Genomic DNA, 56,256 nt, shown 5'->3' on the forward strand with positions numbered 1-56,256 from the left:
CGCGATAGTTGAGGGTGGTCTGCGACACCGTGCGAAACAGGAATTCCCGAGCGGCTTCCAGCGAGGTCATTTTCGGAATCAAGAAGGGCGCCACGCGGGTGCGCAGCAAGTCGGCAATTCGTCCTTCGGCGGTGACGAAGCTGAAGACCCGGTCAGTAGTTGCCACCAGTTGCCGGGCAAACGCGATGCGTTCAGTTTCATAACTGTCGAGCAGTTTGGGCGTGGCGCCACCGCTCAAAACCGTGGCGAGTTTCCAGGCCAGATTGATCGCGTCGCCAATCCCTGTGTTCATGCCCTGGCCCCCCGCGGGGCTGTGGACATGGGCGGCGTCACCCAACAGAAACGCGCGCCCGGTGCGAAAGTGATCCGCAACCCGGTGATGCACGCGGTAGGTCGAGAACCAGTTCACCTGATCGATCTGCACCTTTAAATGCTCGATAGCCCGGCTGCTGACGTCTTCAAACTGGAGGGTTTCGGCACGGTCGGCGCGCTTGTCGCGAACCGTGCCGATCAGGCGGGCGCGACCTTCGCCAGCCAAAGGGAATACGGCGAGGAAGTCGGCTTCATCAAGGTCCACATGCAGTTCACCGTTGAACGTCGGGCCACGAGCCTGCACATCCGCTACGTAGAAAATCTGCTGGTAAGTGCCGCCCGGAAAACCGGTGTCCAGCGTTTTGCGCACGATCGACCGGGCGCCGTCGCAACCTGCGAGATAACAGGCCTGGCAGATTTCCTGCTGACCATCGGGCAAGCGTAGCCGGGCGGTGATGCCGTCGCCGGTTTCCTCAAAATTTTGCAGTTCGGTGTCGCGCTCCACCGTAATACCGAAGGCCTCCAGGCGTTCGATCAGCAGGCGTTCGTGTTCGTCTTGCGGATACATTTCCAGAAACGCGTAGGGCGTCAGACCCTCGCCGATGGTGCTCAGCGGCAGGCGTGCGACCGGTTCGCCCTTGACCCAGAAATTCGCCGCGGCCACTTTATGGCCGTTTTGCACAATGGTGTCGCTGAGGTCGAGCTGGCGATACAGTTCAAGCGTTCGCGCCTGTACTGCCAGCGCGCGTGAAGTGGTGCCGGGTTCCAACGTCTTGTCGATGATGCGCACCCGAATTCCCAGTTTGCTCAACCACAGCGCCAGTACCAGCCCGGTCGGGCCGGCGCCGATGATCAGCACATCGCTACGGTTCATGAGCTGTCCTCCTCGGTGTGTGGAGCAAGTATGGTTCAGCCCGGATGCACCGGCCGCCCGGCTGCCCAACGGAAAACCACGCGTGTAGCAGCTGTCGAGCTTGCGAGGCTGCGTTCGGCTGCGCAGCAGTCGTGAATTCGGCGAACGCCGTTTACCTGAAAGAACTCAGTTGCAGGTTTTACGACTGCTGCGCAGCCGAACGCAGCCTCGCGGGCTCGACAGCTGCTACAGCGCTACAGCGCTACCGCCACGGGACAGGGTCATGGGAACAGTCCGCGACTGTCACAGTCATAGCCTGCGCCATGCCATTGATCGTATGGTTAACCCGGCTCAACGGATTTTGATGGAGCACCATGCAAGCCAATCGATTGATCATGAGCGTCGCGGCACTGTTGGTCCTGGCCGGTTGCGGTACTCAACGCACTCAGGAACCGCCGGTCCGCAAGCCCGCCGAGGTCAAGGCCGAGATCATGCGTCTGTTACCGGCCAAGACCTCCGACCGTCAAGGCTGGGCCACGGATATTTACGCGGCGTTTGCCGCGCAAAATATTCCACCGACCACGCAAAACCTGTGTTCGGTACTCGCCGTCACTGAGCAGGAATCGACGTTTCAGGCTGATCCACGGGTGCCGGGCCTGGGCAAGATCGCCCGGGAGGAGATCGACCGCCGTGCGGCCAAAGCCCACATTCCCGGCCTGCTGGTGAGCGGTGCCTTGCAGGTCAGTTCACCCAATGGCAAAAGTTACAGCGACCGGCTGAACGCCGCGCGCAGCGAAAGAGAACTCAGCGCGATTTTCGATGATTTCATTGGCATGGTGCCCATGGGACGGACGCTGTTCGATGGTTTCAACCCGGTGCACACCGGCGGGCCAATGCAGGTCAGCATCGACTTCGCCGAGCAGCAGGCGCGTCATTATCCCTACCCGGTGAACGGCTCGATTCGCCGCGAAGTGTTCACTCGTCGCGGCGGGATGTATTTCGGTATTGCCCACTTGCTCGGTTATCCAGTGAGCTACAAGCAACCGCTGTATCGCTTCGCCGATTTCAACGCCGGTTGGTACGCCAGCCGCAATGCGGCGTTTCAGAACGCGGTCAGTCGTGCGACCGGCATCCCGCTGGCACTGGATGGCGATCTGGTGCGCTACGGTTCGATCATGCCTGGCACCACGGAATTGGCGGTGCGCACTCTCGGCAAGCAATTGGACATGCGCAACCTGACCATTCGGGACCAATTGGAGGAGGGTAACAGTCTCGAATTCGAGGACACTAAGCTGTATCGGCGCGTGTTCGCCTTGGCCGAACAGGCTGAAGGCCGCCCATTACCCCGGGCGGTGTTGCCTGGAATCCTGCTGCAAAGCCCGAAAATCACCCGCAAACTCACCACGGCGTGGTTCGCCAAACGGGTCGATGAGCGTTATCAGCGCTGCATGAAGCGTGCAGGGAAGTGACCCAGATGCGGTGCGTCAGGCAGACCGCGCCAGTCGAGGCCCCTGTGGGAGCGAGCCTGCTCGCGAAAGCGGTACTACATTCAACGGATGAATTGGCTGACCCACCGCTTTGGCCGAACGCAATCTTCAGCAACTGCTACAAAGAAAGAGTCGCAGAGGAGATTTAGTCATGTATCAGCTTTACGGACATCAGAACTCGGGTGCGGCCGCCATCGAAGCCGCGCTGGAACTGTGCGAGGTTCCTTATCGCTTCATCGATGTTTCAGCGTCCCCGGAGGCGGTTCAGGCATTGGAGAAGCTCAACCCGCTCAAGCAGATTCCCACCCTGCAACTGCCCGATGGCGGTGTTCTGACCGAAAGTGCGGCCATCCTGATTCATCTGGGCATGACGTTCCCCAAATCGAACCTGCTGCCGGAAAACCCGCTCAAGCGTGATCAGGTTATTCGGGGCCTGGTGTACATCGTCAGCAATTGCTATGCCGCCATCGGCATCATCGATTACCCCGAACGCTGGCTGGCAGAGGCGGACGAATCGTCCAGGAAGAACCTCATGGCCGGTGCTCGCCAGCGTCTGCATTGGAGTTGGGAGGTGTTTGCCGATCAGTTCGCCGGCAAGTTGTACCTGGGCGAGGGAGCGCCGGGCGCACTGGATATTCTGGCGGCGGTGGTGACACGGTGGGCGGGTACCCGAGAGCACTTGCGCGCTGCGCGGCCGGGGTTCTCCGCCTGGCTCGAACGCTTCGACCGGCACCCTGCGTTGGCACCGGTTTTCGCGCGGCATTGGCCGTAAGAACACCGTTAGTCCAATGTAGGAGCGAGGCTTGCCCGCGAAGAACGATGACGCAGTTCATCGGTTCCACCGCATAACGGCTTTCGCGGGCAAGTCGGATCGCCGCACCGCTCGCTCCTACAGGAGATCACTGCATCGGATTGCAGCGTTTTATTCGCCGCGAATGTACTGCTCCAACTGACGAATCAGTTCAGCCTGTTCGGCAATGGCTTCCTTGACCAGGTCGCCGATGGACAGCAAACCTATCAACTCGCCGTTTTCCACCACCGGCAAGTGCCGCAGGCGTTTTTCGGACATGATGCCCATGCAGGTTTCGACGGTTTGATGGGTGTCCACGGTAATCACCGGCGCCACCATGATGTCGCTGACCGGTGTGCCGACGGAGGAGCGCCCCTTGAGCACCAGTTTGCGCGCATAGTCACGCTCGCTGATGATGCCGACGACCTTTCCCTCTTTCAGCACCGGCAACGCGCCGACGTTTTTTGCGGCCATCACCATCAGCGCTTCCAGCACCATTTGATGAGGCGCAATGGTGTGGACTTCCTGATTCTGTTGGGCCTTTAACTTGAGCAGTTGGGCGACGGTTTTCATGGCGGATTCTCGGGTGTTGTCGTTGTTCTTGAAGAATCGTAGAGACGCGCTCGCAGAGCAAGGCAGAAAGCGGCAGATACCGCGCAAAAAGCGTCATTCAGCGATTTTTCTTTGTAAAAGTCCGCCCCTGAGCGACGAAAATCCTGTGGGAGCGTGGCTTGCCCGCGAAGAATGCACCGCCGTTTTTTCAGGTACTACGCGTCATCGTTCTTCGCGGGCAAGCCACGCTCCCACAGGTTCTGCGTCTTAACTTGCCGGCATTATGGCAAGCCCCCCTCACCACACCGCCGATCACGCGTAGAATTACCCCTTGAATCAGATCGTTGAGGTTGCAGTGGTGGATTTACAGCAGGGCTTCGTCCTGACCCGGCATTGGCGCGATACCCCGGCCGGCACGGAAGTCGAGTTCTGGCTGGCGACCGATGTCGGTCCCCGGTGTATCCGCCTGCCGCATCAAACGTCGGTAGCGTTCATTCCGGCGGTCCAGCGCGAGCAAGCCGAAGCGCTGCTGCGCGGCGAGAAAAACGTCGAGCTGAAGCCCTTGGCACTTCTGGATTTCGAACACCGCCCGGTGCTGGGCCTGTATTGCCAGCAGCACGGTCAGTTGATGCGCCTGGAAACCGCGCTACGCAGATCAGGCGTCGATGTATTCGAAGCCGATATCCGCCCGCCGGAACGCTACATGATGGAGCGTTTCATCACCGCCCCCGTTTTGTTCGGGGGCACGCCCAACGCCGAAGGCTTTCTGCTCGACGCGCAAATGAAACCCGCCCCCGGCTACCGACCGAAGCTCAGGCTGGTCTCGCTGGACATCGAAACCACCGCTCAGGGCGATTTGTATTCCATCGCCCTGGAAGGCTGCGGCGAGCGGCAGGTGTACATGCTCGGGCCGCCCAATGGCGATGAGAGTGGGGTGGATTTCCAGCTCGAATACTGCGACTCGCGAACCCTGCTGCTGAAAAAACTCAATGAATGGTTCGCCCGGCACGACCCCGACGCGATCATCGGCTGGAATGTCGTGCAGTTCGATCTGCGCGTACTGCACGAACATGCTCGCCGCTTGGCGGTGCCGCTGAAACTGGGGCGTGGCGGCGAAGAAATGCAGTGGCGCGAGCACGGCAGCCGCAATCATTACTTCGCGTCGGCCGCCGGCCGGTTGATCATCGACGGCATCGAGTCGCTGCGTTCGGCGACCTGGAGCTTCTCCTCGTTCAGCCTGGAAAACGTCGCACAAACCCTGTTGGGCGAAGGCAAGTCGATCGACAACCCGTACCAGCGCATGGACGAAATCAATCGCATGTTCGCCGAGGACAAACCGGCCCTGGCCAAATACAACCTCAAGGACTGCGAACTGGTGACGCGGATCTTCGCCAAGACCGAACTGCTGACCTTCCTGCTCGAGCGCGCCAGCGTTACCGGTTTGCCGGCGGACCGCAGCGGTGGTTCGGTGGCGGCCTTTACTCACCTGTATATGCCGTTGATGCACCGTCAGGGCTTCGTCGCACCGAACCTGGGCAACAAACCACCGGAGGCCAGCCCCGGCGGTTTTGTCATGGACTCGCAACCCGGGCTGTACGAATCGGTGCTGGTGCTCGACTACAAAAGCCTCTATCCGTCGATCATCCGCACTTTTCTGATCGACCCGGTGGGCTTGATCGAAGGGCTCAAGCACCCCGACGACAGCGAGTCGGTGCCGGGCTTTCGCGGTGCACGTTTCTCAAGAACCCGGCATTGCCTGCCGGCCATCGTCGCCCGGGTCGCCGAAGGCCGTGAAACCGCCAAGCGCGAACACAACGCGCCGCTGTCCCAGGCGCTGAAGATCATCATGAATGCCTTCTACGGCGTGCTCGGTTCCAGCGGTTGCCGCTTCTTCGATACACGGCTGGCCTCGTCCATCACCTTGCGCGGTCACGAGATCATGCTGCGCACCCGCCAGTTGATCGAAGCACAGGGCCACGCGGTGATCTATGGCGACACCGACTCGACCTTCGTCTGGCTGCGCCGCGCTCACGGTCAGGCAGAAGCCGCGCAGATCGGCCACGCGCTGGTGGATCACGTCAACCAATGGTGGCGTGAGCATGTGAAACACGAATACGGGCTGGAAAGTGCCCTGGAATTGCAGTTCGAAACCCACTACAAGCGCTTTCTGATGCCGACCATTCGCGGCGCCGAGGAGGGCAGCAAGAAGCGCTATGCCGGGTTGGTCACCCACGCCGATGGCACCGATGAAATGGTCTACAAAGGCCTGGAAACCGTGCGCACCGACTGGTCGCCGCTGGCCCGGCAATTCCAGCAGGAGCTGTACCTGCGCATCTTCAATCGCAAGCCCTATCAGGATTACGTACGTGACTATGTGCGCAAGACCTTGGCCGGGGAATTCGACGAACGCCTGATCTACCGCAAGCGCCTGCGCCGTACCCTCGACGATTATCAGCGCAACGTGCCGCCCCACGTGCGGGCCGCGCGAATCGCCGACGACTATAATGACCAGCAGGGACGCCCGCGGCAATATCAGAACGGCGGCTGGATCAGTTATGTCATCACCGTCGCCGGCCCCGAGCCGCTGGAAATCCGCAGCGCGCCCATCGATTACGACCATTACGTCACCCGGCAGCTGCAACCGGTGGCGGATGCGATTCTGCCGTTCGTGGATGACGATTTCTCAACGCTGATTGGGGGGCAACTGGGCCTGTTTTGAGTCCAGCAGCGACAGTGTCCAGTCGTCCGGTATGCCATGAAAATACTGATCCAGCGCCTGATGGAACAGGCTGCCTTTTGGCGAAACCTGGGCAAACAGCGTCATCGATGAATGAAACTTGAGGTTGTCGGGATGACCGAAAATCTTGGCGATCGACCGATGAGGAACGTCCAGGACCAGTTGCGTGCACATGCGCAAGCGTGGACCCAGTAACGGATGTTCCAGGTACGCGGTGGCTTCTTCACTGGAGCGAATGGCAAAGTAGCGGGACATCTCGCTGTCACCCAGCCCGGAAAACTGCGGAAAGATAAACCACATCCAGTGCCGGCGCTTCTGGCCGGCGCGCAGCTCCTCCTGCACCCACTCGAACACAGGGTCCTGCGCCTGGACGAAGCGTGGCAAATTGAACGAGTCGAGCTGATCGGTACTTCTCATGCCGATGCCCTCTGACAGAACCGCGATGGCTCAGACCATGGCCAACCGCTGCTTGCGTTGTGGCGCGCGAAACGCTTGGTCCAGCGCCTCCAGATCCCCGACTTCAAGCCGCAATTGCGCCGCTTGCGCATTGAGCTGCACGTGCTCGGGACGGACCGCTTTGGGGATGGCGATCACGCCGTTCTGACGCAGAATCCATGCCAGTGCGACCTGCGCCGGTATCGCCTCGTGACGGGCGGCAATTTGCTTGAGCGTCGAATTGGCCAGCATGTGCCCGCCCTGGCCGATCGGACAATAGGCCATCACCGGCATCCTTTGGTGCTGGCTCCAGGGCAGCAAATCGAATTCGATGCCGCGTTCTTCCAGGTTATACAGCACCTGATTGGTGGCGCAGGCCGGCGAGGCCAATTCTTCCAGGTCGTCCAGGTCAAAATTGGACACGCCCCAACGGCCGATCTTGCCGTCTTCGCGCAGGCGCTCGAAGGCTTCGACGGTTTCCGCAAGGGGATAATCGCCGCGCCAGTGCAACAGGTAGAGATCGATGTAATCGGTATTCAACCGCCGCAGACTGCGTTCGCAGGCCTGGGGGATGCCTTTGCGGCTGGCGTTATAGGGGTAGACTTTGCTGACCAGAAAAACCTGATCACGCCTGCCAGCGATGGCTTCACCCACCACCTCTTCAGCGCCTCCTTCGGCGTACATTTCAGCGGTGTCGATCAGGGTCATGCCCAACTCGATGCCCAAACGCAGGGCTGCAACTTCCTTTGTGTGTCGGGAGCGTTCCTCTCCCATGCGCCAGGTTCCTTGGCCGATGACCGGCACATGGCTGCCGGCCAGCTCAAGAGTACGCATGCATCCTCCTTTCTAAAGTCCGATCGATACTTCAGTTGGCAGCAAAATAGCCCGGTGGTTCCGTCCGGCAAGGTCAAAAGATCGCAGCCTTCGGCAGCTCCTACTCCATCCGCGATATCACGGATATACCCCGCCCCTGTAGGAGCTGCCGAAGGTTGTGATCTTCTGACCTACAGGGTGGAAAACTTGTACACCGTAGTCTGGCTATAACTCTTGCCCGGATCCAGCCGTGTGGACGGGAAGTTCGGCTGATTCGGCGAGTCCGGATAATGCTGAGTCTCCAGAGTAAACGCCCCCCAATGCGGATAAATCTTGCCAGCCTTGCCCTTGACCGTGCCGTCGAGGAAATTGCTGGTATAGAACTGCACACCCGGCTCAGTGGTGTAGAGCTGCAAGCGGCGCCCGGATTGCGGATCGCTGACGTCGGCAGCGAGTTTGCCCAGATCACCCTTGGCGTCCAGCACCCAATTGAAGTCAAAACCGCCTTGTTTCGGTTCGGCGAATTTCAGTTGCGGGTGATCAGCCTTGATGTGTTGACCGATGGCAGTCGGTTGAGTGAAATCCATCGGCGTGCCGGCGACCGGGGCGAGTTCACCGGTAGGGATCAGTTTGCCGGTGACCGGCGTGTAGCGGGCGGCATGCAAGGTCGCAAGCTGCTTCAGCACGTCGCCATTGCCCGCACCGGCCAGGTTGAAATAGCTGTGGTTGGTCAGGTTCAGCACCGTGGATTTGTCAGTGCTGGCCTTGTACTCGATGCGCAGCTCATTGTTCTCGGTGAGGCTGTAGGTGACTTCGGTTTTCAGGTTGCCCGGGAAACCCATTTCACCACTCGCCGACAGATACGTCAGGGTCACGCCCACCGAATCCTTGCCGTTGCTCGGTTCGGCTTTCCACACCCGTTTATCAAAACCCAGGGCCCCGCCGTGCAATGAATTGCTGCCGTCGTTGAGTGGTACCTGATAGCGCTTGCCATCCAGCTCGAAGGCACCGTTGGCCAAACGATTGCCGAAGCGGCCGATGGTTGCGCCGAAGTACGCGGTGCCACTTTGATAACCCTGCACATCGTCGAAACCCAGCACCACATCGTCGAGTTTGCCGTTTTTGTCCGGCACTTTCAGCGACTGCAGAATCCCGCCGTAGGTAATGATCGTGGCTTGCAGGCCATGGCTGTTGCGCAAGATGTATTGCTCGACGGGCGTGCCGTCACTGGTTTTGCCGAAGGCTTTGTGTTCGCTGGACAAGCCAACGGCGTGAGCGGGGAGGGTGGCGATCATCAGGGACAGTCCGAGGCCGGAAAGCAGGTGTCGAGATTGAAGCATGGTTGACCTTCCTTTTTGTTGTTTTGAGAAGTAGTCATACTAATAGTCGGGTTTTAACGCGATCAAGGAAGGATTTATAGCTTATCTATGCGGTGTTGCAATTAAAAAGTATGACTAGTTAGGGTATCTTCCATGGTGATCAGCGCTTACGGACCACCGGCACTGCACTTTTTCGGCTTTCGCGGTTCTATCCTTGGCCAGCCCGCGGCGATCCCCACCGCCGGCCCATGCCCAAGTTCAAGAACCCATGGCTCGAGTTTTACCCCGCTTTACCCCGCACATTCGCCGTCATTGCTGGCTGCTGATTGGCCTGTCGATGCTCTTCGCCAGTGGCTGCAGCCATCAGCCGGGCAACGATATCGTCAGCCAGTTTCGCAACGGCACACCCCAGGAGTTCCTCCAGACCAGCGTCGATCGCATGGCGACCCTGGCGATGCGCGACAATCTCCAAAGCCTCTACCTGCTGATGAACAAGCTCTACCTGCGCAACCCGGACGAGCTGAAAAAATCCGGCTTCCTCGATGTCGGCACCGCAGAAAAACAAGTGCGCCTGGCCATCGAACAGCAACAGCCACTGCCCACCCTCGGCGGCAAAAAAGACCTCGCCGCGCTGAGCTACGCCATGAGCCCGGAATTTCTCGGCGACCGGGTCGGTGCCTTCATCTATGCCATCGGCAGCATGCTGGTCACCGCCCACGGCAATCGGCTGGAGTTCTACATGACGGATGCAATCAACCCGACCTTCGTCAGCAATGCCGCGCGCAACATCGAGAAAGCCACCTGGATCTTGAGTCAGCGACAAAACAAGCAAGGCGAGCCCTTGCTGTTTTCCAACGAAATCTCGGAGGAGGGCAGCAACCTGAGCTTTGCCGTGGAGTTCGGCAAAATCGTCGCGCGGCTGGACCTGCTGACCCAGATGCTCGACGAACGCTACCGACGGATCGGCCTCAACTACGCCCAGAGTTTGTTGTTTCTGAATTTCTTGCCGGTGCAGTAAAGCGAGTGCTGCCCCTGTAGGAGAGAGCTTTTGTGGGAGCTGGCTTGCCTGCGATGCAGACGGCTCGGTTTAACGTCGAACCGAGTTGATGCCATCGCAGGCAAGCCAGCTCCCACAAAAGCCCGATCCCATGGGATTTGACAGAAGGAATATCGTGTTCAGGCCCAATGGATTGGCATAACGATAGACCGCATCGATATAACTGGTTATAAGAAAAATCGCTATGCTGCGAGCCGGTTATTTCCCTGCGATTTTCTGGGCGTATGAATGGAATTCGGTAATTTCGGGTTGGTCGTTGCAGGTCTGGTGGTCGGCTTTATTGTCGGGATGACCGGCGTTGGGGGCGGTTCGTTGATGACCCCCATTCTGCTGTGGTTCGGCGTCAACCCGGCCACGGCGGTGGGCACGGACTTGCTGTATGCGGCCATTACCAAATCCAGCGGCGTGCTGGTTCATCGCAAGAACAAGAACATCGACTGGGCGATCACCGGTTGGCTGACCCTCGGCAGTGTGCCGGCAGTAGCGCTGACGCTATGGTTTTTGAGCAGTTTGCAGACCTCGCCCGATGCGATGAACGCTGTTATCAAACAAGCCTTGGGCTTCGTATTGTTCGCCACGGCGCTGGCGATTTTCTTCAAGAAACGCTTGCTCGATTTCGCCCATAAACGGGCTGGCGGCCACTACAACCCTAGCGGTCCCCGGTTGAACGCAATGACCGTCATCACCGGTCTGATCCTGGGCACCATGGTGGCCCTGACCTCCATCGGCGCCGGCGCTTTGGGCACCGTTGCGCTGTTCATTCTGTACCCGATGCTGCCTACCCGCCGCCTGGTCGGCACCGAAATCGCTCACGCGGTGCCCTTGACCCTGGTCGCCGGCCTGGGCCATGCGAGCATGGGCAACATGGATTGGCAGATTTTGGGCTACTTGCTGGTCGGTTCACTGCCGGGGATTTACCTGGGCAGCCATTTGACCGGGCGGATCTCCGACGAACTGCTGCGTCCGTGCCTGGCCACGATGCTGGTGCTGATCGGCTACAAGCTGGCGTTCTGATCCGGCACTGTATAGATCACAGAATTTAGCGGAATCATGCCCTCGCTGGCGTAGTCAAAACTATGACCACGTTCAGATGAGGTCATGACGTTCATGAACAGCCCCGTAAGCGATCTTCTTCGACGGTTCAACCGCCCTCGCGGCGAGCCACCCGGCAATGCGGCCGACGTACTGCGCCGTCATGCCGAGCCGTTGCCTGCACTCGACTCACCTGAATTCGGCGAAATGTTCGACCGCTTTGGCGACGCCAGCGTGGTGCTGATCGGCGAAGCCAGCCACGGCACCCAGGACTTCTACCAGACCCGAGCGGCGATCACCCGCCGCCTGATCGAGCAGCACGGCTTCAGCATCGTCGCGGTCGAAGCCGACTGGCCCGATGCCGGCCAGATCGACCGATGTGTCCGCGACCTGGGCCGCTCCGCCTGGAAAAAACAGGCCTTCGCCCGATTCCCCACCTGGATGTGGCGCAACACGGCCGTGCAGACCTTTACCCGCTGGCTGCACCACTATAATCGCGGACTGATGCCTTCGCTGCGGGTAGAGTTTCGGGGACTGGATGTTTACAGCATGCGTCACTCCATCGACGAAGTGCTGGGCTATCTCGATAAGACCGACCCGCAGCTGGCAAAAGAAGCTCGACATCGCTACAGCTGTCTGACGCCGTGGCATGACGACCCGGCGCTGTACGGTCATTTCGCTGAGCGGGGCAACATGGCCACGTGCGAGGACGCAGTGGTCGAGCAATTGAATGTGCTGCTGGGCGAACGGCTCGATCCGATGGTCGCCGACGATGAAGCGTTTTTCAGCGCCACCCAGAACGCCCGCGTGGTAAGGGCCGCCGAGCAGTATTACCGCGCCATGTACCGCGGCTCGACTTCCTCGTGGAACCTGCGTGACCTGCACATGTTCGACACCTTGCAAACCCTGATGGTGCATCGCGGAGGAGGCGCCAAAGCGGTGGTGTGGGCGCATAACTCCCACATCGGCAACGCCGCCGCGACGCAAATGGGATGGGAGGGGCAGTTCAACATTGGCCAGTTGTGCCGCACCGCCTACGGCTCGCAAGCGGTGCTGATCGGAATGGGCACCGACCACGGCACCGTCGCCGCCGCCGATGATTGGGATGAGCCGATGCAGGTCAAACAGGTGAACCCGGCATTGGCCGACAGCTGGGAACAACTGTTTCTCAAGGCCGGCATTCCCGCCGCGCTGCTCGACTGGCGGACGTCACCGAGCGAGGAATTGCTCGACGTACTCGCTGAGCCGTTACTTGAACGCGCCATCGGCGTCATCTATCGACCCAGGACCGAGCGCCAGAGTCATTACTTTCAGGCAGTGCTGGCGGAGCAGTTCGACGCTTTCGTCTGGATCGAAAAAACCCATGCGGTCTCGCCATTGCCGGCGCCCGAATTCATGGAGCACGAGGAAGACACCTTTCCGTTCGGTATATGACAGCAAATGACGGGTCTCTATTCCCGGGTAAAAATCTCCAGCAGATGCCCGTCCGGGTCATCGAAATACACCCGTCGGCCACCACCGTAATCATTGATCTCGTTCGGCCGTTGCTTGCCAGGATCGGCCCACCAGGGCTGCTTGAGCGTTTGCAGGCGAGCGAAGGCTGCATCGAAGTCTTTGTCGCCAATCAGAAACGCATAGTGCTGGGAGGCAATCGGCGGGTCGTTGTTGTAGAAGTCCAGCGACACCCCGTTATCGAACTTGACTACCAGCATCGGTCCGAACGGCTCGGCATCGGGCAGGCCGAGGAGGTCGGTCAGGTAACGGGCCGACACCTGTTTGTCACGGCACCAGACGATGGTGTGGTTCAGCTGAGCGCTCATGGAAAAATCCTCACGGCGAATCAGGTCGTGCAAGTGGTGCTATGAGATTAGCTCAGGCTGTTGCGCAATGACTGCCCTGACCTAAGCTTGGGGCAAGGCGAAACACAAATACGGTGCGTCACCCGGAACGTTCGCCGCGATGCGCAATCATTAGAGCGTGGATATTAAAAGGAGATGCGCATGCTCATCAGGTCTTTAACCCTGGCTACTCTGCTGGCTTTCGTCGGCCCCTTGTTCGCCGCCGATGACGATTCCCCTCTGGTTAAAGACGTGGGCAGGGCCCGTCCCCTGATTGTCATCACACCCAGTTCGGTCGACCCCACCTGGGTCAGCCTGAAAAAATCCCTGGATGAACCCGCCAGCCGCAAGGGCTTCACCGAGCGAAACATGGTGCTGTACACCGTGATCAATACGATGGGGCAACGCGACGGCAAAGACCTCGACCCGCAAACGACGATGGCGTTGATCCGCTCGCTCAAGCTGGGCGCCGGGGCGAAGAGCAAAATCATCCTGATCGGCAAGGACGGCGAAAAGAAGCTTGAAAAGGATGTGGTCGAGCTGAAAGAGATTTTCGCCACCATCGACGCGCTGCCAGCAGCCGAAAAGGAAGCAACGGTGCCACTACCTCCGCCGGTCACCGAAACCGCACCGGCCAAGGGCGCAAAAGGCAAGCCGGCGAAACCTGCCAAGCCGCCTGAGCAGCCGGATGATTGAATTTTCGCTGGTAAGTTAAGAAATTTGAGCGACGAAAATCCTGTGGGAGCGCGGCTTGCCCGCGAAGAATGCACTGCGGTTTGTCAGCTATTACGCGTCATCGTTCTTCGCGGGCAAGCCACGCTCCCACAGGTTCTGCGTCTTGACCATTTTTCGTTTATCCCCCGAACGTCCGTAGCAGCTGCCGAGCCCGCGAGGCTGCGTTCGGCTGCGAAGCAGTCGCAAAATCTGCCACGGAGTCTTTCAGGCAAACCGCATTCTCTGGATTACGACCGCTTCGCGGCCGAACGCAGCCTCGCGGGCTCGGCAGCTGCTACAGAGCGCCTGGTTATTCGGTCAGGGCACTGAATATTTTGTGGGCGATTTTGACTCGCTCTGCGTTCGGATAATTTTTGTTGGCCAGGATCACGATGCCGATGTCCTTCGCCGGGATAAAGGCGACATAGGCGCCGAAGCCGCCGGTTGAGCCGGTTTTGTTGATCAGCACAGTGTCGCGTTGCGGTTGGGGCGGGTTCAGCCACCGGACTTCATGCGCCTCAAAAGCCATCTGCGACGAGTTGCCCGCCAGCAATGTATCGAGCGTCACCGGATAGTTGTAGAGCTCCCATCCCAACCCTTGAATCATCTCGCCGACGGTGTAGTAACCGGTATGAGTGGTGGCGATGGCTTGCTGCAAGGGCTTATCCAGCGACATCGGATTCATGTTCGCCTCAACATAGCGAAGCAGGTCCGAGGCGCTGGTTTTCATGCCATACGCTTCGGAATCCAATGCGCCCGGCCCGACCCGCACTGGCTTGTCGTCCTTGTTGTAACCTTGGGCGTAAAGCGCCATCTGATCCTGCGGCACCTTGAGGTAGCTGTGTTTCAAGCCGAGTTTCGGCAGCAAGGTTTTTTCCATCAGCTCATCGAACGGCGCACCCATGCTTTGTGCCGCCAGATAGCCGAACAACCCAATACTGGGGTTTGAATATTGGCGATGAGTGCCGGCGGCGTAGGTCGGTTTCCACTGCTTGAAATAGCCGAGCATTTTGTCCTGATGGTCTGCATCGCTGGGGAACTGCAGCGGCAGACCGCCGGCGGTGTAGGTGCCGAGTTGCAGCACGCTGATGCTATCGAACGCGCTGCCACGCAATGCCGGCAGAACCTGACTGGCGTTGTCCGACAGGGCCAGTTTGCCTGTCGCCTGCGCGTAGGCGGCGAGGGTGGCGGTGAAGGTTTTGCTCACCGAACCGATCTCGAACAGGGTGTCTTCGGTAACGGCTTTGCCGTTTTCTTTCGAGGCCACGCCGTAGTTAAAGTAATGCGGTTTACCATTGACGGTAATTGCGACCGCGACACCGGGGATCTGCTGTTGCTGCATCACCGGTTCAATGGCGGTCTTGACGATGGCTTCAATGCGGTCGTCAGCAAAGCTGTGGCTAACGCCGAGCAGAAGTGCGAAAGCGCTGTAAGACGCGAGTTTTCTCTGATTCTTTTTAGGCATGATTGAATTACTTTCCATGAGTTTCTGTTGTGTTAACCGCTACACTCCGAGCGGTTTTTCAAGCCGGTCTGTCGCTGGGCGAGCCAAATCTATGCAGTTTGGCGAAGACCGACAAACGACGATATTTCGGATGAGCCATTAGAAAATTTTGGGAATGGGCATGATTCGACCTCATCTGCCGCTGAATGCGCTGCGCGCTTTCGAGGCTTCGGCGCGCCATCTGAGTTTCACACGGGCGGCGGTGGAGTTGTGTGTCACGCAGGCGGCGGTGAGTCATCAGGTCAAAAGCCTTGAAGCCCAGCTTAACGTGACTTTGTTCAAACGCCTGCCCCGAGGCCTGATGCTGACCAGCGAAGGTGAAACCCTGCTGCCGGTATTGCGCGATTCCTTCGACCGGATCGCCGAGACCCTGGAGCGTTTCGAGGGCGGGCATTTTCGCGAGGTGTTGACGGTAGGGGCTGTGGGCACGTTTGCGGTCGGCTGGCTGCTACCGCGGCTGGTGGATTTTCAGACGAAACATCCGTTCATAGATTTGCGCCTTTCAACCAACAACAACCGGGTGGACGTGGCCGCTGAAGGCTTGGATTACGCGATTCGATTTGGCGCGGGAGCGTGGCATGGGATCGAAGCGGTACGGTTGATCGAGGCGCCGCTGTCGGTGCTTTGCGTTCCCGAGATTGCGCGACAATTGCACACACCGGCCGATCTGTTGCAGCAAACGCTGTTGCGCTCTTATCGCACGGATGAGTGGCCGGAGTGGTTTCAGGCGACTGGTCTTTCGGCCCATGCCGCCCCGCCCCGGAGCATTGTCTTCGACTCGTCGCTGGCGATGATGGAAGCGGCGTTGCAAGGGGCAGGTGTTGCGTTGGCACCGCCCTTGATGTTCTCCCGGCAACTGGCGGCGGGCGCAATCGAGCAACCGTTTGCCATCGGGATCACCACCGGTAGCTACTGGCTGACCCGTTTGCAGTCGCGGGTTGAAACTTCGGCGATGGCCGCGTTCAAGCAATGGCTACTACAAGTGGCACATGATGAATCGTAGGAGCTGCCGAAGGCTGCGATCTTTTGATCTTGATCTTTAGCGATTTCAGCGTCGCCAAACGTCAAGATCAATAGATCGCAGCCTTCGGCAGCTCCTACACAGGCTTGCGGAGTGTTTTCGAGGATTACCGCACCAGACACGGTCGCTTGTTATCGAACTTCCACCCCGGAATCAGAAACTGCATCGCCACGCTGTCATCCCGCGCGCCCAGCCCCATGCCTTTGTACAGCTCATGGGCCTTGGCTAGTTGATCGATATCCAACTCAACCCCCAGGCCAGGTTTTTTCGGCACCTGCACGCAACCATCAATGATCTGCAGCGGCGCTTTGGTCAGGCGTTGGCCGTCCTGCCAGATCCAGTGGGTGTCGATGGCGGTGATTTCACCCGGCGCGGCAGCCGCGACGTGGGTGAACATGGCCAGGGAAATATCGAAGTGGTTGTTGGAATGCGAGCCCCAGGTCAAGCCCCATTCGTGGCACATCTGCGCGACCCGAACCGAGCCCTGCATCGTCCAGAAGTGCGGGTCGGCCAAGGGAATGTCTACTGATTGCAACTGGATCGCGTGACCCATTTCCCGCCAGTCGGTGGCGATCATATTGGTCGCGGTTTTCAGGCCCGTGGCACGCCGGAACTCGGCCATGACTTCCCGGCCCGAATAGCCGTTTTCCGCACCGCACGGGTCTTCTGCATAGGCGAGAACGTGATGCTGATCCCGGCACAGGCGGACTGCTTCTTTCAGCGACCAGGCGCCATTCGGATCGAGGGTGATGCGCGCATCGGGAAAGCGTTCGGCGAGTGCGGTGACCGCTTCGATTTCCTCGTCGCCGCTCAACACGCCGCCCTTGAGTTTGAAGTCCTCGAAGCCATAACGGGCGTGAGCCGCTTCGGCCAGGCGCACCACGGCATTGGCGCTCATGGCTTTTTCGTGACGCACACGGAACCAGTCGTTGTCGGCGTCCGGTTCGCTGCGGTAGGCCAGATCGGTTTCGTTGCGATCACCGACATAAAACAGATAACCGAGCATCTTCACTTCGTCGCGCTGCTGGCCTTCGCCGAGCAGGGCCGCGACTGGCACATCCAGGTGTTGACCGAGCAAGTCGAGCAGGGCGGCTTCCAGGCCGGTGACCGCGTGAATGGTGATGCGCAGGTCGAAGGTCTGCAGGCCGCGACCACCGGCATCGCGATCGGCAAAGGTCTGGCGCACTTGATTGAGGATCTTCTGGTAAGTGCCGATCGGGCTGCCGACCACCAGTGCGCGCGCGTCTTCCAGCGTCTGGCGAATACGCTCGCCACCCGGCACTTCGCCGACGCCGGTGTGGCCGGCGTTGTCCTTGAGGATCACAATGTTGCGGGTGAAAAACGGGCCGTGGGCGCCACTCAGATTGAGCAGCATGCCATCGTGGCCGGCCACCGGCACAATCTGCATGCTGGTGATGATCGGGGCTTTTGCGGCTTCTTGTGCGTTCATTTCTATGTCCTTGAAAAGCAGGTATTCAGGCGTGACGGGGCGAAGGTTTGCCCATGGCAACGGCCGGTGCGGGTTTCGGTTTATTACGCGCCGCGAAGACGATGATCGCGGCGATGATCGAGGTGGCGGCCAGGCCGTACAGCCCGCCCTGAATCGAGCCGGTGTGTTCTTCCAATAGACCGAAGGTGGTCGGCGCGACGAAGCCGCCGAGGTTGCCCACCGAGTTGATCAGTGCGATCACACCGGCGGCGATCCGTGCATCCAGGTACGCCTGTGGAATCGGCCAGAACAGCGACGAGGCCGATTTGAAACCCAGCGCGGCAAAGCAGATGGCGACGAAGGCGAAGATCGGCCCGCCCGTGGTGGACATGAACATCCCGGCGGCAGCGATCAGCAGGGCGGCGGCGACCCAGGCTTGCTGGTGCTTCCATTTGGCCGACAGCGAGGCGAAGGCGTACATGCCGACGATCGACAGCAACCATGGAATCGAGTTGAACAACCCGACCTGAACGTCGCTCAGGTCACCCATTTTCTTGATGATGCTCGGCAGCCAGAAGGTCGCGGCATAGATGGTCAACTGGATGAAGAAGTAGATCAGGCAGAACAGGATGATCTGGCGATCCTTGAGCAGTGTGCCCAGCGACGGTTTGATCGGCGTCGCGGCTTCGCGGGCCAGTTGTTCGTCATCGATGGCTTTGACTAGCGCGTCCTGCTCGGGACGGGTCAGCCATTTGGCATCGTGGGGCTTGGAGTCCAGCCAGAACCAGACGAACACGCACAGCCCGACCGAGAACATCCCTTCAATGAAGTACATCCACTGCCAACCGTGCATGCCCAAACCGCTGATTTGCAGCAGCAACCCGGACAGCGGACCGGAGATCAGCGACGCGATGGCCGAGCCGCTGAGGAAGATCGCAATCGCCTTGCCGCGTTCGACGCCGGGCAACCAGCGGGTGAAGTAATAAATCACTCCGGGGAAGAAACCGGCTTCGGCCACGCCCAGCAGAAATCGCAGGATGTAGAAGTGGGTTTCGTTCTGGATGAATGCCATGCAGGAAGCTACCAAGCCCCAGGTCAGCATGATGCGGGTCAGCCAGATTCGTGCGCCGACTTTTTGCAGGAGGATGTTGGATGGGACTTCGAACAGCGCGTAACCGATGAAGAACAGACCGGCACCGAAGCCGTAGGCGGCAGCGCCAATGCCCAAGTCATGCTCCATGTGCGCGCGGACGAAGCCGATGTTCACACGGTCAATGTAGTTGACGATGAACATGATCACGAACAGCGGCAGAACGTGGCGTTTCACTTTCGAGATGGCGGACTTCAGGACCGAATCGGTGTCTTCGTCCATCCCGGATATGGATGTATTCACTGCTTTTTCTCCCACTCGTTGTTTTTATGCGGGGTATGGCTTGGGTGCTGCGTTGTTGATAGACATCATACAACTACGGTTTTTTGTCCTACAAGTGCTGTCTCTCAACAAAATGGTGCTAGAGAGGAAGTTTTTTATTCGTTTTTTGGGTTTGTGTGGCGTGTTTACTGGGTTTTATTGAGGGTTGCTCACTCGATGATTCTCTCTTCAGCGCGACGGAAGGCTTAGGTTCTACGGTTTAAATCGTCTTTTTCAGTGTGGTTATTGAATGTTGTCATACAAGTTGAGCCGCTTCTCAGCGAGATTCCAGTCACCGAGAAGCCCGCGCCAGTGCTACGATCCGGATAACCCGCTTTACGGATAATCACCATGCAAGAAGACATCGACGCACCTGCCCGCAAGCGGGCCCATAACCTGGCCCATGATCTGGTGAGCAAACTGACCCAGAGCATCTTGCTCGGCCAGATGCTGCCGGGGGACAAGCTGCCGTCGGAGAACTCGATTGTTCAGGAGCATGGCGTCAGTCGCACGGTGGTGCGCGAAGCAATCTCGAAGTTGCAGGCCTCGGGGCTGGTGGAAACCCGTCATGGCATCGGCACTTTTGTTCTCGAGCGTGCCCCGGATCAGGGGCTGCGACTGAATGTCGATACCGCGCTGGGCGTGCGCAGCATTCTGGAGTTACGCATGGGCCTGGAAACCCAGGCCGCGGCGCTGGCGGCGGTGCGTCGCACAGACCAGCAGTTGGCGCAAATGCGTGAAGCGCTGGATGACTATCAAAGCCTGTTGGCCAACAACGACAGTTGCGTCGAGGCGGACAAACTCTTCCATCTGCTGATCGCCGAAGCCACCGGCAACGTGTGTTTCACCGAGATCATGCAGCACCTGGGCAGCGCCATGATCCCTCGGACCCGCGTCAATGCCGCCGAGCGCGGGTCGGCGGATTTGAGCAAGCTCGGGCAACTCGCCAACCTCGAACACGAGGCGATTCTCAACGCCATCAAACGCCAGGATCCAGATGCGGCGCGGGCGGCGATGTGGTTGCACCTGACTAACAGTCGTGACCGCTTTTCGGCCGATCGGTAGCCGCCGTTGGTCTCCTCGATAGCACCCCTTTTGCAGGCTCGTCTCCAACCTGTACGGCCCAGATTCGCTGGACCTCATCAGTGAGGTGCGTCATGGCTTACGATCAAATCCTTCAGGGTGGAACTTCCGATAACGACCCTGACAGACCCATTCCCGATATGGACGATCCGTCGATGGATCAAGACGCACCACCCGGCATGGACCCATCGCGAGACCCGGCCAATACGGACGTTGATCGCCCTGAAGACTGGAGGGACCCGGCTCTGGATCCGGCTGTGGATGACGACATTCCCGCGCCGGATGACGAAACGCCATTGTCCGACGACAGGCGATAAACGGAACCCGGCCGATGCGCCGGGTTTTGTGGTTGCAGGTTTATCGCGTCATCGTTCTTCGCGGGCAAGCCTCGCTCCTACAAAAGCACCACCCCTCCCCGTAGGAGCGAGGCTTGCCCGCGAAGGCGCCAGACGCAGCAACACCAATCAGTGATCAAACACTGGCCACCTGGATCCCAAAAAACCGCCGTTCCAGATTCAACGCCAACACGCTGACCAGCACCACCACCGCGCCTACCAATACCATCAACGTCGGCTGCTCGCCCAGAGCAAAAGACGCAATGGCCATGGCCGTCGGCGGAATCAAATACATCGTCATCGTCGCTCGGCTCAAATCCACATGAGCCAACACAAACGCCCAGGCCAGGTAGGCAAGGGCGCTGGGAAACACGCCCAATGCAACCACTGCCCATTGCACATGAAGCGGCGCACTGACGATTTCGCTGGCCAGCCCCGGCAAATAAACCAGCAACAATGCCGTCCCCGACCAAACGGTGTAGCAGACCAGCGTCAACCCGTCGTAGCGTCCGGACTGATGTTTCTGCAACGCAAAGTAGAAGCTCCAGGACACCGCTGCGAGCAAAATCAGCAAGCCGTGAGCGTCGATGCTCCCCACGCCATGATCACCCGCAACCACAATCACCACGCCGGTCAAACCGAGAAACACGCAGCCCCAGCGCCACACGCTCACCCGGTCCTTGAAGACGAAACGTGCCAGCAGCGTACTGAACAAGGGCGTAGTTTGCGCGAGCACACTGGACGCCCCGGCGCTGACCCCTTGCTGGCCGAAATTCAGTGCGACGTGATGCAGGCTCACGGCAAAGAAACCGAGGACGATCAGCAGCGGCCAGTCGCGAATGTTCGGCAGGCGGATGCCTCGGAATACGGCGACCACCGCCATGAACACCGAGGCCACCAAAAACCGCAGCAGCGCCAGATGGCCTGGATCATAGGCCTGCAAACCGATATGAATACCGGTCGGAGAATACCCCCAGCAAGCGACGACAAACGCCATCGCCAGAATGACTTTGACGGAGTGATGAGAGGCGGGTGTGAGTGGCTTCATGGTCGGGCACCTGTGGGCATATGCACCGAGTATCGGAAGCCTGATCGTTCGCCACAACTGACTTATACTGCGTCAACTGTTCACTTTGGGTGATGTATGGAGCTGGCGCAGATTTGCATGTTCAAGACCGTCGCCGACGTCGGAAGTATCGCCCGGGCGGCCGAGTTGCTGCACTGTGTTCCGTCGAACATCACGGCCCGCATCAAGTCGCTGGAAACCGAGTTGGGTGTCGCATTGTTTCTGCGCGAAGGCCGAGGGTTGCGAATCAGCCCGGCGGGGCAGACCTTTCTGGCTTACGCCGCGAAAATTCTCGCGCTGACGGCTGAAGCCAAACGCGCGCTGGACCCTTCGGCCGAGCCCTCCGGGCCGCTGCGCATTGGTGCTATCGAATCGTCGGCGACCGGTCGATTACCGCGCTTACTGGCCAAGTTTCACAAGCGCTATCCGGGCGTTGCGCTGGAACTGACCACCGGCAGCTGGGGACAATTGCTCGATGACACGCTCAATCACCGACTCGACGGCGCGATCGTCGCGGTGGATGTCGAGCGCTCACACCTCAAGCGCACGCCGATGTACCGCGAAGAGCTGCTGCTGATTGCGTCGACATCGTTAGGGCCGGTGCGCGATATCGCCGATTTGCGGGACAAGACCGTCTTCATGTGGCCTCAGGGTTGTCCTTACCGGGCGGCGCTGGAGCATTGGTTGTTGCGTCAGGGCCAGGCATTGCCGATCGTCAGCCTGGCCAGTTATGGCGCGATTGTCGGCTGCGTCAGCGCCGGGGCCGGCGTCGCGCTGGTGCCCAAAGGGATCTTCGATCAGTACGCCAAAGGGGCAGGGTGTGCGGGGTACGAATTCCCCGAATTGACCGCCATCGACAACCTGTTTTACTGGCATGAAAACGCCGGCGTTCATCCGGCGCGAGAGGCGTTTGTGGCGATGTTGCGGGAGGAGTTCGCCTGACTATTTGTGGTGAAGCAGCTTACTGTGGCGAGGGCTTGCCCTACATAGCGGTAAATTAAGACGCAGACCCTATGGGAGCGTGGCTTGCCCGCGAAGAACGATGACGCGTAATACCTGAAAAACCGCGGTGCATTCTTCGCGGGCAAGCCACGCTCCCACAGGGTCTCGTCGCTCAAATTATTTAGCTCGCACCCACATCCCGCATCAACAACCCAAAGCGCAAATCCACCGCATCCGGTATCGGCAAATACACCGTGTGCCCATCCCCCGGCGCCACTTCAACCGCCTCGCCTTTGACGTTCTGCAGCTGATGCAAATCGAAGTGAAAGTTGCCCTTGGGCGTCATCAATTCCATGTGGTCGCCCAGACCAAAGCGATTCTTCACCCGCACCTCGGCCAGCCGATCCCGGCGTTCGCCAGTCAGCTCGCCCACGAACTGCTGGCGCTCTGAAACCGAGCTGCCGTTCTGGTAATTCTGATATTCGTCATGCACATGCCGACGCAGAAAACCTTCGGTGTAGCCTCGTTGGGCCAGGGATTCCAGGTCGGTCATCAAGCTGCGATCAAATGCTCGGCCAGCCACCGCATCATCGATCGCGCGGCGGTAAACCTGGGTGGTGCGCGCGCAATAGAAGTGCGATTTGGTTCGACCTTCAATCTTCAATGAATGCACGCCCATCTGTGTCAGGCGCTCGACATGCTGGACAGCTCGCAGGTCTTTCGCGTTCATGATGTAGGTGCCGTGTTCATCCTCGAATGCCGGCATCAGTTCGCCCGGGCGATTGGCTTCTTGCAGCAGGAATACTTGATCGGTCGGCGCACCGATGCCCAGGGTCGGTTCGGGCTGGAACTGCTGAACGATTTCACCGAGCTGATTTTCGCTGGCCGGTGTCGCCGAGTATTTCCAGCGACAGGCGTTGGTGCAGCTGCCCTGATTGGCGTCGCGCTTGTTCATGTAGCCCGACAACAGGCAGCGCCCGGAATAGGCCATGCACAACGCGCCGTGGACGAACACTTCCAGTTCCATCGTCGGGACGTGCTGGCGGATTTCGGCGATCTCTTCCAGCGACAGTTCGCGGGACAGGATGATCCGGCTCAAGCCCTGTTGCTGCCAGAACTCGACGCTGGCCCAGTTCACCGTGTTGGCCTGCACCGACAGGTGGATCGGCATCTGCGGAAAGTGCCGGCGCACCAGCATGATCAGGCCGGGGTCGGACATGATCAGCGCATCCGGCGCCATGGCAATTACCGGTTCCAGATCCTTCAAGAATGTTTTGAGCTTGGTGTTGTGCGGGGCGATGTTCACCACCACATAGAAGCGTTTGCCCTGAGCCTGGGCTTCGGCAATGCCAAGCGCGAGGTTGGCATGATCGAATTCGTTGTTACGCACCCGCAGGCTGTAGCGCGGCTGGCCGGCGTACACCGTATCGGCGCCGTAGGCGAAGGCATAACGCATGTTTTTCAGGGTGCCGGCAGGGGCGAGCAGTTCCGGGGGCGTAAGCGTCATGGCGCAGGTCATGGCAGTGTCGATCGCAAAAGCCGGCAAGGGTAAGCGGCTTGTCCGCGGGGTTTATTGATCTGGATCTATGCTTGATGAACAAACGGATGGCACTCGCGCGCGCCGTGGCGGACTAAACATCAAGACGCGCGTTGGCGCTCCTGCGCACTGACATGGATCGGACATGAACGAAACGAAACTGCAAAACACCTCGCTGATGGTCTTGCTGACGCTGGTGAGCATCGCCTTCATCTGGATTCTGCTGCCGTTTTACGGCGCGGTATTCTGGGCGGTCATCCTCGGCATTCTGTTTGCGCCGTTGCAGCATCAGCTGCAACGCAGGTTCGGCTGGCCCCACAACCTGACGGCCCTGTGCACCTTGATTCTCTGTGTACTGATCGCGATCTTGCCGGTGATCACGATCAGTACCTTGCTGGTTCAAGAAGGCGCGGCGCTGTACAACAGAATCGAAAGCGGTGAGCTGGACATTGCCGGCTATGTGTCGCAGTTCAAACAAAGCCTGCCGCCGTACGTTCAGTACTTGCTCGATCGTTTCGGCTTGGGCGAGCTGAGCGGCCTACGGGAAAAAATCATCAAGAGCACGATGCAAGGCAGTCAGTTTGTCGCGACCAAGGTGTTCAGTTTTGGACAGGGGACGTTTGAGTTTGTAGTGGGCTTTTTTGTCATGCTGTATCTGCTGTTTTTCTTCCTGCGAGACGGGGCCGAACTGGCGCGCAAAGTACGTGCGGCGATACCGCTGGAAGACAACCAGAAGCGCCGTTTGCAACTCAAGTTCAATCGCGTGGTGCGAGCCACAGTGAAGGGCAATGTGGTGGTGGCGATCACACAAGGGGCATTAGGCGGTTTTATTTTCTGGTTTCTGGACATCCCGAGCGTGCTGCTCTGGGCAGTGTTGATGGCGTTCATGTCACTATTGCCAGCGGTAGGCGCGGGGATCGTCTGGATACCGGTGGCGGCGTATTTTCTGTTCAATGGCGCGATCTGGCAAGCTACGGTGCTCACCTTGTTCGGAGTGTTCGTGATCGGACTGGTGGATAATGTCCTGCGACCAATTCTGGTGGGCAAAGACACTAAAATGCCTGACTACCTGATCCTCATTTCGACCGTGGGTGGCCTGGCGCTTTTTGGCCTGAACGGTTTTGTCATCGGGCCATTGGTCGCTGCACTGTTCGTGTCGAGCTGGGCGATTTACGTCGATTCCAAGCCCAAGGTTCAGCTGCCTTAAGCGCTGAGCTGGCCGGAGCCGATACGTTGCGACAAGGCCTGGGCGGCGGGAAGCGAGGTGAGCGGGCCGCTGATCGGTTCGCCGTCCTGCATAAGATACCAACAAGCGAGCAATCCTCGCGCTCTGAGCGGTGCGGGAACGGCGCTGCCGATAACAGACATTATCTGGACTTGAGTCATAAGTACCTCCATTAATCTATGGAGGCCACCTTACGGATCGGACGCTTGAACGGACAATCAACGCTTTCGATAGTCGTCATTGATGCCAATGAGTCCTGTGGTCAATCCACCACTTGATCGAGCATATGCACGACTTCCTGCTCATTGAGCAGGCCTTTGCGCACCAGGTTTTCTGCCAGCAGCGAGAGAAATTTTGCGCTGCGGTGACCTTCCAGGTGCTTGAGTTCGGTCAGTGCGTTGTACACCTTGCTGGAAGTGCACAAGCCGACAATGCGATGCGGGTTTTGTGTGGGCATGAAGTCGTCCTTGTTTTTATCAACCTGTTGTTTACGGACAGGCCCAAGCTTGCGGACCGGACATGACATAAATATGAACAACTTTACCTGCCGGGACTGTCCCGACAGCGACCTTGACGAGATTTATTCAGACTTCGTCCAGCCAGTGGTCACAAAAAGGCCCCGCAATAAAAGCGGGGCCTGATGAGCGTGTTTACCAGCGGTCGCCACGATAATAACCATGGGGAGGGCCGTAATAGCCGCGTGGTGGACCATACCCGCGTGGCGGACCGTAATAGATCGGTGCCGGGCGGTAGTACATCGGTTGTTGAACGTAGACCGGCGCCGGTTGGTAATAAACAGGCGGTGGCTGCACGTATACCGGTTGTGGCTGAATGTACACCGGTTGCTCCACATAAATTGGCCGATCACGACCGATAATTGCTGAGCCGATGATTGCCGAGCCGACGATCGCACCAAACACAGCCGGACCTTCCCAGCCACGACCACCTGCTTCTGCCTGCCCTGCGATAGCGAGAGCACCGATCAGCAAGGCTACTGTGGGGATTTTACGGATCATGATAAGTCCTCGGTTCTTCGACCCGGCGCTCGCGTCTGCAATAGACACAAGTTGTCGCGGGGATACTTCTAAGACAGTTTTTTTTAAAAAATCAGCACAGCCGTTGGGTAAATTTTGTGTAAGGTCTGTACCGGCTTCTTTACGGCTGTGTGCCAGGTGCAGACTGGCTTTTATGATCAATCAGAACCGGTGGAGTGGCTAATCCCGTCCATCCGAAAGTGCTATTGAAGGAGATTCCAATGCAGATGAACCCCAACAGAGACACTCAGCTGTGCATGTCACTCTCGGGGCGCCCCGGCAACTTCGGCCTGCGGTTTCATAACCATCTGTACGAACAACTGGGCCTGAATTTCTATTACAAAGCCTTCAGCAGCCAGGACTTGCCGGGCGCTGTGGGCGGCATTCGCGCCTTGGGTATTCGGGGTTGCGGGGTTTCAATGCCATTCAAGGAGGCTTGTATTGCGTTGGTCGATGAGCTGGATGCATCGGCTGAAGCCATTCAATCGATCAATACTATCGTCAACACCAATGGCCATCTCAAAGCCTATAACACCGACTACATCGCCATCGCCCAGTTGCTTGAGACTCATCAGGTTCCCAAGGATTCGACCTTTGCCCTGCGCGGTAGCGGCGGCATGGCCAAGGCTGTGGCCAGTGCCTTGCGCGATGGCGGCTACAAAAACGGCGTGATTGTGGCCCGTAATGAGCGCGCCGGGCGTGCTTTGGCTGAATCGTTGGGTTATTCATGGCAGGCGGAACTGGGGAGCCAGCGCCCGCAGATGCTGATCAACGTCACGCCCATTGGCATGGCCGGCGGGCCGGAAGCGGATCAACTGGCGTTCGAGCCTGACGCTATCGCTGCGGCTGAAACTGTATTCGATGTGGTGGCGATCCCCTCGGAAACCCCACTGATCGTGCGCGGTCGTGCTGAAGGCAAACGGGTGATTACCGGGCTGGAAGTGATTGCGATCCAGGCGTTGGAACAGTTCGTGCTCTACACCGGTGTGCGGCCGACCGATGAACAATTCCAGAAAGCCGTGGCGTTTGCTCGGGGCTGATCATCCCGATTTTCTATTGAATGTACCGGCCCCTTCGCGGGCAAGCCCGCTCCCACAGGTTCAGCGCTGATCTTGTGGGAGCGGGCTTGCCCGCGAAGGGGCCGGCACATCCTGCATCAATATGACTGACAGACCGTTGGCGCTGACCTTTGTGGGAGCGAGCTTGCTCGCGATTGTTGCGACTCGGTCTCCTGCCAATCCCCACTCACTTGCCCACGAATATCCCCCGCCTATACTGGCCACCAGCAAGCGCAGATTTGCTCTCCAGCCACCGTGACCGAGGTTTTCATGCATCCCGCCATTCTCAACCTGGATCAGGCCGAACTTTTACCGCTGCCCGAAGAGTTTGCTCCCACCGGAGACGCTGCCGGCCGCTATCAACAACGCTTTGCCCGCATGGGCCAGCAACTGGGCGCGCAAAAGCTGGGTTATCGGTTGTACGCCCTGGAGCCGGGCATGCGCGGCAGTCCTTTTCATAGTCATCGGGTCAACGAGGAGATGTTCTACATCGTGGCCGGGGAAGGCGAGGTTCGCCTTGGCACCGAACGCTTTGCGATCCGCGCCGGTGACGTGATTGCCTGCCCGGCGGGCGGTCCTGAAGCCGCGCACCAGATCATCAACACCAGCAGCGGCGAGTTGCGCTACCTGGCGGTCAGTACCCAGCAATCGCCGGATATTTGCGAATACCCGGATTCCGGTAAATACGTGGTGATGGACGACTTCAAGGTCGATGCCGAGGGCAATGCTTCGGGCTTCGTCGCGGTCGCCAGGCAGGCCGATGGCGTGGATTATTGGGACGGTGAGTAGCTATTCAGGGTTGAACGCATTCTTGGGCAGCTACCGAGCCTGCGAGGCTGCGTTCGGCTACGCAGTAGTCGTGAATTCAGACGACTCAGTGCTTCAGGAAAACCGTGTATGCAGGGTTTACGACTGCTTCGCAGCCGAACGCAGCCTCGCAGGCTCGGCAGCTGCTACAGGCGAACGCAGCAGCTGCTCAGGTGCGGATTATTCGAGGCGTGCCAAGCGCTCTTCCAGCGCCGCAATCCGCGCTTCAAGCTCTTCGATTCGCTCAACCGACACACCGCCACTAGTGCTACGTTCCGCCGGATTCTGTCGGGCTGCCAGGATCGCGTCGATCTCCGCCGGATCACCCAGCGCATGCATGTAACGGTCTTCGCGCTGGCCGGCCTGACGCGGGATCAACAGCGCCAGGCCTCTGGCGATCAAGCGTTCCAGTTGGTGCACCACCTGCTCGGCATCTTCGAAGTCATGCATGCGGCCGCTGCGGGTCAGCAGTTCGTTGACCGTCTGCGGGCCGCGCAGGAACAACAGCCCGAGCAGAATCACCTGCGCCGGCACCAGTTCCAGCGCCTTGTCGACCCGATGCTCCCAGCGGTCGGCACGGCTGCCCATCACCAGTCTGGTAAAACCGCGACCTTCCAGAACGCGCAGGCTCTGGCCAACCTGGCCCTGGCTGAGGTTCATTACCGGTTCGCGGCTGGTTTTCTGGTTGCAGGCAATCACCAGCGCATTGAGCGTCAGCGGATAGGTTTCCGGGCTGGTGGCCTGTTTCTCGATCAACGAGCCCAGAATGCGGATTTCCGTGCTGTTGAGCCGCGGTTCGTCGGAGGTCGTTTCTTGCTCAGTGCTCATCGCGCTTTTCCCTATGCAGTCGAAGCATGCAGTCGAAGCCGCCTAGCCTAATCCTTGCAGGATAAAAGACAAGCCGCTGGGTGGCCGGGCATGGCTATAATCGTTCCACATTTTTACTCCTGTCACCACACGAGACCATCATGACTATTTCCCTGTACGCCGCTTCCGTTCCGGTTTTCCAGCAAATGCTCAACGCCCTGAGCAACAACCTGAGCAAGGCCGAAGCCCACGCTACCGCGAAAAACATTGACCCGAACGCGTTCCTGCAAGCCCGTCTGTACCCGGACATGTTCCCGCTGGTGCGTCAGGTGCAGATCGCCGTTGATTTCGCCAAAGGCGTTTCGGCGCGTCTGGCTGAAGTCGAACTGCCGAAATATGACGACACCGAAACCACCTTCGCCGAACTGCAAGCGTTGATTGCCAAGGTCCTGGCCTTCATCGGCGAGATCAAACCGGAGCAGATCGACGGCAAGGAAGGCATCGAGATCGTTACCCGTCCAGGCACCCCTAAAGAGAAGCGCTTCACTGGCCAGGCTTACCTGCTGAGCTACGGTTTGCCGCAGTTCTTCTTCCACGTCACCACTGCTTACGCATTGCTGCGTCACAACGGCGTGGAAGTGGGCAAGCGCGATTACATGGGCGCGTTCTAAACCACCCAGGTACAAAAAAGCCCGCCAAGGTGTAAGCCTTGGCGGGCTTTTTCGTTTTGCCTTCGGCGAAGGCGTACTTGAGATCGCTTTCGCCGGCAAGTCGGATCGCCGCACCGCTGGCTCCTACAGGTGCGTTGTTAGGCCAAACGCTGAGCTTCCCGGGCTTTCTGGGTCTTCTGTTCCTCACGTAGGCACGCCGCCGCAGTGAACAGCACGTCGGTGGAGGAATTCAGCGCGGTTTCCGCCGAGTCCTGCAACACACCGATGATGAAGCCGACCGCCACCACTTGCATGGCGATTTCGCTCGGGATGCCGAACAGGCTGCACGCCAGCGGAATCAGCAACAGCGAACCGCCGGCCACGCCCGAGGCGCCACAGGCACAGATCGCCGCGACGATGCTGAGCAGGATGGCTGTCGGCACATCCACGGCGATGCCCAGGGTGTGCACGGCGGCCAGGGTCAGCACGGTGATGGTGATCGCGGCGCCGGCCATGTTGATGGTGGCGCCGAGCGGGATCGACACCGAATAGGTATCTTCGTGCAGGCCCAGGCGCTTGCTCAATTCCAGGTTGACTGGAATGTTCGCCGCCGAACTGCGAGTGAAAAACGCAGTGATGCCGCTCTCGCGCAGGCAGGTGAGTACCAGCGGGTACGGGTTGCGACGCAGCTTCCAGAACACAATGGCCGGGTTCATCACCAGCGCCACGAACAGCATGCAGCCCAGCAACACGACCAGCAGATGCATGTAACCGATCAAGGCACCGAAACCGGAGGTGGCGAGGGTCGAGGCCACCAGGCCGAAAATCCCCAGCGGCGCAAAGCGAATCACCAGGCGCACGATCAAGGTCACGCCATTGGACAAATCACCCAGCACCTCGCGCGTCGTCTCGCCGGCATGGCGGATCGCAACGCCCATGCCGATCGCCCAAGCGAGAATGCCGATGAAGTTGGCGTTCATCAGCGCGCTGACCGGGTTGTCGACCACGCTGAGCAACAGACTTTGCAGCACTTCGCTGATGCCGCCCGGTGCGGTCACGGCCACATCCTGGGTAGCCAGCACCAGGCTCGACGGAAACAGCGTACTGGCGATCACCGCCACCACGGCCGCACCGAAAGTGCCCAGCAAATACAGAAACAGAATCGGCCGGATATGGGTTTCCTGGCCGTGCTTATGGTTGGCAATCGACGCCATGACCAGCACGAACACCAGAATTGGCGCGACAGCCTTGAGCGCCGACACGAACACTTTGCCAATGAAGGCGGTGGACTTGGCCAGCTCAGGCGCGAACAACGCCAAGGCAATCCCGGCGATCAGGCCGATGATGATTTGCGTGACCAGGCTGCTGCGTTTCAGGCGTTGCAAGAGAGAAGGGGATGAAGCGGTCATAACGGCATCTCTGATTTTATTAGGGTGCAGGGTTCTGCTCATGCAGCAAAAAGCCGGGCAGGCCACATGGAGAGAACCGAAGGGTCGCTACATCAATGCCAATGAATGGCCGATGAGCAAAGTGTAAGTACCGCGGGCCGCGGACTTTATCACAGCGTAGCCGTGATCCTTCAGACCTGTGACGATCTGCCACCCGATTGCTCAACGCGATTTGCAGGTTCGTGCAACCTCGTCCGGAAACACTCTGTTAAGCTTCGCCCTCCTCATTTTCATGTTCCGCCAGCGAGCCTTCAGGCTGTCGCTGGTGTCGTCGTTTCTCTGGAGTTCTGCATGCTGTTGCCCATTCTTCTGTTGTCCGCCGCCGGTTTTACGGTGCTGACCACGGAATTCATCATCGTCGGCCTGTTGCCGGCAATCGCCCGTGATCTGGACGTCAGCATCCCTCAAGCGGGTTTGCTGGTGACCCTGTTCGCCTTTACCGTGGCCGCTTTCGGACCGTTCCTGACCGCCTACTTCGCCAGGTTTGAACGACGCAAACTGTTTATCAGCGTGCTGATCATGTTCGGCCTGGCCAATACGCTGGCGGCATTGGCGCCGAACATCGGGGTGATGGCCATTGCCCGATTGATTCCGGCGCTGGGGTTGCCGGTGTTCTGGGCATTGGCCAGTGAAACGGCGGTGGACATCGTCGGGCCGGAGTACGCTGGGCGGGCCATCTCCAAGATCGGTTTCGGCATCGTCTGTGCCACGGTGTTCGGCATTCCGGTGGGTACGCTGATCTCCGATGCATTCGGCTGGCGCAGTGCCTTTGGCATTCTGGCGGTGATCGCGTTTGCCAAGGCGCTGCTGCTGTTTATCTACCTGCCGAAAACCAACCTGCACCAGCATCAAGTGAGCTTCCGCTCGCAGTTCAGAATCCTGCGCAGCCCGTTGATGCTGGGGCATGTGCTGTTATCGATCCTCGTGTTCAGCGGCATGTTCACCGCTTACACCTACCTGGCGGACATTCTTGAGCGGCTGGCCGGTTTCAACGGCACCGTGGTCGGTTGGTGCCTGATGGGCTTCGGTGCGGTCGGCTTGATCGGTAATTCGTTGGGCGGTCGCGCGGTGGATCGACATCCGCTCATCGCTTCAGTGACGTTCTGTGCCTTCATGATCGCCGGCATGGTGGCGCTGGTGCCGAACATTCATTCACCCCTCGGTCTGGCGGCAGCGATGGGGATCTGGGGCGTGACTCAGGCCGCGCTGTTCCTGGTCAGCCACGTGCGCCTGATGAAGGCTGCACCTGAAGCTCCGGCCTTTGCTGCATCGCTGAACATCGCCGGGGCCAATCTCGGAATCGGTCTGGGCGCGATGGTCGGTGGGCGGGTGATCGACAGTGTGGGCCTGGGTGGCCTGGGTTTCGCGGCGGCGGGTTTTATCCTTGTCTCGATCCTGTTGGCGATGGCGCTGATGACCTTCAAACCTCGCGAAATCTGCGCCTGATGCCTCACATCTCGACGAACAACTCGCGTCGGGCACCTTCGGTAATGGCGACAATGCCGGGGTGCTTGACCTTGCGTTCCACCGAGATGGCGTAGAACGATTCGCGCACCGCGTCGGTCTGGCCAATCACCTCCACGCCATATTGGCGTTTCACTTCGTCGGCAATCACGCTCGGGCCGATGAATATCCCACTGCCGGATTGGCCGAAGGCCTGCATCAAGGCACTGTCGTCGAACTCGCCGACAATCCGCGGCTGGATCTGCTGTTCGGCAAACCAGCGTTGCAAGCGACTACGCACCACGGTTTCCGGTCCGGGAATCAGCAGCGGGGCGCCGTGCAGGCTGCGGGGGAAGTCCTGGCCATATCGCGCCGCCAGCTCAATGGTGGCGAAGAAGCTGATACCGCATTCACCGAGTTTCTGGCTGTAGCCCTTGATGTCCAGATTCGAGGGCATCGGGCTGTCGGAGATCACCAGATCAAGGCGTTGAATCGCCAGGTCGGCAAGCAAGCGTTCCAGTTTGTCTTCGCGACAGGTGATACGCAGCGGTTCGTTCAACTCCATGGTCGGCGCGATCAGGCGATAGACGATGGATTTGGGCACCACGTCGGCGACGCCCACCCGAAACAGAATCTGTTGCTCATTGGGCTGCGCCCGCAGCATCAACTCCAGCTCGCCACCGAGTTGAAACATCTGCTCGGCGTAGGGCAGGGTCTGACGCCCGGCTTCGGTGAGTTCCAGCTGCCGGCCGACCCGGCGAAACAACTCGATGCCATAGGTTTGCTCGAGCAGGGAAATCTGCCCGCTGATGGTCTGTGGCGTCAGGTTCAACTGCTCACAGGCGCGCACGATGCTCCCGGTCTTGGCCACCACCCAGAAGTAGTGCAGCTGCCGATAATTCAACATGTTGGTGAAATCCCCTGTTCACATCACATCATCCCGTAGGAGCTGTTGTAGGAGCTGTCGAGTGAAACGAGGCTGCGATCTTTTGATCTTGTTCTTTAAAAAACAACATCAAAAGATCGCAGCCTCGTTTCACTCGACAGCTCCTACGATTCGTTAAAACCGAAGTATAGCCGCTAAAAATACGAATTTTCCTGAAGTGTTTGCTTCCTTAGAATGCCTCGCTATCGACGGATCGCCATTCGGTTCTGTCTGTTCTATCGAGGAATGCATCATGAAGCTTAAAACCACGGCGCTGCTGATAACGTCTTTACTGGTGTTGGCCGGTTGCGACCAGGCCGAGAAAAGCGCTCAACAATTGATGGGCAAGGCTGCCGAAACCGCCAAACAGGCGATTGACGACACTCACAAAGCGGCCGAGCAAGCGTTGAGCGATGCCACGGGCGGTTTGATCAGCAAGAAAGAACAATCGGCCAAAGAGACGGACAAAACCGAATCTTCGTCCCAGGAAATCTAAACCGTCTACAAACGAGTCAGGACTGACCCATGGAATACCTTTTAGAACTTGCTGCAAGCCCCACCGCGTGGGTCGCCCTGGCCACGCTGGTGGTGATGGAAATCGTGCTCGGCATCGATAACCTGATCTTCATCTCGATCCTCACCAACAAGCTGCCCGAACAGCATCGCCAGAAGGCTCGGCGCATCGGTATCGGCATGGCGTTGATCTTGCGCCTGGGCCTGTTGAGCACCATCGCATTCATCGTCCAGCTGACGGAGCCTGTGATCGAGATTCTGGGCCAAGCGTTCTCCTGGAAGGACATGATCCTGATTGCCGGTGGCCTGTTCCTGTTGTGGAAGGCGACCACCGAGATCCATCACAGCATGGACCCGGCGCCGGATGATCCGATGTCGGCTACCTCGACCGTGACCCTGGGCTTTGCCGCCGCGATCGGTCAGATCCTGCTGCTGGACATGGTGTTCTCCATCGACAGCATCATTACCGCTGTCGGCATGACCGAGCATTTGCCGATCATGATCATTGCGGTGGTGGTGTCGGTACTGGTGATGTTGCTGGCGGCTGACCCTCTGGCCAAGTTCATCAACGACAATCCGACGGTGGTGATGCTGGCGCTGGGCTTCCTGATCATGATCGGCATGACGCTGATCGCCGAAGGTTTTGGCGCCCACGTACCGAAAGGCTACATCTACGCGGCCATGGCGTTCTCGGCCACGATCGAAGGCTTGAACATGCTGTCGCGTCGGTCCAGGCAGAAGCGCATCGCCGCTGAAGCTTAACCTTCGTTAAACGAAACGGCCGCCTGAACTCGAAAGAGTCCAGGCGGCCGTTTTTGTTTGGAGGACCGAAAAAGCGTCGGTCAGTGCGCGGTGGCGGGGCGTGCAGCCGGCTGATCGGTTTTCGCCACAGGCGCCGATTGAACCGGGTGGTGATGGTGGCGGCGGGTAATACGCAAAACGCCCCACAGCATGGCGGCCGCCACGGCCAGCCAGCCGGAAATCAACATTACAATGGTCATTGTCAGGCTCATCAGTGCCTCCTCTTTGCCCTGCATCGGGCACACACTCTTCCTTGGTAAGTGACAGTTTAGCCGCTGCTGTATTTCAGGCTATTGACCAAAGGTCGTCCGTCACCAACCAGTTCGCTCTATCGAATCCAATCAACTGCCGGTTAAGGCTATACCGCTGCCGCGCGGCATCCTATGATCGACGGCCAAGCCGGGAGTGCGGATACCTGGCGTCTGAACAAGAGAGTGATGATGGTGCAGGTATTTTCTCGAATTCGATCTTTGGTGCTGATCGTTGGCTGCATCGCCGGCTTGGCGGGTTGTGCGGGGAGCGTGGCGCCTGAGATCAAACGTCTGCCAGAGCGCGTCGAACTCAGCGGTACGTTTTACCGAGGGCAAAGTTATCAAAGCGGCCCCCAGGTGCTGGCCAGCCTGTTGTCCCGGCAGGGCATCGTGATCACCCCGGGGTTGCTCGACAAACCTCTGCATTTGCCGGGTGCCGAAGACCGCTTGCAGCAAAACATGCAGAACCTCGCGCGCGAGTACGGGAGGGTGGTCTATCCCCTCGACAGCCAATTACCGGCGCTGCTGGCCCAGGTTGCTGCCGGTTATCCGGTAATGGTGCGCTTCACCGAAGGCTCGGCGTTTTGGGCGGAACCCCGATACGCCATTCTCGACGGTTACAACCGTCAGAAGCAGACCGTGCTGCTGCGCGCCGGGATGAATCGTCGGTTGCTGATGGGGTTCAGCGCCTTTGAGTCGGCATTCGAAAATGCCGGCGGTTGGGCCGTATTGATCCAGAAACCGGACCAGATTCCGGCCAACGTCGATCAGCAGCGCTGGCTGAAAGCGGCGAGCGATCTTGCCCAGTCCGGTCAAGAGCAGGCGGCAGCCCGGGCGAAAAAAGCGTTGAGCGCGCAGTAGTTTCCGTTCGTCATCTTGTGGGGCACCACTCAGGGTTATTGGCCTCTTATGTAAAGGGCCCGGATTACATGCCGGGTCGTGACCAGGAGGCGCCCATGGCTCATTCCAATACTCCCACTGGCCCGCACTCATCCGAGCATTCGTCCGATAATGAGTTGGGGTTCGACCCCGATTCTCCGGACCTCGCCGATCCGCAGGTCGATCCCATCGGGCCTGCCAAGGCGCCCAGGGATGTAAAACCGGGTGAGGCGGGCAAGAAGGCTCCCGCGAAGCCTTACGATCCACTTGGCGATCTGAAACCCAAGTCCTAGTCAGAGGTGCATATGTCTACCGATTCGAGCTTCGACGACAAACGTCCAGATCCTCCAGACAGTGTTCCAACAACCCCCGAAGGGGATCTGGATCCGGTGATGGATCCGGACAGCCCGTTACGGGACCCGTTGGCCAGACCAACCGTGGTACCGACAAAGCATCCGCAGGGTTGGAAAGACCCGAGTGCCGGTGATGGCATTCCGGATGACGATCAGATGCCGTTGCCCAACGATTAATTGCGGACAAAAAAAGCCCCGAATATCGGGGCTTTTCGTTTGCAGAGGTTTTGATCTTACTTCGACGCTTCAATCACACCGCTCTGGCGATGTTTGAGGTTCTTGTCAGACTTGTACTGCAGGGCAACGGACGGCACGTTGGCGCTCTTGCCGGTTTCCATCCAGCTGCGAATCCGGTTCGCATCGGCAAAGTGCGTGTACTTGCCGAAAGCATCGAGGATCACCAGTGCAACCGGACGGTTGCCCATGTGGGTGACCAGCACCAGACAATGCCCCGCTGCGTTGGTAAAACCGGTCTTGGTCAGCCTGATATCCCAGTTGGGCTTATTGACCAAATGATCGGTATTGCGAAAGCCCAGGCTGTAGTTGGGTTTACGGAATCTGACGGTTTTTTCCTTGGTGGTGCTCAGCTGAGTCAAGAGCGGGTGCTTGTGTGCGGCGATCAGCAGTTTGCTCAGATCACGGGCGGTGGACACATTGCGAGGGGAGAGGCCGGTCGGTTCGACAAAGTGGGTGCTGGTCATTCCCAGCGCTTTGGCTTTGGCGTTCATGGCGGCAATGAACGCGACATAGCCGCCCGGATAGTGATGGGCCAGCGTCGCGGCAGCACGGTTTTCCGATGACATCAGGGCAATCAGCAGCATTTCCCGGCGCGGCAATTCGCTTTTGAGTTTGACTCGGGAAAACACGCCTTTCATTTCAGGGGTGTCGCTGATGTTGACGGAAAGGTATTCGTCCATGTTTTGCCGGGCTTCTACCACCACCAGGCCGGTCATCAGTTTGCTGACGGACGCGATTGGCACTACGACGTCAGGGTTGCTGGCATAGATGACTTTGTTGGTTTGCATGTCCATCAGCAAAGCGCTGCCGGAAGCGATCTTCAGTTGTGAAATGTCTCGAGGGGCGGCGGTGGTTTCTGCGGCGTTGATCGTTGGCGCGGTGAAAGTCCCTGTAAATGCAAAAAATAGGCTCAGGATTGAAAGACGGATTTTCACGCTGGCGGACTCATAAAGGGTGGATATGCCGTTCTGTAACGGGCTGTTTCTTTAAAAAGCGACGCATTTTAGGAGTATGGCTGAAGAACTGTCGATGGTTGTTCGATGTTCAGCGGAAAGTGCCTGGAAACAGGCTTTTCCGGCGGATGGTCGAGCTTTTTCCGCCGGCAAAAAGAACCCCGCGATCGCGGGGTTCTTCAATGCGGCGCTGCAAGCGGGCATGAACTCAGCCGTGCAGTGTTTCCGCGGCGTACAGCGTGTTTTCCAGCAGGCAGGCGCGGGTCATCGGGCCAACGCCACCCGGAACCGGCGTGATCCAGCCGGCGCGGGGCAGGGCGGTTTCGTAGATCACGTCGCCGACCAGCTTGCCATCTGCCTGGCGATTGATACCGACGTCGATCACGATCGCGCCTTCCTTGATCCACTCACCTTTGACCAGGCCCGGCTTGCCGGCGGCAACCACCACCAGATCGGCGCGACCGACATGGCCCGCCAGATCTTTGGTGAAGCGGTGGGTAACGGTCACGGTGCAACCGGCCAGCAGCAGTTCCATCGCCATCGGACGGCCAACAATGTTGGAGGCGCCGACAATGACCGCGTTCATCCCGTATAGATCGGCACCGGTGCTTTCCAGCAACGCCATGATGCCTTTAGGTGTGCACGGACGCAGCAGCGGAATGCGCTGGGCCAGACGGCCGACGTTATAAGGGTGGAAACCGTCGACGTCCTTGTCAGGACGAATGCGCTCCAGCAATCTGGAGGCGTCCAGGTGTTCAGGTAAAGGCAGCTGAAGCAGAACGCCATCAATCGCCGGGTCGTCGTTCAGGCGATCGATCAGGTCGGTCAGTACTTCTTGAGTGGTTTCGGCAGGCAGGTCGTAGGCTTGGGAAAGGAAGCCGACCTCTTCACAGTCTTTACGCTTGTGCGAGACATAAACCTGAGAGGCAGGATCGCTGCCGACCAGGATCACCGCGAGGCCGGGCGTGCGCAGGCCTTGCTGGCGACGCTCGGCGACTCGTTTGGCGATCTGCTGGCGCAGGCTGGCGGCGATCGATTTGCCGTCGATTAGTTGTGCAGTCATTGCGCGTGATTAACCATCGAGAGGGGAAAAAAAGAGAGCGCATTCTCGCATGTCATGAGGTGAGGGCAAAGGCGCTTGGTCTGCAAAATCCTCTAACCCCTTTAATTAAATGAATTTTTTATAAAAAGGATTTGACGCCCTCTGGGGGGCTCTATACTATTCGTCGCACTTGTCGGGCACAGCCTAGCACTGGTTGAGAAGGTCGAGCAGAATCAAGGTTTTGCAAGACTGAAAAGCACTTAGTTTGTAGTCCTTCAAGGTTACAGCTAACAAGGCGCCCGTAGCTCAGCTGGATAGAGCATCCGCCTTCTAAGCGGATGGTCGCAGGTTCGAGTCCTGCCGGGTGCGCCATTAGGCAGCTTTGGCACAAGTAACGCGATATGGTGGGCGTAGCTCAGTTGGTAGAGCACGGGATTGTGACTCCCGTTGTCGTGGGTTCGATCCCCATCGTCCACCCCATATTTCGAAAGGCGCCAGATTTAACGGTCTGGCGCCTTTGCTTTAACAGCTTCAATCCGCGGATGTGGTGGAATTGGTAGACACACTGGATTTAGGTTCCAGCGCCGCGAGGCGTAAGAGTTCGAGTCTCTTCATCCGCACCAAATAAAGCTTCGCTCATGCCGATGGCATGATTGGGGCTCAGCAAAGAAGTTGTTCATTCTTTGTAACGCAATATGGTGGGCGTAGCTCAGTTGGTAGAGCACGGGATTGTGACTCCCGTTGTCGTGGGTTCGATCCCCATCGTCCACCCCATATTTCGAAAGGCGCCAGATTTAACAGTCTGGCGCCTTTTTTGTTTCAGCGGCCGCAGGTTCTGGGTCGCGGCGGCGGGGCGTTTCGTCGTATTTATGTTTCTCGATGATGCCGCGCTGCCCGCCGGCCTTGCTCGCAAGATCGGCTGTCAGGGAGATTGTCGGCAGTCTCTTCTATATATAGAAGGGTTGGCGCAGAGCCCTGGCGTGACTGGCTGTAATTGCCATCGGGGCGAGGTGCATTCGTGCATTCGCACCTATAAATTGCCTGCTGCTTTTTTACCCGTTTTCAGTAGGGTGACTTCTTGAGTTTGACCCACTAGAATGCATGCCCTTGATTCTGGGGTCGGAAACGGCCGGCTAACGTCTGTGCAACGAGGAATATCCATGCAAGTTTCTGTTGAAAATACTTCTGCTCTTGAGCGCCGCATGAGCATCACCGTGCCGGCTGAGCGCATCGAGACTCAGGTCAACAAGCGTCTGCAGCAGACCGCCCAAAAGGCCAAGATCGCTGGCTTCCGTCCAGGCAAAGTGCCTATGAGTGAAATCAAGCGCCGTTTCGGTGCTGATGCACGTCAAGAAGCCGTGGGCGATGTGATCCAGTCTTCCTTTTACGAAGCTGTTGTCGAGCAGAAGCTGAACCCGGCTGGCGCTCCTTCGATCGAGCCTAAATCGATGGAAGCTGGCAAAGATCTGGAATACGTCGCAATCTTCGAAGTGTTCCCGGAGTTCACCGTTGCCGGTTTCGAAGGTATCACTGTCGAGCGCCTGAGCGCTGACGTGGCTGATGCCGATCTGGACAAGATGCTGGAAGTCCTGCGCAAGCAGAACACCCGTTTCGAAATCGCCGATCGCGCTGCTCAGAACGAAGACCAGCTGAACATCGATTTCGTCGGCAAGGTCGACGGTGAAGTGTTCGCTGGCGGTTCCGCCAAAGGCACTCAGTTGGTGCTGGGTTCCGGTCGCATGATCCCTGGTTTCGAAGACGGTCTGGTTGGCGCTAAAGCCGGCGAAGAGCGCGTTCTGAACCTGACCTTCCCTGAGGACTATCAGAACCTCGACCTGGCAGGCAAAACTGCTGAGTTCACCGTGACCGTGAACACTGTTTCCGAGCCTAAACTGCCAGAACTGACCGAAGAGTTCTTCGCTCAATTCGGCATCAAGGAAGCCGGTCTGGAAGGCTTCCGCGCCGAAGTTCGCAAGAACATGGAGCGTGAACTGCGTCAGGCGATCAAATCCAAGGTCAAGAATCAGGTTATGGACGGTCTGCTGGCCACCAACCCGATCGAAGTGCCAAAGGCTCTGCTGTCCAACGAAGTTGACCGTCTGCGCGTGCAGGCTGTTCAGCAGTTCGGCGGCAACATCAAGCCAGACCAACTGCCGGCCGAGCTGTTCGAAGAGCAAGCCAAACGCCGCGTTGTGCTGGGTCTGATCGTGGCTGAAGTGGTCAAGCAATTCGACCTCAAGCCTGACGAAGCCCGCGTCCGCGAGATGATTCAGGAAATGGCTTCGGCTTATCAGGAGCCTGAGCAGGTTGTGTCTTGGTACTACAAGAACGACCAGCAACTGAACGAAGTTCGTTCGGTTGTGCTGGAAGAACAAGTTGTGGATACTGTTCTGCAGAAAGCTAGCGTGACCGACAAATCGGTCTCTTACGAAGAAGCGGTCAAGCCGGTAGAAGCTCCACAAGCCGACTGATTGTTTTTGCGGTAAGAAGTACACACATAAGCCAGCCTTCGTGCTGGCTTATGCGTATTCAAGACATAACTATTTGGGAGTGACTGCAGAGCATGTTCCGTAATTCGTATATTCAGCAGAACTCTGATATCCAGGCCGCAGGCGGCCTGGTCCCGATGGTTGTCGAGCAGTCTGCTCGTGGCGAACGCGCCTATGACATCTACTCGCGCCTGCTCAAGGAGCGAGTGATCTTTCTGGTTGGTCCGGTAGAGGACTACATGGCCAACCTGATCTGTGCGCAACTGCTGTTCCTTGAAGCGGAAAACCCGGACAAGGACATCCATCTCTATATCAACTCGCCGGGCGGTTCGGTGACGGCGGGCATGTCGATCTATGACACCATGCAGTTCATCAAGCCAAACGTGTCGACCACCTGTATCGGTCAAGCGTGCAGCATGGGCGCGTTTCTACTGACGGCCGGTGCCCAAGGCAAGCGTTACTGCCTGCCGAACTCGCGTGTGATGATTCACCAGCCACTGGGCGGTTTCCAGGGCCAGGCCTCGGATATCGAAATCCATGCCAAGGAAATCCTCTTCATTCGTGAGCGTCTCAACACGCTGATGGCCAAGCATAGCGGGCGCACTCTTGAAGAAATCGAGCGCGATACCAACCGCGATAATTTCATGAGTGCAGAAGCTGCGCGTGAATACGGGTTGATCGATGAAGTGATCAATCAGCGCCCCGCTTAAAATAAGCAGCTCAAAATAAGGTGGGTCGGCGGGTCCGATCACCAGCGGGCTTGAAAAAGCCCGCAATAGCCTTCATCTTGTGTTGCAAGCCTATCGGATTTGGATCGAACGAATGACTGACACCCGCAACGGCGAGGACAACGGCAAGCTGCTCTATTGCTCCTTCTGTGGCAAAAGCCAGCATGAAGTACGCAAATTGATTGCCGGCCCCTCGGTCTTTATCTGCGACGAGTGCGTCGACCTGTGCAATGACATCATCCGTGAGGAGGTGCAGGAAGCCCAGGCCGAAAGCAGCGCGCATAAATTGCCTTCGCCTAAAGAAATCAGCGGCATCCTTGATCAGTACGTGATTGGTCAGGAGCGTGCGAAAAAGGTTCTGGCCGTAGCGGTGTACAACCACTACAAGCGTTTGAACCAGCGTGACAAAAAGAATGACGACGTCGAACTCGGCAAAAGCAACATATTGCTGATCGGCCCGACAGGCTCGGGTAAAACCCTGCTTGCCGAAACACTGGCCCGCTTGCTGAACGTTCCGTTCACCATCGCCGACGCAACCACCCTCACCGAGGCGGGTTATGTAGGTGAAGATGTCGAGAACATCATTCAGAAGCTGCTGCAGAAGTGCGATTACGATGTAGAAAAAGCCCAGATGGGCATTGTCTACATCGATGAGATCGACAAGATCTCGCGCAAGTCTGACAACCCGTCGATCACCCGGGACGTTTCCGGTGAAGGCGTGCAGCAAGCCCTGCTCAAGTTGATCGAAGGCACGGTCGCTTCCGTTCCGCCTCAAGGTGGTCGCAAGCATCCGCAGCAGGAATTCCTTCAGGTCGACACCCGTAACATCCTGTTCATCTGCGGTGGTGCGTTCTCCGGTCTGGAAAAGGTTATTCAAAACCGTTCCACCAAGGGCGGCATCGGTTTCAACGCGGAAGTGCGCAGCAAGGAAGAAGGCAAGAAAGTTGGTGAGTCCCTGCGTGAAGTCGAACCTGACGATTTGGTCAAGTTTGGTCTGATCCCGGAATTTGTCGGTCGTCTGCCGGTACTTGCCACGCTGGACGAGCTTGATGAGGCTGCGTTGATGCAGATTCTCACCGAGCCGAAAAATGCTCTGACCAAGCAGTATGCCAAGCTGTTCGAGATGGAAGGCGTGGACCTGGAATTCCGGGCCGACGCGCTGAAATCGGTCGCCAAACGTGCTCTGGAACGCAAAACCGGTGCCCGTGGGCTGCGTTCGATTCTCGAAGGTGTATTGCTCGACACTATGTATGAAATCCCCTCGCAGTCCGAGGTGAGTAAAGTAGTGATCGATGAAAGCGTTATAGAAGGCAAGTCCAAGCCACTGTATATCTACGAAAACAATGAGCCGACTGCCAAGGCAGCGCCGGACGCCTAAGCGTCACACTGCTGGAATAAAGAAGGGGCCTTCGGGCCCCTTTGCTATTGTGGGAGCTGGCTTGTCGGATCGCCGCTCGCTGCGAAGGCGGCATGACAGCCGACCTGATTTTTTGGATGTATCCGGACCCATGCAGGCGCTACCGTAAGCAGCGATCTTTAAAGTGGTTCTTTTATCCGCTTGTTTTTTTTGAAAACAGCCCCCATCTTGGTTTCAAGCTTACATCCATCTGTTTACGGCCTTATGGCCGCCGTAGAGGCGAAATCATGAAGACAACCATCGAATTGCCTCTCCTGCCATTGCGTGATGTCGTGGTTTATCCGCACATGGTTATCCCGCTGTTCGTGGGGCGCGAGAAATCCATCGAAGCCCTCGAGGCAGCGATGACGGGCGACAAGCAGATCCTTCTGCTGGCTCAGCGAAATCCTGCTGACGACGATCCCGGTGAAGAAGCACTTTATCGCGTAGGTACCATCGCTACCGTTCTGCAGCTGCTCAAGCTGCCTGACGGCACGGTCAAGGTTCTTGTTGAAGGCGAGCAGCGGGGCGCCGTGGAGCGCTTCAGCGAAGTCGACGGCCATTGCCGTGCCGAAGTTTCGCTGATCGACGAAGCCGACGCGCCTGAGCGCGAGTCGGAAGTGTTTGTCCGCAGCCTGCTGGCTCAGTTCGAACAATATGTGCAGCTGGGCAAGAAAGTGCCCGCTGAAGTCCTGTCGTCGCTGAACAGCATCGACGAGCCAGGCCGCCTGGTCGATACCATGGCCGCGCACATGGCCTTGAAGATCGAGCAGAAGCAGGAAATCCTCGAAATCATCGATTTGTCGGCCCGGGTCGAGCACGTTCTGGCGTTGCTGGATGCCGAGATCGATCTGCTGCAAGTCGAAAAACGCATTCGCGGCCGCGTTAAAAAGCAAATGGAGCGCAGCCAGCGCGAGTACTACCTGAATGAGCAGATGAAAGCCATTCAGAAAGAACTGGGCGACAGCGATGAAGGCCACAACGAAATCGAAGAGCTGAAAAAGCGTATCGATGCCGCCGGTCTGCCGAAAGACGCGTTGGCCAAGGCCCAGGCCGAACTGAACAAGCTCAAGCAAATGTCGCCAATGTCCGCGGAAGCGACGGTGGTGCGTTCGTACATCGACTGGCTGGTTCAAGTGCCGTGGAAGGCTCAGAGCAAGGTGCGTCTGGACCTCGCCCGTGCCGAAGACATTCTCGATGCCGACCACTATGGTCTGGAAGAAGTCAAAGAGCGGATCCTCGAATACCTCGCCGTGCAGAAGCGCGTGAAGAAGATTCGTGGTCCGGTGCTGTGCCTGGTTGGGCCTCCCGGGGTGGGTAAAACCTCTCTGGCGGAGTCGATCGCTCACGCCACCAACCGCAAATTCGTGCGCATGGCCCTCGGTGGTGTGCGCGATGAAGCGGAAATTCGTGGTCATCGCCGGACTTATATCGGTTCGATGCCAGGAAGATTGATTCAAAAGATGACAAAGGTGGGCGTCCGCAACCCGCTGTTCCTGCTCGATGAAATCGACAAAATGGGCAGCGATATGCGTGGCGATCCGGCGTCGGCGTTGCTGGAAGTGCTCGATCCCGAGCAGAACCACAACTTCAACGATCACTATCTGGAAGTCGACTACGACCTGTCCGATGTGATGTTCCTGTGCACCTCCAACTCCATGAACATTCCGCCGGCACTCTTGGACCGGATGGAAGTGATTCGTCTGCCGGGTTACACCGAAGACGAGAAGATCAACATCGCCGTCAAATACCTTTCGCCGAAGCAGATTACCGCCAACGGTCTGAAGAAAGGCGAGCTGGAATTCGACGCCGAAGCGATCCGCGACATCATCCGCTACTACACCCGCGAAGCCGGTGTACGTGGGCTGGAGCGCCAGATTGCCAAGGTTTGCCGCAAGGCGGTCAAAGAGCATGCGATGGAAAAACGCTTCTCGGTGAAGGTCACTGCCGACATGCTCGAGCACTTCCTGGGCGTGCGTAAATTCCGTTACGGTCTGGCTGAGTCGCAGGATCAGATCGGCCAGGTCACCGGCCTGGCATGGACTCAGGTGGGCGGCGAATTGCTGACCATCGAAGCCGCGGTCGTGCCGGGTAAAGGCCAGTTGATAAAAACCGGTTCTCTGGGTGACGTGATGGTCGAATCGATCACCGCAGCCCTGACCGTTGTTCGTAGCCGAGCGAAGAGCCTGGGAATCCCTCTGGACTTCCACGAGAAGCGCGACACGCATATCCATATGCCTGAAGGGGCAACGCCGAAAGATGGCCCTAGCGCCGGTGTAGGCATGTGCACGGCCCTGGTGTCAGCATTGACTGGTATTCCTGTACGCGCAGATGTTGCCATGACCGGTGAAATTACCTTGCGTGGTCAGGTGCTGGCGATTGGTGGTTTGAAAGAAAAACTGCTGGCTGCTCACCGTGGCGGAATCAAGACGGTGATCATTCCTGAAGAGAACGTACGCGATCTGAAGGAAATTCCTGACAATATCAAGCAAGATCTACAGATTAAACCAGTTAAATGGATTGACGAGGTCCTGCAAATTGCGCTGCAATACGCGCCGGAGCCCTTGCCGGATGTGGTTCCGGAGATCGTTGCAAAGGATGAAAAGCGCGAGACTGACTCTAAGGAAAGAATTAGCACGCATTAGTACGCATATGCCTGGGGGGCTTGTTGACAGTTTTTTAGAGCCCTTGTTATAAAGCGGCTCTTAAGTGTCTGTAGGCCATTCAGCACTCGTTTTTTTGCTTTCACCAAAAAACTTAGAATCAAACTCAAATAGATATAAGGGGACTTAGAGTGAACAAGTCGGAACTGATTGATGCTATCGCTGCATCCGCTGATATCCCGAAAGCTGCTGCTGGCCGTGCGCTGGACGCTGTAATCGAATCCGTCACTGGCGCTCTCAAGGCTGGCGACTCTGTTGTTCTGGTTGGTTTCGGTACCTTCTCCGTGACCGATCGTCCAGCTCGCATTGGTCGTAACCCACAGACCGGTAAGACGCTGGAAATCGCCGCCGCCAAAAAACCAGGTTTCAAAGCCGGTAAAGCACTGAAAGAAGCTGTCAACTAAGTTCGATTCAGGTTTTTGCCTATCCGGGTCGGGGTCATTCCTGACTTGGCAGCGGAGCGGTAGTTCAGTCGGTTAGAATACCGGCCTGTCACGCCGGGGGTCGCGGGTTCGAGTCCCGTCCGCTCCGCCAGTTACGAGAAGGCGCATCCTCGGATGCGCCTTTCTTCTATCCGGATTCTACCCACGCTCCACGGTTGCCTAATTTTGAAGTTCAACCGTTTCTGGGGGACGCATGCTGCAGAATATCAGGGACAATTCACAAGGCTGGATTGCCAAGACCATTATCGGGATCATCGTTGTATTGATGGCTTTCACCGGTATCGAGGCCATTTTCCAGGCGACGACCAACAGCCAGGATGCGGCCAAGGTCAATGGTGAAGAAATCAGTCAAAACGAGCTGAACCAAGCGGTTGACATGCAACGCCGTCAGCTCATGCAACAGCTTGGCAAGGATTTCGATGCTTCCTTGCTCGACGAAAAAATGCTGCGCGAATCGGCCCTCAAAGGCCTGATCGATCGCAAACTGCTGCTGCAAGGCGCAGAAAAATCAAAATTCGCTTTCTCCGAAGCGGCTTTGGATCAGGTGATCCTGCAAACGCCTGAATTCCAGGTGGATGGCAAGTTCAACGCCGACCGCTTCGATCAGGTGATCCGTCAACTCGGCTATAGCCGTCTGCAATTCCGCCAGATGCTGGCTCAGGAAATGCTGATCGGTCAGCTACGCGCTGGCTTGGCCGGTAGCGGCTTTGTCACCGATGCACAGGTTCTGGCCTTCGCCCGTCTGGAAAAACAGACCCGCGATTTCGCCACCTTGAACGTCAAGGCAGATCCTGCGGCGGTGAAACTGACTGACGACGAAGTCAAAGCCTACTACGACGAACACGCCAAGGAATTCATGACGCCGGATCAGGTGGTCATCGACTACCTCGAATTGAAGAAGGCTTCCTTCTTTGATCAGGTCAGCGTCAAGGACGAAGATCTGCAAGCGGCGTATCAGAAAGAAACCGCGAACCTGTCCGAGCAACGCCGGGCTGCGCATATTCTGATCGAAGTGAACGATAAGGTGACCGAGGCGCAAGCCAAGGCCAAAATCGAAGAAGTGCAGGCGCGTCTGGCCAAAGGTGAGAAATTCGAGGCCCTGGCCAAGGAATTCTCCCAGGATCCAGGCTCGGCGAACAATGGCGGTGACCTCGGTTTTGCAGGTCCGGGCGTCTACGATCCAGCGTTTGAAAAAGCCCTGTATTCGTTGGCCAAGGATCAGGTTTCGGAACCGGTTCGTACCGACTTCGGTTTCCACCTGATCAAGCTGTTGGGCGTTGAAGCCCCTGAAGTGCCGACGTTCGCCAGCCTGAAAGACAAGCTGACCCGCGAGCTGAAAGCCCAGCAGGTCGAGCAGCGTTTCGTCGAGGCGACCAAGCAATTGGAAGACTCGTCGTTCGAAGCCTCCGATCTGGCCCAGCCAGCACAAGACTTGAAGCTGACTGTCCACACGTCCGCGCCATTCGGCCGGGAAGGTGGCGAAGGTATTACGGCCAACCGTGCCGTGGTGACCGCTGCGTTCAGTCCTGAAGTGCTGGATGAGGGTGCCAACAGCACCGCCATCGAGCTGGACCCGGAAACCGTGATCGTCCTGCGCGCCAAGGAACACCGCAAGCCTGAGCAACTGCCGCTGGAAAGCGTGGCTGCCAGCATCCGTGCGCAGTTGACCAAGGAGCATGCCAGTGCTGCCGCCAAGACCAAGGCTGAACAACTGATCGTCAGCCTGCGCGATGGCAAGACTGCGCTGGACAAGGCGATCGATGGCCAGAACTGGAAAGTGACTCAAGCGGCGACTCGCGCTCAGGAAGGGGTCGACCCAACTGTGCTGCAAGCGCTGTTCCGCATGCCCAAGCCTGTCTCCAAAGACAAGCCGACTTTCAGCAGCGTGACCCTGGCCGACGGTAGCCTGGTGATCGTGCGTCTGGATGGCGTGAACGAAGCCGCGGCGCCGACTGAAGAAGAGAAGGTTCAATACCGTCGCTTCCTCGCCTCGCGCATTGGCCAGCAAGACTTTGCGGCCTATCGCAAACTGTTGGAAAGCGAGGCTGAGATCGAGCGTTTCTGATGCTTGACTGAGCTTTAGCGCGACAGAAAAGACCCCGGCCGAAAAGCTGGGGTTTTTTTATGGGCGAAGATCAAAAGATCGCAGCCTGCGGCAGCTCCTACTGGTGTACGCGATTCCATGTAGGAGCTGCCGCAGGCTGCGATCTTTTGATCTTCGCTCTGCTTAGAACTCGGCTCAACAAACCTGTAACTGTTTTAAGACATAATCGATGCTCCGCTAAGCATCGATCTGTTGCACAATACGACCCGAACCGTTTTCCTCAGGATGTTCAATGTTTAGATCAATTCCCATGCGGGTTGTGGGGCTGGCCGTGGTGCTGGCCGCCGCTGCCGGTTGTTCATCGAAGAAAGCCGCCATCTACGAGCATGAGAACTTCGACGATTCCGGAACGTTTTCGCGCAACTACCCGGTGACCGATAAGCAGAGCTGCGAGGCCGCCCGTCGGGCTTTGCTCAGCCAGGGTTACATCATCACCAGCAGCGATCCGAAACTGGTCAGTGGTCACAAGAGCTTCCAGCAAACTGGTGAGACCCATATGGAGATCAGTTTCAATGTGGTCTGTGCCGATGACGGCAGCGAAGGGCATCATGCGACGATGTTCGCCAACGCCCTGCAAGACCGTTACGCGCTGAAGAAGACCAACAACTCCGCCAGCCTCGGTGTCGGTGTATTGGGCTCGGTATCGATGCCGATCGGCTCATCTGACGATTCGATGGTCAAGGTCGCCAGTGAAACCGTATCCTCGGCCAAGTTCTACGAACGTTTCTTTGCCTTGGTCGAGTTGTTCCTGCCGCCGGAAGCGAAGAAGGCCGCACACATTACCGAGAAGCCGAAGACTGATCTGGGCGTGCCTGAAGTCAAGGCTGCGCCGGCTCAGTTGGCGCCGACCTCGACCCCTGCGGCAGAACCTGCGCCTGCTCCAGCGCCGGCAGCTGAACCTGCACCTGCTCCTGCCGAAACCGCTCCAGCCAGTTCGGAGCCTGTTGCACCACCTGCTGAAACGGCGCCGATCACTCCAGAGCAGGGCAGCGAGCCGGCTTCGTCCACGGAAACGGTGACGCCACCGGCAGACTCAAGCACCATGCCCCCTCCGAGCGAGCCGATTTCGGCCATGCCTCTCTCCGGGCAATAATCGGTTAATGTTACGGATCGGGTCAGACGACTCCGATCCCGTAACACCTTCCAAGATTGATCCACATCAAATCGAGCCGTATTCCTACGGTTCGTATAGAAAAAATCCTGTGATAAATTCCTGACCACCTGCTACGTTTTATTGAGTAGCGATGTAGTGTCATGCCCGCGTCATTTTTCTTTCATGCGGGCACTTTATGCTCAGGGCACTGGTCATTTACTCAGACGATTTTTTCAACAAGCGATGGGGGTTTAATAATGGACGATTATCAAGAAGAACTGCTCGAGTATCAGGCGTTTGAACTGGACCCGCTGGAACCGGCCGAAGACGCTACCGAGTTATAAACCTTACGCGGATTGGCGATGACTGCGGCGAAACTCGCCGGGGGTCTGGCCGTTCCAGCGTTTGAAGGCCCGCTGGAACGCTTCGGCAGAGGCAAACCCTAGCAGGTAGGCGATTTCGCCGAACGCCAGTTCGGTGTCGCGGATATAGGTCATGGCGAGGTCGCGGCGTGTGTCGTTGAGAATTGCACGAAATTGCGTGCCTTCCTCGGCGAGTTTGCGACGCAAGGTCCAGGTTGGCAGCTTCAGGCGTGCCGCCACTTCTTCCAGGTCGGGTTCCCGACCACCATTGAGCAACGGCCCCAATAACTGAGTGATGCGTTCACGCAGGCTGCGGGTGCGTGTCAGTTGCTCCAGTTCCCGTTCACACAGTTGCAGCAGGTGCCGCCAGGTGCTCGGGCAGTGTTCCGGGTTGCGCTGGGCGAGGCTGTCCAGGCTCAGACGCAGTTGATTCTGTTCGGCGCCAAACTGAATCGGACAATCCCCCAACACGGCGTACGCCTCGCGGTAATCCGGCGCGTCAAACTCGATCTCGATCCGTTCAGCGCGTAGCGGGGCAGGGCTTACGCTGGATAATTGCTGCAACCAGCCGGCGATGATCGAATCGACCACGAAGCGGTTGTAGGCGTTGTAGGGGCTGATGGAATAGAACCGCAGCCAGGCACCTTGGGCGTCTTCATGAAAGCTCGACTGGCCGCGATAGTTGGAACCATACAGCGCTTCGAAGCGAATCAGGCAGCGCGCTGCTTCCCGCACGGTGGGGGCTTGGGCGGCGGTGACTCCGGCCAGGCCGGCCTGGCTCAGGCGACTGAGCTGGCCCATGCGCAAACCCAGTGCCGGATCGTCGGTCAATTGAATGGCGCCGTGACCCAGGCGCATGTAGCGCGGGATCGAGAGACGGGCGCCGGCCTCGGCCAGTCGCGCGGCGTCGAGGCCGTACTGTTCGAGCAGTGGTTGTGGGTCAAGGCCATGGCTGCGCACGGCATCGGCCAGGCTATGGACGAAGCCCACCGACAAATCTCCGAGGCGCATCGGCTGCGGTTTCATCGCTTACAGCCAGAGATTCAGCAAACGCGCGCCCCGGGCATCGCCGTCGGCGAATTGTTGCCCGTTGCTGCTGAGAAAGCTTTGACCGGCGCTGCCCTTGTCCCAGAACTGACCGCGCAGGAACACACTCATGCCGGCGATGGCCTGGCTGCTGGACGGTTGGGCAATCAGCGTCAACCGATGCCAGGCTTGACCCTCACTGAGTTCGTCAGCCTTGAGGCTCACAGAGCTCGGCGTGGACTGGCCTTTGTAGCCGCGCCACGGTTGATCCCAGGACCCGCGCCCGACGATGAACGCCGGGACCGCCACCAGTTGCGCGCCTTGATCGTCGAGTTTGCGATAGTTGTCGGGGTACCAACTGTCGCTGCCGATCAGCACGCCCAAGCGTCCGGCCGGTGTATCGACGACGTTGATCGTGTGTGCGGAATTGGCTTCGACGGTGTCGTGCCCAGCGAAAGTCGGGTGCATTTGCCGCTGCGGCTGGCCGATCGGCAAACCGTCGCGACCGAACACTACGCTGCTGTTGTACAGAGCACCGCCGCCAATCTTCAGGGTGCCATCGCTGACACTCGGCTCGGGCAACACGATGGAGCCCGCCACCAGAGTGATGCGAAATTCTTTCGCCAGGCCGCCGAACAGCGCCTGGTAATCCTTGGCCATTTTCTTGGCTTTCATCCGCAAGTGCGCATCGTCTAGGCGGCTGTTGCCCTCAGCACTGATCAGGGCGCGGATGAACTGCAACGGGTTACTCACCACCAGCCAGTTCATGGCTTCTTTAAGGGTGGTGGCCTGATACAGCTCGTCTTTTTCGCCGCTGATCATTAGCCAGGTGCCGACATGTTCGGGCAGTACGACGATGGTCTTTTCGTTCAGCAGGCCCTGATCCTGAGCCTTCTGCAAGTAGGCCGCTAGCTTGCGGTGCAGGCGTTCGGAGCTTTGATAATCGGTGGGGAACAGCTCGGGCTGGATGCCCAGCAGATTGCCGCGATCGGCGGGGGTGCCCTGATTAACCGCGAGACTGATGCGCAGGTCTGACAAGTAATGTCCCACCGGACGGTCCGCGGCCCACATGGCGTAGGTCGTGAGGGCGGCGATCAACGCCATGGAGAAGGTCAGGTACAAAAGTTTGCGCATGGGGAAACAGTCAACGGCCGTGTGCAGGGTTCGCGACTAGGGTAGGGCCCATGCCCGCGCTTGCCAAGGGGCGCTGCACATTTGGATCAATAAGTTGTCAGTTACGGTCATTGAGTGACAGCGGTGCGACTCTTAGTCTGTCGAACATGACTGACGGGGGCCGAAGAGCTCCTGCATTTTTTCCGTGATCGCTCGTTGTGGAGTTACCGATGGCCGCCGCTCATTACCCGCACCTGTTAGCCCCGCTGGACCTGGGTTTTACCACGTTGCGCAACCGCACCCTGATGGGCTCGATGCACACGGGCCTTGAGGAAAAGCCCGGTGGTTTCGAGCGCATGGCTGCGTATTTCGCCGAGCGTGCCCGTGGCGGTGTAGGCCTGATGGTCACCGGCGGTATCGGCCCGAACGATGAGGGCGGGGTTTACTCCGGCGCGGCCAAACTCACTACCGAGGAAGAGGCACTCAAGCACCTGATCGTCACCCGGGCAGTGCACGAGGCGGGCGGCAAGATCTGCATGCAGATTCTTCATGCCGGGCGTTATGCCTACAGCCCTAAACAGGTGGCCCCGAGCGCGATCCAGGCGCCGATCAACCCGTTCAAGCCTAAAGAGCTGGACGAGGAAGGCATCGAGAAGCAGATCAGCGATTTCGTCACCTGCTCGACCCTTGCGCAAAAAGCCGAGTACGACGGCGTCGAGATCATGGGCTCCGAAGGTTATTTCATTAACCAGTTCCTCGCGGCCCACACCAACCATCGCACTGATCGCTGGGGCGGCGCTTACGAAAACCGCATGCGCCTGGCGGTGGAAATCGTTCGTCGGGTGCGCGAAGCGGTCGGCCCGAACTTCATCATTATCTTCCGCCTGTCGATGCTCGACCTGGTGGAAGGTGGCAGCAGTTGGGAAGAGATCGTGCAATTGGCCAAGGCCATCGAGCAGGCGGGCGCGACGATCATCAACACCGGCATCGGCTGGCACGAAGCGCGGATTCCGACCATCGCGACCAAGGTGCCGCGTGCGGCGTTCAGTAAGGTCACTGCCAAGTTGCGTGGGGAGGTAGGCATTCCGCTGATCACCACCAACCGCATCAACACCCCGGAAGTGGCCGAGCAGATTCTGGCCGAAGGCGATGCCGACATGGTGTCCATGGCGCGACCGTTCCTCGCCGACCCGGATTTCGTCAACAAGGCCGCAGCCGGTCGTGGCGATGAAATCAACACCTGCATCGGTTGCAATCAGGCGTGCCTGGATCACACCTTTGGCGGCAAGTTGACCAGTTGCCTGGTGAACCCGCGGGCTTGCCATGAAACCGAACTCAATTACCTGCCGGTGCAGCAGATCAAGAAAATCGCCGTGGTCGGTGCCGGGCCTGCCGGTTTGTCCGCCGCGACCGTAGCTGCTGAACGGGGTCATCAGGTGACGTTGTTCGATTCGGCCAGCGAAATCGGCGGCCAGTTCAACATCGCCAAGCGAGTGCCGGGCAAGGAAGAGTTCTTCGAAACCTTGCGCTACTTCAGCCGCAAATTGCAGACCACCAACGTCGAGCTGTGCCTGAACACCCGTGTGGATGTGGCGCAGTTGGTTGAGGGCGGTTACGACGAAATCATCCTGGCGACCGGCATTGCGCCACGGGTACCGGGCATTCCGGGCGTCGAGCATGCCAAGGTGCTGAGCTACCTGGACGTGATCCTGGAGCGCAAACCGGTGGGCAAGCGCGTCGCGGTAATCGGCGCCGGTGGTATCGGTTTCGACGTGTCGGAATTCCTCGTTCACGAGGGTGTGGCCACCAGTCAGGACCGCGAAGCGTTCTGGAAGGAGTGGGGCATCGATATACACCTCCAAGCGCGCGGTGGTGTTGCGGGCATCAAGGCTGAGCCGCATGCGCCGGCCCGTGAAGTGTTCCTGCTGCAACGCAAGAAATCCAAGGTCGGCGACGGCCTGGGCAAGACCACCGGCTGGATTCACCGCACGGGACTTAAGAACAAGCAGGTGCAGATGCTCAACAGCGTCGAATACCTGAAGATCGACGACGAAGGCCTGCACATCCGCATCGGCGAAAACGGCGAACCGCAGGTGCTGCCGGTGGACAACATCGTGATCTGCGCCGGGCAGGATCCGTTGCGTGAATTGCAGGACGGTCTGATCGCCGCCGGGCAGAACGTGCACTTGATCGGCGGCGCGGACGTGGCGGCGGAGCTGGATGCCAAGCGCGCTATCAATCAGGGTTCGCGGTTGGCGGCTGAGTTGTAACAGCAAGCCCAGCGTGCCAATGGCCATCGCGGGCAAGCCTCGCTCCTACAGGGTTTCGAGTTAAAGCACAACCTGAAACCTGTAGGAGCGAGGCTTGCCCGCGAAGGCGTCCTGTCTGCTGCTAAGATACCGGCTCATTACCCCGAGCCGGCATCAATGCTTTCCCCTCCAAACTGGCTACCCCAAGCCCCCCTCGAACCCCTTCACCTCGACTGGCTCACCACCGCCGGCATCGACGTCGCGATCCTGCGTCTGGATCAGATTGACCCGCTGATCAGCGGCAACAAGTGGTTCAAACTCATCGAGCACCTGAAAGCCGCCGACAAGCATGGCGCCCAAGGCATCATCAGCCTGGGCGGTGCTCATTCCAACCATCTCCATGCATTGGCCGCTGCGGGCAAACGCTTCGGTTTCACCACGGTCGGCCTGCTGCGCGGGCATCCGCAAGACACCCCGACGGTAAAGGACTTGCAGGCGTTCGGCATGCAGTTGCATTGGTTGGGTTATGGCGGTTATCGAGCGCGGCACGAACCAGGCTTCTGGGCGCCATGGCGGGAGCAATACCCCGAGCTACATCCAGTGCCGGAAGGTGGCGGTGGCTTGCCTGGGGCGAAGGGCTGCATGCGACTGAAGGAGATAGCCTGCGAGCAACTGAGCGCTCTAGGCTGGAGCAACTACGATGGCTGGTGGCTGGCCTGCGGAACGGGCACGACACTGGCCGGGCTGGTTCTGGCTGAGGCGGGTGAGCATCCGGTGCATGGCGCGCTGGCGGTGCCTGACGATCATGGCGTGGCGCAGCAGGTCGAGATGATTGTGCAGGAAGCCGGTCTGATCGATCCCGCCTATGAACTGCTGGACGCCAGCCGTGGCGGCTTTGCCAAAGTCGATCCGCTATTACTGGAATTCATCGAGCAGACCGAACAGGCCAGCGGCATTCCCCTCGAACCGTTGTACACCGGCAAGGCGCTGCTGGCGCTCAAGCAGCAAGTCGAGGCGGGTAAATTTGCCCGGGGAACGCGCTTGATCTTCATCCACACTGGCGGCTTGCAGGGCCGCCGGGGTTTCAGTTCACGGTGAGGGGACTAAGAAATTTGAGCGACGAAAATCCTGTAGGAGCGAGGCTTGCCCGCGAAGAACGATGACGCGTAATACCTGAAAAACCGCGGTGCATTCTTCGCGGGCAAGCCTCGCTCCTATAGGTTTCAACCGCGCGTGGGCATCATCCGCACCAAGGTGTTATCGCGCACCACATAGTGATGATAAATCCCGGCCACGGCGTGCAGTCCGATCAGCCAATAGCCGATCGTCCCGCCGAGCACATGCCAGCCCTCGAGCTCCTTGGCCAACGGTTTGTTTTCTTCGATCAGCAACGGCAGGTCGATGCCATAGAACATCACCTGATGCCCCTCGGCACTGGTAATCAGCCAGCCCAGAATCGGCATGGTGATCATGAAAATATACAGCGCCCAATGCATCAGTTTGGCGAGCAGGGTTTGCCAGCGAGGCGAGGCGGGGGATATCCGGGGGGCCGACCCCAGGCAGCGGGCGAACAGCCTTAGCCAGACCAGCATGAACACCGTCAGGCCGAGCATGAAGTGCGCTTCCTTGATCAGCGTCCGGCCGTCACTGCCTTTGGGGAATATCCCGCGCAATTCGATACAGGCATAAACCGCTATCAACAGCACCAGCATCAACCAGTGCAGCGCTATCGATACGCTGCTGTAGCGTGATTCGGAATTCTTCCAGGGCATACGGTGTTTCCTCACAGGTCTGGTCTGAAGTCACCGTTCTTGTTCGACGGCGTGGGTTAACTGTAATCCTGTTTTGCCGGTTTGCTTGAGATGAATGGTCTGTTCAATGCTCTGGATCAAGTGAT

At 58.4% G+C, this 56,256-nt stretch carries 53 protein-coding genes and 5 tRNA genes (1 of these 58 cut by a window edge); 35 read left to right on the forward strand and 23 right to left on the reverse strand.

Annotated features, from left to right (window positions below; all coding sequences use genetic code 11):
* Positions 1-1,186, reverse strand: partial view of an FAD-dependent oxidoreductase gene (locus NHU87_RS00410; protein ID WP_253544766.1) — the 5' portion only. 344 nt of this gene lie to the left of the window's left edge; the window shows 1,186 of its 1,530 coding nt (coding positions 1-1,186); the start codon lies at positions 1,184-1,186; the stop codon falls past the left edge of the window.
* A gap of 353 nt (positions 1,187-1,539) precedes the next feature.
* On the opposite strand from NHU87_RS00410, the gene NHU87_RS00415 reads away from it, so the two are divergent.
* Together NHU87_RS00415 and NHU87_RS00420 are read left to right on the forward strand one after the other, a co-directional pair.
* Positions 1,540-2,634, forward strand: a complete 1,095-nt coding sequence (locus tag NHU87_RS00415) for a DUF1615 domain-containing protein (protein ID WP_253544767.1) — start codon at positions 1,540-1,542, stop codon at positions 2,632-2,634.
* A 169-nt stretch (positions 2,635-2,803) separates the two neighbouring features.
* Complete coding sequence (locus NHU87_RS00420; RefSeq protein ID WP_253544768.1) at positions 2,804-3,424, forward strand: glutathione S-transferase N-terminal domain-containing protein; 621 nt, start codon at positions 2,804-2,806, stop codon at positions 3,422-3,424.
* A 150-nt stretch (positions 3,425-3,574) separates the two neighbouring features.
* Here NHU87_RS00420 and NHU87_RS00425 read toward each other — a convergent pair whose 3' ends face one another.
* Positions 3,575-4,015 carry a CBS domain-containing protein gene (locus tag NHU87_RS00425; protein ID WP_007901706.1) on the reverse strand — a complete coding sequence of 147 codons (441 nt, stop codon included), beginning with the start codon at positions 4,013-4,015 and terminating at the stop codon, positions 3,575-3,577.
* A 337-nt stretch (positions 4,016-4,352) separates the two neighbouring features.
* Here NHU87_RS00425 and NHU87_RS00430 point away from each other — a divergent pair, with 337 nt between their 5' ends.
* Positions 4,353-6,713, forward strand: coding sequence for a DNA polymerase II (locus tag NHU87_RS00430; protein WP_253545602.1), 2,361 nt, complete (start codon positions 4,353-4,355; stop codon positions 6,711-6,713).
* Here NHU87_RS00430 and NHU87_RS00435 read toward each other — a convergent pair.
* The 3 genes from NHU87_RS00435 to NHU87_RS00445 all read right to left on the reverse strand — a co-directional run bounded on the left by NHU87_RS00435 (position 6,678) and on the right by NHU87_RS00445 (position 9,319).
* Positions 6,678-7,148, reverse strand: a complete 471-nt coding sequence (locus tag NHU87_RS00435; RefSeq protein ID WP_253544769.1) for a DUF1810 domain-containing protein — start codon at positions 7,146-7,148, stop codon at positions 6,678-6,680. The two genes, NHU87_RS00430 and NHU87_RS00435, sit on opposite strands and share 36 nt — an antisense overlap.
* Positions 7,149-7,178: 30 nt before the next feature.
* Positions 7,179-8,000, reverse strand: a complete 822-nt coding sequence (locus NHU87_RS00440; protein WP_253544770.1) for an aldo/keto reductase — start codon at positions 7,998-8,000, stop codon at positions 7,179-7,181.
* Between the two features lie 170 nt (positions 8,001-8,170).
* Positions 8,171-9,319 (reverse strand): aldose epimerase family protein, encoded by a 1,149-nt coding sequence (locus NHU87_RS00445; RefSeq protein WP_253544771.1) that lies wholly within the window; start codon positions 9,317-9,319, stop codon positions 8,171-8,173.
* A 247-nt stretch (positions 9,320-9,566) separates the two neighbouring features.
* On the opposite strand from NHU87_RS00445, the gene NHU87_RS00450 reads away from it, so the two are divergent.
* From NHU87_RS00450 to NHU87_RS00460, 3 genes are all read left to right on the forward strand, one after another.
* On the forward strand, positions 9,567-10,316 hold the full coding sequence (locus NHU87_RS00450; RefSeq protein WP_253544772.1) for a hypothetical protein: 750 nt from the start codon (positions 9,567-9,569) through the stop codon (positions 10,314-10,316).
* Between the two features lie 267 nt (positions 10,317-10,583).
* Entirely contained in the window at positions 10,584-11,369 is a 786-nt protein-coding gene (locus tag NHU87_RS00455; RefSeq protein WP_253544773.1) for a sulfite exporter TauE/SafE family protein, read from the forward strand.
* A 93-nt stretch (positions 11,370-11,462) separates the two neighbouring features.
* Positions 11,463-12,821: an erythromycin esterase family protein gene (locus NHU87_RS00460; RefSeq protein WP_253544774.1), complete on the forward strand. Its 1,359-nt coding sequence runs from the start codon at positions 11,463-11,465 to the stop codon at positions 12,819-12,821.
* Positions 12,822-12,838: 17 nt separating this feature from the next.
* On the opposite strand, the gene NHU87_RS00465 is transcribed toward NHU87_RS00460, so the two are convergent.
* Positions 12,839-13,207 (reverse strand): VOC family protein, encoded by a 369-nt coding sequence (locus NHU87_RS00465; protein ID WP_253544775.1) that lies wholly within the window; start codon positions 13,205-13,207, stop codon positions 12,839-12,841.
* Between the two features lie 180 nt (positions 13,208-13,387).
* Between NHU87_RS00465 and NHU87_RS00470 the strand changes: the two genes are divergently transcribed.
* A complete protein-coding gene (locus NHU87_RS00470) occupies positions 13,388-13,921 on the forward strand; it encodes a DUF4174 domain-containing protein (protein ID WP_253545604.1) in 534 nt (177 codons plus the stop codon).
* A 328-nt stretch (positions 13,922-14,249) separates the two neighbouring features.
* Here NHU87_RS00470 and ampC read toward each other — a convergent pair whose 3' ends face one another.
* Positions 14,250-15,404 (reverse strand): class C beta-lactamase, encoded by a 1,155-nt coding sequence (gene ampC / locus NHU87_RS00475; protein WP_301271310.1) that lies wholly within the window; start codon positions 15,402-15,404, stop codon positions 14,250-14,252.
* A gap of 160 nt (positions 15,405-15,564) precedes the next feature.
* Between ampC and NHU87_RS00480 the strand changes: the two genes are divergently transcribed.
* The gene (locus NHU87_RS00480; protein ID WP_253544777.1) at positions 15,565-16,446 is read left to right on the forward strand and encodes a LysR family transcriptional regulator; all 882 of its coding nucleotides are present in this window, start codon (positions 15,565-15,567) and stop codon (positions 16,444-16,446) included.
* 124 nt (positions 16,447-16,570) lie between these two features.
* On the opposite strand, the gene gudD is transcribed toward NHU87_RS00480, so the two are convergent.
* Positions 16,571-17,914, reverse strand: coding sequence for a glucarate dehydratase (gene gudD, locus NHU87_RS00485; protein ID WP_253544778.1), 1,344 nt, complete (start codon positions 17,912-17,914; stop codon positions 16,571-16,573).
* A gap of 25 nt (positions 17,915-17,939) precedes the next feature.
* Positions 17,940-19,286, reverse strand: a complete 1,347-nt coding sequence (locus NHU87_RS00490) for an MFS transporter (RefSeq protein ID WP_253544779.1) — start codon at positions 19,284-19,286, stop codon at positions 17,940-17,942.
* 369 nt (positions 19,287-19,655) lie between these two features.
* On the opposite strand from NHU87_RS00490, the gene NHU87_RS00495 reads away from it, so the two are divergent.
* Together NHU87_RS00495 and NHU87_RS00500 are read left to right on the forward strand one after the other, a co-directional pair.
* Positions 19,656-20,369 carry a FadR/GntR family transcriptional regulator gene (locus NHU87_RS00495; RefSeq protein ID WP_253544780.1) on the forward strand — a complete coding sequence of 238 codons (714 nt, stop codon included), beginning with the start codon at positions 19,656-19,658 and terminating at the stop codon, positions 20,367-20,369.
* Positions 20,370-20,461: 92 nt separating this feature from the next.
* Positions 20,462-20,704 (forward strand): hypothetical protein, encoded by a 243-nt coding sequence (locus tag NHU87_RS00500; RefSeq protein ID WP_253544781.1) that lies wholly within the window; start codon positions 20,462-20,464, stop codon positions 20,702-20,704.
* 154 nt (positions 20,705-20,858) lie between these two features.
* Here NHU87_RS00500 and NHU87_RS00505 read toward each other — a convergent pair whose 3' ends face one another.
* A complete protein-coding gene (locus NHU87_RS00505) occupies positions 20,859-21,770 on the reverse strand; it encodes a DMT family transporter (RefSeq protein ID WP_253544782.1) in 912 nt (303 codons plus the stop codon).
* Positions 21,771-21,866: 96 nt separating this feature from the next.
* On the opposite strand from NHU87_RS00505, the gene NHU87_RS00510 reads away from it, so the two are divergent.
* Complete coding sequence (locus NHU87_RS00510; RefSeq protein ID WP_253544783.1) at positions 21,867-22,730, forward strand: LysR substrate-binding domain-containing protein; 864 nt, start codon at positions 21,867-21,869, stop codon at positions 22,728-22,730.
* Positions 22,731-22,911: 181 nt separating this feature from the next.
* Here NHU87_RS00510 and trhP read toward each other — a convergent pair whose 3' ends face one another.
* On the reverse strand, positions 22,912-24,237 hold the full coding sequence (gene trhP, locus NHU87_RS00515) for a prephenate-dependent tRNA uridine(34) hydroxylase TrhP (RefSeq protein WP_253544784.1): 1,326 nt from the start codon (positions 24,235-24,237) through the stop codon (positions 22,912-22,914).
* Positions 24,238-24,412: 175 nt separating this feature from the next.
* Here trhP and NHU87_RS00520 point away from each other — a divergent pair, with 175 nt between their 5' ends.
* On the forward strand, positions 24,413-25,474 hold the full coding sequence (locus NHU87_RS00520) for an AI-2E family transporter (RefSeq protein WP_253544785.1): 1,062 nt from the start codon (positions 24,413-24,415) through the stop codon (positions 25,472-25,474).
* Here NHU87_RS00520 and NHU87_RS00525 read toward each other — a convergent pair.
* The 3 genes from NHU87_RS00525 to NHU87_RS00535 form a co-directional block, all read right to left on the reverse strand.
* On the reverse strand, positions 25,471-25,653 hold the full coding sequence (locus tag NHU87_RS00525) for a hypothetical protein (protein ID WP_253544786.1): 183 nt from the start codon (positions 25,651-25,653) through the stop codon (positions 25,471-25,473). The genes NHU87_RS00520 and NHU87_RS00525 overlap by 4 nt on opposite strands.
* A gap of 101 nt (positions 25,654-25,754) precedes the next feature.
* Positions 25,755-25,949 (reverse strand): hypothetical protein, encoded by a 195-nt coding sequence (locus tag NHU87_RS00530; RefSeq protein WP_018925407.1) that lies wholly within the window; start codon positions 25,947-25,949, stop codon positions 25,755-25,757.
* Positions 25,950-26,142: 193 nt separating this feature from the next.
* A complete protein-coding gene (locus tag NHU87_RS00535; RefSeq protein ID WP_253544787.1) occupies positions 26,143-26,508 on the reverse strand; it encodes a hypothetical protein in 366 nt (121 codons plus the stop codon).
* Between the two features lie 239 nt (positions 26,509-26,747).
* Between NHU87_RS00535 and NHU87_RS00540 the strand changes: the two genes are divergently transcribed.
* Positions 26,748-27,566 carry a shikimate 5-dehydrogenase gene (locus tag NHU87_RS00540; RefSeq protein WP_253544788.1) on the forward strand — a complete coding sequence of 273 codons (819 nt, stop codon included), beginning with the start codon at positions 26,748-26,750 and terminating at the stop codon, positions 27,564-27,566.
* Between the two features lie 288 nt (positions 27,567-27,854).
* Positions 27,855-28,373 (forward strand): cupin domain-containing protein, encoded by a 519-nt coding sequence (locus NHU87_RS00545; RefSeq protein ID WP_253544789.1) that lies wholly within the window; start codon positions 27,855-27,857, stop codon positions 28,371-28,373.
* A 198-nt stretch (positions 28,374-28,571) separates the two neighbouring features.
* Here NHU87_RS00545 and NHU87_RS00550 read toward each other — a convergent pair whose 3' ends face one another.
* Positions 28,572-29,219, reverse strand: a complete 648-nt coding sequence (locus NHU87_RS00550) for a YceH family protein (protein WP_253544790.1) — start codon at positions 29,217-29,219, stop codon at positions 28,572-28,574.
* Between the two features lie 140 nt (positions 29,220-29,359).
* Between NHU87_RS00550 and NHU87_RS00555 the strand changes: the two genes are divergently transcribed.
* Complete coding sequence (locus NHU87_RS00555) at positions 29,360-29,869, forward strand: DUF1993 domain-containing protein (RefSeq protein ID WP_007901777.1); 510 nt, start codon at positions 29,360-29,362, stop codon at positions 29,867-29,869.
* 137 nt (positions 29,870-30,006) lie between these two features.
* Here NHU87_RS00555 and sstT read toward each other — a convergent pair whose 3' ends face one another.
* Positions 30,007-31,257: a serine/threonine transporter SstT gene (sstT, locus tag NHU87_RS00560; protein ID WP_253544791.1), complete on the reverse strand. Its 1,251-nt coding sequence runs from the start codon at positions 31,255-31,257 to the stop codon at positions 30,007-30,009.
* A gap of 330 nt (positions 31,258-31,587) precedes the next feature.
* On the opposite strand from sstT, the gene NHU87_RS00565 reads away from it, so the two are divergent.
* A complete protein-coding gene (locus NHU87_RS00565) occupies positions 31,588-32,742 on the forward strand; it encodes an MFS transporter (protein ID WP_253544792.1) in 1,155 nt (384 codons plus the stop codon).
* Positions 32,743-32,746: 4 nt separating this feature from the next.
* On the opposite strand, the gene nhaR is transcribed toward NHU87_RS00565, so the two are convergent.
* Positions 32,747-33,646, reverse strand: a complete 900-nt coding sequence (gene nhaR, locus NHU87_RS00570; protein WP_253544793.1) for a transcriptional activator NhaR — start codon at positions 33,644-33,646, stop codon at positions 32,747-32,749.
* A gap of 271 nt (positions 33,647-33,917) precedes the next feature.
* Here nhaR and NHU87_RS00575 point away from each other — a divergent pair, with 271 nt between their 5' ends.
* Together NHU87_RS00575 and NHU87_RS00580 are read left to right on the forward strand one after the other, a co-directional pair.
* A complete protein-coding gene (locus NHU87_RS00575; protein WP_253544794.1) occupies positions 33,918-34,160 on the forward strand; it encodes a hypothetical protein in 243 nt (80 codons plus the stop codon).
* Between the two features lie 29 nt (positions 34,161-34,189).
* Positions 34,190-34,939: a TerC family protein gene (locus NHU87_RS00580; RefSeq protein WP_253544795.1), complete on the forward strand. Its 750-nt coding sequence runs from the start codon at positions 34,190-34,192 to the stop codon at positions 34,937-34,939.
* Between the two features lie 80 nt (positions 34,940-35,019).
* Here the strand turns inward: NHU87_RS00580 and NHU87_RS00585 are convergent, their stop codons facing one another.
* Positions 35,020-35,190, reverse strand: a complete 171-nt coding sequence (locus NHU87_RS00585; RefSeq protein ID WP_253544796.1) for a hypothetical protein — start codon at positions 35,188-35,190, stop codon at positions 35,020-35,022.
* A gap of 171 nt (positions 35,191-35,361) precedes the next feature.
* On the opposite strand from NHU87_RS00585, the gene NHU87_RS00590 reads away from it, so the two are divergent.
* The 3 genes from NHU87_RS00590 (at position 35,362) to NHU87_RS00600 (ending at position 36,638) form a co-directional block, all read left to right on the forward strand.
* A complete protein-coding gene (locus NHU87_RS00590) occupies positions 35,362-36,090 on the forward strand; it encodes a peptidase C39 family protein (protein WP_253544797.1) in 729 nt (242 codons plus the stop codon).
* A 95-nt stretch (positions 36,091-36,185) separates the two neighbouring features.
* Positions 36,186-36,401 (forward strand): DUF6021 family protein, encoded by a 216-nt coding sequence (locus NHU87_RS00595; protein ID WP_253544798.1) that lies wholly within the window; start codon positions 36,186-36,188, stop codon positions 36,399-36,401.
* 12 nt (positions 36,402-36,413) lie between these two features.
* Positions 36,414-36,638: a hypothetical protein gene (locus NHU87_RS00600; RefSeq protein ID WP_253544799.1), complete on the forward strand. Its 225-nt coding sequence runs from the start codon at positions 36,414-36,416 to the stop codon at positions 36,636-36,638.
* 56 nt (positions 36,639-36,694) lie between these two features.
* On the opposite strand, the gene pbpG is transcribed toward NHU87_RS00600, so the two are convergent.
* Together pbpG and folD are read right to left on the reverse strand one after the other, a co-directional pair.
* Positions 36,695-37,633 carry a D-alanyl-D-alanine endopeptidase gene (pbpG, locus tag NHU87_RS00605; RefSeq protein WP_253544800.1) on the reverse strand — a complete coding sequence of 313 codons (939 nt, stop codon included), beginning with the start codon at positions 37,631-37,633 and terminating at the stop codon, positions 36,695-36,697.
* A 226-nt stretch (positions 37,634-37,859) separates the two neighbouring features.
* Positions 37,860-38,714: a bifunctional methylenetetrahydrofolate dehydrogenase/methenyltetrahydrofolate cyclohydrolase FolD gene (gene folD, locus NHU87_RS00610; protein ID WP_253544801.1), complete on the reverse strand. Its 855-nt coding sequence runs from the start codon at positions 38,712-38,714 to the stop codon at positions 37,860-37,862.
* Positions 38,715-38,988: 274 nt separating this feature from the next.
* On the opposite strand from folD, the gene NHU87_RS00615 reads away from it, so the two are divergent.
* The 12 genes from NHU87_RS00615 (at position 38,989) to NHU87_RS00670 (ending at position 49,609) form a co-directional block, all read left to right on the forward strand.
* Positions 38,989-39,065 (forward strand) — tRNA-Arg (locus NHU87_RS00615).
* A gap of 32 nt (positions 39,066-39,097) precedes the next feature.
* Positions 39,098-39,173, forward strand: a tRNA-His gene (locus NHU87_RS00620).
* A gap of 58 nt (positions 39,174-39,231) precedes the next feature.
* A tRNA-Leu gene (locus NHU87_RS00625) sits at positions 39,232-39,316 on the forward strand.
* Positions 39,317-39,391: 75 nt separating this feature from the next.
* Positions 39,392-39,467: transfer RNA gene (locus tag NHU87_RS00630), tRNA-His, on the forward strand.
* Positions 39,468-39,853: 386 nt separating this feature from the next.
* Positions 39,854-41,164, forward strand: coding sequence for a trigger factor (tig, locus tag NHU87_RS00635; RefSeq protein WP_253544802.1), 1,311 nt, complete (start codon positions 39,854-39,856; stop codon positions 41,162-41,164).
* Between the two features lie 92 nt (positions 41,165-41,256).
* Positions 41,257-41,892, forward strand: a complete 636-nt coding sequence (clpP, locus tag NHU87_RS00640) for an ATP-dependent Clp endopeptidase proteolytic subunit ClpP (protein WP_007901795.1) — start codon at positions 41,257-41,259, stop codon at positions 41,890-41,892.
* Positions 41,893-42,004: 112 nt separating this feature from the next.
* Positions 42,005-43,288, forward strand: a complete 1,284-nt coding sequence (gene clpX, locus NHU87_RS00645; protein ID WP_253544803.1) for an ATP-dependent Clp protease ATP-binding subunit ClpX — start codon at positions 42,005-42,007, stop codon at positions 43,286-43,288.
* 266 nt (positions 43,289-43,554) lie between these two features.
* A complete protein-coding gene (gene lon, locus NHU87_RS00650) occupies positions 43,555-45,951 on the forward strand; it encodes an endopeptidase La (protein WP_253544804.1) in 2,397 nt (798 codons plus the stop codon).
* 149 nt (positions 45,952-46,100) lie between these two features.
* Positions 46,101-46,373, forward strand: a complete 273-nt coding sequence (locus NHU87_RS00655) for an HU family DNA-binding protein (protein WP_002552737.1) — start codon at positions 46,101-46,103, stop codon at positions 46,371-46,373.
* A gap of 53 nt (positions 46,374-46,426) precedes the next feature.
* Positions 46,427-46,503: transfer RNA gene (locus tag NHU87_RS00660), tRNA-Asp, on the forward strand.
* A 102-nt stretch (positions 46,504-46,605) separates the two neighbouring features.
* Complete coding sequence (locus NHU87_RS00665) at positions 46,606-48,477, forward strand: SurA N-terminal domain-containing protein (protein ID WP_253544805.1); 1,872 nt, start codon at positions 46,606-46,608, stop codon at positions 48,475-48,477.
* 271 nt (positions 48,478-48,748) lie between these two features.
* Positions 48,749-49,609: a DUF2242 domain-containing protein gene (locus NHU87_RS00670; RefSeq protein ID WP_253544806.1), complete on the forward strand. Its 861-nt coding sequence runs from the start codon at positions 48,749-48,751 to the stop codon at positions 49,607-49,609.
* A gap of 347 nt (positions 49,610-49,956) precedes the next feature.
* Here NHU87_RS00670 and NHU87_RS00675 read toward each other — a convergent pair whose 3' ends face one another.
* Positions 49,957-50,997 carry an AraC family transcriptional regulator gene (locus NHU87_RS00675; RefSeq protein WP_253544807.1) on the reverse strand — a complete coding sequence of 347 codons (1,041 nt, stop codon included), beginning with the start codon at positions 50,995-50,997 and terminating at the stop codon, positions 49,957-49,959.
* 3 nt (positions 50,998-51,000) lie between these two features.
* A complete protein-coding gene (locus tag NHU87_RS00680) occupies positions 51,001-52,131 on the reverse strand; it encodes a carbon-nitrogen hydrolase family protein (RefSeq protein WP_253544808.1) in 1,131 nt (376 codons plus the stop codon).
* A gap of 209 nt (positions 52,132-52,340) precedes the next feature.
* Here NHU87_RS00680 and NHU87_RS00685 point away from each other — a divergent pair, with 209 nt between their 5' ends.
* Together NHU87_RS00685 and NHU87_RS00690 are read left to right on the forward strand one after the other, a co-directional pair.
* Positions 52,341-54,380, forward strand: coding sequence for an FAD-dependent oxidoreductase (locus NHU87_RS00685; RefSeq protein WP_253544809.1), 2,040 nt, complete (start codon positions 52,341-52,343; stop codon positions 54,378-54,380).
* Between the two features lie 156 nt (positions 54,381-54,536).
* Entirely contained in the window at positions 54,537-55,457 is a 921-nt protein-coding gene (locus NHU87_RS00690) for a 1-aminocyclopropane-1-carboxylate deaminase/D-cysteine desulfhydrase (protein WP_253544810.1), read from the forward strand.
* Between the two features lie 125 nt (positions 55,458-55,582).
* On the opposite strand, the gene NHU87_RS00695 is transcribed toward NHU87_RS00690, so the two are convergent.
* Positions 55,583-56,131 (reverse strand): cytochrome b, encoded by a 549-nt coding sequence (locus tag NHU87_RS00695; RefSeq protein WP_253544811.1) that lies wholly within the window; start codon positions 56,129-56,131, stop codon positions 55,583-55,585.
* Positions 56,132-56,256: the final 125 nt, after the last annotated feature.

It is taken from the genome of Pseudomonas mandelii (assembly GCF_024138395.1).
In the GTDB taxonomy this organism is placed as follows: Bacteria; Pseudomonadota; Gammaproteobacteria; order Pseudomonadales; family Pseudomonadaceae; genus Aquipseudomonas; species Aquipseudomonas mandelii_E.

Coding starts and splice junctions, on each gene's coding strand:
- NHU87_RS00440 (WP_253544770.1), bottom strand. CDS start 8,000: ATGCGTACTCTTGAGCTGGCCGGCAGCCATGTGCCGGTCATCGGCCAA.
- lon (WP_253544804.1), top strand. CDS start 43,555: ATGAAGACAACCATCGAATTGCCTCTCCTGCCATTGCGTGATGTCGTG.
- gudD (WP_253544778.1), bottom strand. CDS start 17,914: ATGAACGCACAAGAAGCCGCAAAAGCCCCGATCATCACCAGCATGCAG.
- NHU87_RS00525 (WP_253544786.1), bottom strand. CDS start 25,653: ATGACTCAAGTCCAGATAATGTCTGTTATCGGCAGCGCCGTTCCCGCA.
- NHU87_RS00445 (WP_253544771.1), bottom strand. CDS start 9,319: ATGCTTCAATCTCGACACCTGCTTTCCGGCCTCGGACTGTCCCTGATG.
- NHU87_RS00425 (WP_007901706.1), bottom strand. CDS start 4,015: ATGAAAACCGTCGCCCAACTGCTCAAGTTAAAGGCCCAACAGAATCAG.
- NHU87_RS00505 (WP_253544782.1), bottom strand. CDS start 21,770: ATGAAGCCACTCACACCCGCCTCTCATCACTCCGTCAAAGTCATTCTG.
- NHU87_RS00695 (WP_253544811.1), bottom strand. CDS start 56,131: ATGCCCTGGAAGAATTCCGAATCACGCTACAGCAGCGTATCGATAGCG.
- NHU87_RS00600 (WP_253544799.1), top strand. CDS start 36,414: ATGTCTACCGATTCGAGCTTCGACGACAAACGTCCAGATCCTCCAGAC.
- NHU87_RS00555 (WP_007901777.1), top strand. CDS start 29,360: ATGACTATTTCCCTGTACGCCGCTTCCGTTCCGGTTTTCCAGCAAATG.
- NHU87_RS00420 (WP_253544768.1), top strand. CDS start 2,804: ATGTATCAGCTTTACGGACATCAGAACTCGGGTGCGGCCGCCATCGAA.
- NHU87_RS00470 (WP_253545604.1), top strand. CDS start 13,388: ATGCTCATCAGGTCTTTAACCCTGGCTACTCTGCTGGCTTTCGTCGGC.
- clpP (WP_007901795.1), top strand. CDS start 41,257: ATGTTCCGTAATTCGTATATTCAGCAGAACTCTGATATCCAGGCCGCA.
- NHU87_RS00665 (WP_253544805.1), top strand. CDS start 46,606: ATGCTGCAGAATATCAGGGACAATTCACAAGGCTGGATTGCCAAGACC.
- sstT (WP_253544791.1), bottom strand. CDS start 31,257: ATGACCGCTTCATCCCCTTCTCTCTTGCAACGCCTGAAACGCAGCAGC.
- NHU87_RS00670 (WP_253544806.1), top strand. CDS start 48,749: ATGTTTAGATCAATTCCCATGCGGGTTGTGGGGCTGGCCGTGGTGCTG.
- NHU87_RS00540 (WP_253544788.1), top strand. CDS start 26,748: ATGCAGATGAACCCCAACAGAGACACTCAGCTGTGCATGTCACTCTCG.
- NHU87_RS00550 (WP_253544790.1), bottom strand. CDS start 29,219: ATGAGCACTGAGCAAGAAACGACCTCCGACGAACCGCGGCTCAACAGC.
- NHU87_RS00435 (WP_253544769.1), bottom strand. CDS start 7,148: ATGAGAAGTACCGATCAGCTCGACTCGTTCAATTTGCCACGCTTCGTC.
- folD (WP_253544801.1), bottom strand. CDS start 38,714: ATGACTGCACAACTAATCGACGGCAAATCGATCGCCGCCAGCCTGCGC.
- NHU87_RS00465 (WP_253544775.1), bottom strand. CDS start 13,207: ATGAGCGCTCAGCTGAACCACACCATCGTCTGGTGCCGTGACAAACAG.
- NHU87_RS00510 (WP_253544783.1), top strand. CDS start 21,867: ATGGAGCTGGCGCAGATTTGCATGTTCAAGACCGTCGCCGACGTCGGA.
- nhaR (WP_253544793.1), bottom strand. CDS start 33,646: ATGTTGAATTATCGGCAGCTGCACTACTTCTGGGTGGTGGCCAAGACC.
- NHU87_RS00495 (WP_253544780.1), top strand. CDS start 19,656: ATGCAAGAAGACATCGACGCACCTGCCCGCAAGCGGGCCCATAACCTG.
- clpX (WP_253544803.1), top strand. CDS start 42,005: ATGACTGACACCCGCAACGGCGAGGACAACGGCAAGCTGCTCTATTGC.
- NHU87_RS00565 (WP_253544792.1), top strand. CDS start 31,588: ATGCTGTTGCCCATTCTTCTGTTGTCCGCCGCCGGTTTTACGGTGCTG.
- NHU87_RS00520 (WP_253544785.1), top strand. CDS start 24,413: ATGAACGAAACGAAACTGCAAAACACCTCGCTGATGGTCTTGCTGACG.
- NHU87_RS00595 (WP_253544798.1), top strand. CDS start 36,186: ATGGCTCATTCCAATACTCCCACTGGCCCGCACTCATCCGAGCATTCG.
- tig (WP_253544802.1), top strand. CDS start 39,854: ATGCAAGTTTCTGTTGAAAATACTTCTGCTCTTGAGCGCCGCATGAGC.
- NHU87_RS00415 (WP_253544767.1), top strand. CDS start 1,540: ATGCAAGCCAATCGATTGATCATGAGCGTCGCGGCACTGTTGGTCCTG.
- NHU87_RS00450 (WP_253544772.1), top strand. CDS start 9,567: ATGGCTCGAGTTTTACCCCGCTTTACCCCGCACATTCGCCGTCATTGC.
- NHU87_RS00530 (WP_018925407.1), bottom strand. CDS start 25,949: ATGCCCACACAAAACCCGCATCGCATTGTCGGCTTGTGCACTTCCAGC.
- NHU87_RS00455 (WP_253544773.1), top strand. CDS start 10,584: ATGGAATTCGGTAATTTCGGGTTGGTCGTTGCAGGTCTGGTGGTCGGC.
- NHU87_RS00685 (WP_253544809.1), top strand. CDS start 52,341: ATGGCCGCCGCTCATTACCCGCACCTGTTAGCCCCGCTGGACCTGGGT.
- NHU87_RS00535 (WP_253544787.1), bottom strand. CDS start 26,508: ATGATCCGTAAAATCCCCACAGTAGCCTTGCTGATCGGTGCTCTCGCT.
- NHU87_RS00590 (WP_253544797.1), top strand. CDS start 35,362: ATGATCGACGGCCAAGCCGGGAGTGCGGATACCTGGCGTCTGAACAAG.
- NHU87_RS00460 (WP_253544774.1), top strand. CDS start 11,463: ATGAACAGCCCCGTAAGCGATCTTCTTCGACGGTTCAACCGCCCTCGC.
- NHU87_RS00575 (WP_253544794.1), top strand. CDS start 33,918: ATGAAGCTTAAAACCACGGCGCTGCTGATAACGTCTTTACTGGTGTTG.
- NHU87_RS00500 (WP_253544781.1), top strand. CDS start 20,462: ATGGCTTACGATCAAATCCTTCAGGGTGGAACTTCCGATAACGACCCT.
- NHU87_RS00580 (WP_253544795.1), top strand. CDS start 34,190: ATGGAATACCTTTTAGAACTTGCTGCAAGCCCCACCGCGTGGGTCGCC.
- ampC (WP_301271310.1), bottom strand. CDS start 15,404: ATGCCTAAAAAGAATCAGAGAAAACTCGCGTCTTACAGCGCTTTCGCA.
- NHU87_RS00690 (WP_253544810.1), top strand. CDS start 54,537: ATGCTTTCCCCTCCAAACTGGCTACCCCAAGCCCCCCTCGAACCCCTT.
- trhP (WP_253544784.1), bottom strand. CDS start 24,237: ATGACGCTTACGCCCCCGGAACTGCTCGCCCCTGCCGGCACCCTGAAA.
- NHU87_RS00480 (WP_253544777.1), top strand. CDS start 15,565: ATGATTCGACCTCATCTGCCGCTGAATGCGCTGCGCGCTTTCGAGGCT.
- NHU87_RS00545 (WP_253544789.1), top strand. CDS start 27,855: ATGCATCCCGCCATTCTCAACCTGGATCAGGCCGAACTTTTACCGCTG.
- NHU87_RS00680 (WP_253544808.1), bottom strand. CDS start 52,131: ATGCGCAAACTTTTGTACCTGACCTTCTCCATGGCGTTGATCGCCGCC.
- NHU87_RS00675 (WP_253544807.1), bottom strand. CDS start 50,997: ATGAAACCGCAGCCGATGCGCCTCGGAGATTTGTCGGTGGGCTTCGTC.
- NHU87_RS00585 (WP_253544796.1), bottom strand. CDS start 35,190: ATGAGCCTGACAATGACCATTGTAATGTTGATTTCCGGCTGGCTGGCC.